Genomic DNA, 57,671 nt, shown 5'->3' with positions numbered 1-57,671 from the left:
TGCAGGAGATCAATCTTAGGCTTTCGGATCTTTCCAATCAATTCTCCCAAAATTTATTGGATTCCACAAACTCGTTCGAGATGAAGATAGGATCCGAAGAAGATGTAAAAGAAATCCCGGAATCGGATAAGGCATTATACAAAAACGAGGACGGAACTTATACCTTCACATTACAATTTCCTAGTTATAATTGTTATATGACTTATGGAAGCAATCGCTCCAAAAGAGAAGAATTGTACAAAGCATATGTGACCAAGGCTCCAGGGAACGGAAAAATTTTAGAAGAGACTCTGGCTTTAAGAGACGAGTCTGCTAAATTACTAGGTTATAAAAATTATGCAGAATCCTCCCTTGCAACCAAAGTAGCGGATTCTCCGGAACAGGTGTTGGACTTCCTACAAAGGATTGGAAAACTCGCAAAACCGGTTGCAGAGAAAGAGATTACAGAGCTAAAAAAATTCGCACTCACTCTTGGGATCTCTGATTTTAAAGCATCGGATAGCGCTTATGTTTCTGAAAAATTAAAGAAAAGTTTATACGATTTCGATGAAGAAGAAACCAGGCCCTATTTTGAAAAAAATACAGTAGTAAAAGGTGCCTTCTCCTTTTTAGAAAAACTACTAGGGTTAAAATTCGAAAAGACAGAAGCCCCAGTCTGGGACCCTAAAACGGAAGTATATCATGTAAAAACCGGATCAGAGATCATCGCTAGATTGTACTTAGATCTGGAAGCTAGAAAAGACAAACAAGGAGGGGCTTGGATGAATCATTGGGAAACCAGAAATCGGGTCCCAGGTAAAACAATTCTTCCTTCTGCATTCGTAGTTTGTAATTTTCCTCCTTCTAAGGACGGCGCACCTTCTCTTTTAAATCATTCTGATGTAGTTACATTCTTCCATGAGATGGGACATGCACTTCATCATCTTTGTGCGAAGATAGAAGAACCTCCAGTCAGTGGGATCAATGGTGTGGAATGGGATGCAGTGGAATTTCCTTCTCAATTTTTGGAAAACTTCGCGTATGAGCCTGAAGTTTTGAGCTTTTTTGCATTTCATTATCAAACCGGAGAGCCGATCCCTAAGGAATTAGCTCAAAAATTGAAGGACACCAAAAATTTTCTGGCTGCAATGGGAGTCGTTCGCCAGCTAGAATTCGGAATTTTTGATATAAGGATCCATCTCCAAAAATATTCGGAAGAAGAAGTCCAAAATATTTTAGATACTGTCCGTAAAGAAGTGAGCGTCTTATTTCCTCCGGAGTATAACAAGTTCCAGAACGGATTCGGTCATATCTTCTCGGGAGGATATGCTGCAGGTTACTACAGTTATAAATGGGCTGAACTTTTGGCTGCGGATGCTTTTTTTGCATTCCGATCCAAAGGAATTTTTGACGAGGCACTCGCTACCAAGTACAGAACGGAAGTTTTGGAAAAAGGAGGCTCGGAAAATGCGATGGTCTTATTTAAACGATTCTTGGGAAGAGACCCTGAGCCGGATGCTTTATTAAAACTCTATGATTTAGTGGCCTGAAAACTTTTAAGAAAGTTTTTTGCGGAAATTCTGAAGTAATTGTTCCGTGCCGGAAAGTAGGAGTTCCACCTGATCCAGGTCAATATTATAGACCACGTTGGTCTTTAGAGAGTCCTTAAAGGCGTTTGCATCGATCGCTTTTTGATCGTAACTATCCTTTAAAAAATTGTACCATCCGGCAAGGATCACTTTTAAGTGAGGAAGTTCTTTGATAGGGACCGAAATGACTTTCTCTGCTTCCATAAAGACACCAGCAGGTTAATTTGCGAACCGAACCAGTCAACCAGATTTTTTGCATGTGAGTCTTTCGTAAATTTTTCTAGAAAGAAGAAACGCAGCGCACAAAAGTTCTTAGCTTCTTCTGCCTTGAATTTATTTCCGAAGTCTTTTTAAGGCCTTCATAACGACAGATTTTGGTTTATCCACTTTTGCAGCATTGGGATTTGTCATCATCATATCTAAATATGCTTGGAGTCCCGGGATTTCGAATAGAGGATTTGGAGAGATCCAATCCGCAATATGATCGTTTATGATCTGAAAGGTGGCGAATGCAGAACAATCCGCAGCGGTGAATTCATTTCCTGCAATAAACGGGGAAAAACGAACGACTCTGGAGAGAGCTTTTGCTCCTTTTCTTAGAGATTCCTCGGTGAGTTTTACGGTTTCAGGAGGGATGTCTTTACCTTCTACTATAGATTCATAAAGCCTTCTTGCCGGGATATCAATATAGTTCTCTACAAAAGATATAATCGTTCTAACTAAAGCCGCTTCAAAAGGATCGGAAGGGAATAGATGTTTGCTATTCGGATAAGCTTGCTCTAAGAATTCCAGGATCGCGGAGGACTCGCAGAGAAATTTTCCATCAACTTCTAAGTACGGAATTTTTCCCATCGGGCTTTTTTGTAGGAACTCCTCATCCTGGGAGAAGCCGGTGCGAATTTCTTCGAACTCCAAACCTTTTTCCAAAAGTGCCAATTTGACTTTATTCGTATAATTGCTGATCGGATAACCGTATAGTTTTATCATAAGAGCTTAGGATCATCCGAGGATAAGTCTTCTGGTAAAGTCTTTTTCAGTTTTTTCATTTTCTACTTTCCGGAAACGAAAACCCGATCTAGAATTGGCATCCTAAAAATAGAATCTTTACTCTTCATAAGGAAACATTAGGAATCATGAAAAAAACTGCACTGATCACTGGCGCAACCGTAGGTATCGGTTATGAAATCTCCAAACTCGCTGCTAAAGACGGATACGATCTTATACTTGTGGCAAGAAATACCAAGACCTTGAACTCAGTAAAAAAGGAAATGGAAAGTTTAGGTGCGAATGTAGAAGTTCTCTCTGCAGATCTATCCGATCCTAAATCTCCAAAAAAGATCTACGATTTTGCGAAGAAGAAAAAGGCTCTTGTGGATCTTTTAGTAAATAACGCGGGATTTGGGACCAACGGAAAATTTCACAGTTTAGATTTGAAAGAAGAATTGGATCTCATCCAAGTCAATGTGACTTCACTTGTGGAGTTGACCCATCTTTTCTTGAAGGATATGAGAGAAAGGCACGCTGGAAAAATTTTAAATGTCGCATCTACTGCTGCATTCCAACCAGGACCGATGATGACGAATTATTATGCGTCCAAAGCATATGTATTATTCTTCTCCGAAGGTTTAGCGGAAGAAGTTCGTAAAGATGGAGTCACTGTGACCTGTCTTTGTCCAGGACCAACCAAAACGGAATTTTTCAAACGTGCGGAAATGGATAAATCTGCGATCTTAAATAGCGGACTCGTTCCGAAATTAGAAGCGGCCGATGTGGCTAAGATCGGTTACCAAGGAGTAAAATCCGGAAGGACTGTAGTCATCTCAGGAGTTGCGAATAAGGTGATGGCACAATCTGTCAGGATCACTCCTAGATTTCTCGTGCGAAAATTGGCTAAATTTTTAAATACAGTGAATTAGAGAGTTGGAATATGCAAGAAACGATTTTAGACAAGGCTGTTCCCTTTTTTTTGGGTTTGGCCTTGGTAGAATTCCTTTGGGGAAGAAGAAAATCCATTTATAGATGGAACGACTCGGTTTCCAATTTGGCGACAGGGATCTTATATACTTTTACTGGAGTTGCGGTAACTCTTTCTGCGATTTTTCTATATGAAAAAATCAGAATATACTATTCCGTTCAAACAGTATTTCATCTAGGAGAATTTCCTTCCTCTTCCCCTTTGGAAAAAACCGTTTCAGGTTGGGAATTTCATTTAAATCCGTTTCTTGGGTGGATCTTTGTTCTCGTGGCTGTGGACTTTATCTATTATTGGTTCCATCGCGCTACTCATGAGATCCATTTTCTTTGGGCATGCCATGTTACCCATCATTCGAGCGAAGAGTTTAATCTCACGGTCGCATTGAGGCAATCCATGTTTCAGAGGGTTTTTGAATACGCATTCAATCTTCCCTTGGCTCTTTTAGGAATTCCATGGTGGATGTTCTTTATCTGTCATGGGATCCTGAAAATTTATCAGTTCTGGGTCCATACTCGTCTGATTGGAAAATTGGGCTGGATGGAAAAAGTTTTACTTACTCCTTCTCACCATAGGGTCCATCATGGAAGAGATCCAGAGTATTTGGATAAAAATCATGGAGGGATCTTCATTCTCTGGGATCGTTGGTTCGGAACGTACGCGGAGGAGAAGAAGGAACCGATCTACGGATTGACGGAGCCTCTTCCTACATTCAATCCGATCTGGGCAAATCTACATGTATATCTTTCTTTATGGGATCTGCTTAAGACTACTCCTGGTTGGAAGGATAAACTTCTCATCTTAATTAAAAAACCGGATTGGAGACCGAATTCTTTGGGAGGTGAGAAGAAGATCCCGGAAATAGATCGTGGCCGCTATACAAAGTATGATCCGAATATCTCTATTTCTAGAAAGGTATATGGGGTCTTACAATTCGTTTTGCTTGCAGCATTCTCAGTATATCTATTAAAACTTTTGAAACTAGGAAAACTTTCTTTAGGTTTATATTATGGCTTCGGAGTTTGGTTTCTATTTGCTTTCTTGAGTTTGGGACTAGTGTGGAGCGGAAGATCCAAAATGGAAAAATGGGAAATCCTCAAATTTGCTCTTTTACTATTGTTGGTCTGGAGCGTTCCGAAATAAGAACCGAAAGTTTTAGTTCGTGTGGCAAACTATTCATTTCCTTCTTAGGATCATAGAAAGCTTCGCTTGATCAATCGATCCGTTTTTACAAAGATTGCCCTGGAATCTTATCTGAAATTGAAAAAGAAAGGTTAAAGGAGGCAGTCTTTGAGTTTACCGCTGCAATTTGATTTACCCGAGGAATTACAACAACTTAGGGATCTGGTAAGGGACGTAGTAAGAAAAGAAGTCGTTCCAAACCGGATGCATTACGACGAAAACAACGAGTATCCGAAAGCTATTTTACAAAAATTTAAAGAAGCCGGATTATATCAGGCTCTGTTCGATGAAGAGCATGGCGGTTTAGGTTATGGTATGATGGGAGGGATCGTTCTCGCAGAAGAAGTTTCCTGGGGATGTTTAGGCGTAAACACTGCATTCACTTCTACCAAATTAGGAGCTCTTCCGATCGATGTAGGAGGAACCAAGGCTCAAAAAGATAAATGGTTACCTCTTCTTGCGAGTGGAGAAAAAACAGCCGCATTCGGTCTATCCGAACCTGGAGCAGGATCCGATGTGCCTGCAATGGCAACTACTGCTACGAAAAAAGGGGACCGTTATATTTTAAACGGGACCAAACAATGGATCAGTAGTGCAAGCCAAGCTGATATCTATACAGTATTTGCGATGACGGATAAAGGAAGAGGCCCAAGAGGAATTTCCTGTTTCATCATAGAAAAAGGTACCAAGGGATTTTCCTTCGGGAAGAAGGAAGACAAACTAGGGATCAGATGTTCTGAAACAAGACAATTGATCATGGAAGACTGTGAGATCCCGGAAGAAAATCTTTTAGGTGGAAAAGAGAATATGGGATTTCTTCATGCATTCAAAACTTTGATCCTATCTAGACCTGCTGTTGCTGCGGGAGCAGTCGGTCTTATGCAGGGAGCATTCGATGCCGCAATAGAATATGCAAGAGAAAGAGAACAATTCGGAACTACGATCGCTTCTTTTCAAGCGATCCAACATATGCTTGCTGATATGGCCATCAAGATAGAAGGTTCCAGACTTCTAACTTATAAAGCGGGAGTTTATGCTGAGTCTTTCCATAAGGACGCTGCAAAATTTTCCGCGATGGCAAAATGTTACGCTTCCGACTCTGCAGTTCAGGTCGCATCCGACGCTGTACAAATTTTCGGGGGATATGGTTATACGAAAGAATATCCTGTGGAAAAATTTTACAGAGATGCGAAGATCCTACAGATCTACGAGGGAACAAGTCAGATCCAAAGAAACGAGATCGCAGCAGGTTTGATCAAGGACGCTGCATCCAAAACGAAGAAAGCCTAAAATTTTCGTTTAGTCTCCGGAAGGAGAATTTTGACTTGCTTGCTGATCAGGTACGGTCAAAGTTTTCCCTCCGGTTTTTAGAAAGAGTGAAACTGTTTTTATACATTCAGAATATTCTCTCCAAGAGAGTTTTTTGGAAACTTTCTCTCTCCATTTTTATCCTATTCGATTCCGGCTCTATTTTTGCATTTGATCCTTCTTCTTTACCAAAGGATGGGATTTCTCTCGTTCCTTATACTGAAGTTTGGGAAGATGAAGAAGGGGAAACATCCTTTGCAAATGCCCAAAAAAAAGAGTTTTATCCACTTACATCCGGCTCTCTCGGTTATTCTAAGAATGAACATTGGTTCAGGGTCCCTGTAGAAAATGGATCTAACGAGAAAGTTTCCTGGATACTTGAGATCCATTATAGCCAATTAGATAAGGCGGAATTATTTTTAGCCTCCCAGGGTGATAAAGTACTCTTTAAAGGTGGAGATCGTATACCCTTCGGGGAAAGACCTATCCAATATAGATTTCCAAGTTTTCCTTTGGAACTTTCTCCCCACGGAAAAGATATAATCTATATTAGAGTTCATACATATAGTTCGATGAATTTCGCTGCGTTTGCGTATAAGTCCCCGGACTTTTTTGCAAATATCACGAATGAACAAATACTTCTCGGGATCTATTTCGGTTCCTTGCTTGTAATGGCTCTTTACAATTTATTTTTATTCTTATCTACAAAGGAAAAGACCTATCTTGCATTTTTTGCATACGTGAGTTCGGGAGTTCTTATCCAATGGTCTTTGCACGGTTATTCGTTTCAGTTTTTCTGGCCCAATTCCGTAAGCTGGGCAAGTCATGTAGTAAATTCTCTTGCATTTTTGATCGCAGGAACCACGGCAGATTTTATCCGACTTTATTTTGATGCTCCTAAATTATATCCGGGAGCAAATCGGATCCTAAAAGGAATATCAATTTTATCTTATGCGCTTATTTTGGTCGGATATTTTTTCCCTTTCCCGTTGGTTTTGGGATTATATGTTTTCTTATCCACAATTACTTTAGCCGCCATCTTGTATTTGGGATTCCAAGGATTTTCCAGGAATTTACGACCTGCTTTATTCTTTTTAGGCGCCTGGTTGTCTTTGATTTTAGGAGCTTTCGTTTTTATTCTTAGATTTTCAGGTTTTATCCCTCATACGATCTCAATTGCTTATTGGGGAGTGGAACTTGGGACTGCATTGCATATTCTTCTTCTTGCTCTTGCCTTAGCGGACAGAGTAAACGATCTCTCTAAAGATCTCTCTTCCAAAGTGGGGGATTTGAACGAGGCAAAACAATCTATCGAACAATCCGAATTAAGATTTAGGAATTTATTCGAAGGTGCAGAAGAACTTCTCCTTACATTAGATCAAGAGGGAAGCATCAAGGATGCAAATCGTACTCTTTCTAGATTAACAGGTTATAAACCTTCCGAGGTAGAAGGGAAAAATTTTTTAGATCTGATCTATTATTTGGAAGGCCAGGAAGAATCCATCGTATTCCTACTCGCTAAGGAAAAATTAGAAGAACATTTACGGACCAGAAAAACTTTAGAATTCCATTCTGAGTTCAAACAGAAATATGTAATGGAGCCCAAACCTGTAAAAATACGTCTGCAGTCTTTTGAGAGCGAGGCCGGAAGAAAGGTGCTCGGTAAAGTTTCTGAAATTTCCGAAGACATTCTTTCTAGATTTTTGATCTCTGAGAGTATGCATTTTACGGTAAATAATTATCTAAGGAATGCGGATATACTAAGTAGGCAACTTACCTCTAATCTGAGTCAGTTTGCAGGTTCAGAAGTGATCACTGCGATCCGAACCTGTTTACGAGAAGTTTTGATCAATGCGATAGAGCACGGGAATCTAGGAATCAGTTTTGACGAAAAAACAGAATCTATGAGAGCCGGAAATTATATGGAGTTCATCCAAAAAAGGCAAAGAGAAGCTTTTTACGGGGCAAGGAACGTGAAGGTAGCTTATTCTTTAAATTCCAAAAGGATCGGTTTTGAAATAGAGGATGAAGGGGACGGATTCGACCTGAAAAAGATCTTAAATTTGGACGGAGAAAAATTAAACGAGGAAAGTTATACTCATGGTAGAGGGATCATGATGACTCGTAAAGTTTTTGACGTGGTAAAATTTAACGAGAAAGGAAATAAAGTACTTCTGATCAAATATCTTCAAAAGCCACTAAAGTATAAAAGAGAACCAAGTTCTCTGGATATAGACTGAACAACCGTTTAGAAAACCATTCATTAAGATCGGAAAACTTCGGAAATTTGTTTTTTCCGGTTGATCGGTTATTTCATCGGAGTATAGGATTTGTTTCGATTTCAATTAAGAAATCCAAATAAAATAGAATACGGTTAGGGTGAAAGCTTATGAAAAAGATAAGTTCTCTTCTTCTTTTATTATTCCTTCCTGCGAGTATTTTCGCCTGGGAACTAGAAAAGGAGAAAAACGGGATCACTGTACATACAAGAAGTGTAGAAGGTTCTGAATTAAAAGAGTTTAGAGGAAAGGCCAAGTTAAAAGCAAACTTGAGCACTGTTATCGCTCTTATGGAAGATAATCCGAATTACGTGACTTGGTTGAAGGATTGTAAAAAGGCGGAAGCAGTCAAAGTCCTAAATACAAAAGAAAAATATATTTATATTTTAAACGGAGTTCCTTGGCCCTTGGATGATCGTGACTTTGTGATCCATTCAGTCTTCAATCAGGACAAGACTACAGGTGCGGTCACTTACACAATGAGACCTGTTGCGAGCATTGTTCCGGAAAAGAAGGGAATCGTAAGAGGATCGATCAAAGGTTATTGGAGATTTGTGCAAGTAGGGGATGAGGTAGAAGTCACCTATCAAGTCCATAGTGAACCAGGAGGAAGTATTCCGACTTCGATCGCAAATATAGTGGTAGTGGATATACCTTATGAAACTTTAAAGAAGATGAAAGAAAGGGTTACGGAGGAGAAATATATCAATTCTCCTAAACATCCGGATCTGATCCTTCCAGCGGCGAAATAGCCGATTAGAATTTATAGTTCACGCCAAAAAACAGTCCGCCGTATGCGGACTGCATATCTAATTTTCTGGAATATTGATTAGATAATAAAATATTGTCTTGGTTTGCGGATTCTGTCAGAGGAGATACTCTTCCGTCTTGACGAACATAGAAACTCGCAGTGTCTCCGTTAAACGAACCATCGAAAGAAGTAATATTGACCCAGGAAAGATAGGTCCCGAAACTTAAACTAACTCTTTCGTTGATCGGGTGAATGAGAGATCCTTCTAGTCGGAACTCCAACCCGCTTCCTTTTAGATTTCCGTTCTGTTCGTAATATTCTTTTCCATCGGTTGCGTATCCTTTTGTGACCCATAATGCTCTTGTGACCCCGAGCCCAAGGCCTGCTTCCCAACGAAAATATCGATTGAATCTTCCTTCTTGCCAAACCATTCCTAAAAGATAGAAACTTTCCATTTGAAAGTTTAGCTGTGTGACAAACGGTTCCGAAGTGATATTTCTAAGACTGAACGGGTCGTAATATCTATATCCGCCGATCATTCCAATCTTAAAACCTTCGCTCAACCTAGTCCTTGCCAGAAATTCTCCTTGGAAACTTCCTCGAGTGTTCTCTTGTTTCGTTTGGCTCGCTACTCTTGGGTCCAGGTTGGAACTAAAACCATTTAAATTCTGATCGAATCTATTCGGCCCTCTCATTCCAAAACCGAATCTGGCGCCGAATTCCCAGGTATCCGGAGTTTCCGGGGCCTTATTTTCAGGTAATTCTTTTAGTTTCGGAGGATTTACCGCAGGTTCCTCTGCAGAGATAGCCGTAAGACTTGTAAGAAGTCCTACAAATAAAATAGAATAGAAGCTTAGCTTTCGAGCCCTCACAACCGACTGCTTTTCAAAAAGGAGTGGTTTTAGGACTGTATGCGTGAAAACTGTGTTGGAACCCGGCATGCTAGCAGATTTTTCCGGGGGTAGAATTCTAAAAGCCTTTATTTTAAGGAAAGTGGATCAGGGATGCTGACGACTAAATTATTTCCGTTCTTAGATTTGGATCTTTTAAAACCATATTTTTACTTTTTGGTTTTTATCGGATTGTATCTTACCATTCGATTGAAGTTCCCACAGGTTCGGTTTCTTTTCCTCGCGATTAAAATTTTTTCAGGGAACATGGATTACAAGGGTTCCCGAGGTCGTCTGGTCCATTCACAGGCATTTTTAGCCGGGACCGGTTCTTCTTTACTTCCGGGAGCGGTACTCGGTTCCGCACTTGCTCTAGTACTTGCAGGTCCTGGAGTATTGTTTTGGATTTGGTTCACTAGCTTTCTTATCATGCCACTTCGGTTTGTGTCTTCCACACTTGCGATCCGCTTCAGGATCAAATTGGAAAGCGGTAGATATCTTTCCGGACCTATGTATTTTATCGAAAAAGCGTTAAGAGCAAGATGGCTTGCGATCGCTTTCTCTTTGGCATGCCTTTTGACAGTACTTTCCATGGGAAGTGCGATACCGATCTTAGGAGCTTCCTTCCTTGCTCAAAACGGTTTAGACATACAAGGCATGACGATTCCATTCTTGGTTTCGATCATCGTCGTCTTTGTTGTATTAGGCGGGATTAGAAGGATCGGAAAGGTTTCTTCATATCTCGCTCCGATCGGACTTGTTTTGTTCTTTTTAAGTTATGCACTTTTATTTAGAGAGCATCTCGGGAATTTTTACGAATTTTTAGGATTAGTATTTAAAGACGCAATGCAACCTTTCTCCTTACTTTTTGGAGGAGGATTTTCCCTAGCTCGGATCTTCAGTACTGGGACAGGAATGTTCTTCCTTTCTACAGAAACTGGGATCGGAAAAAGTGCGGGAGTGGCAGGAGTAGTTCGTACGGATTCCGCCGCGAAACAAGGGATCGTAAGTATGCTCGCGACCTTTTTCGAAGGATTCGTAATTTCCACACTTGTGATCTATGCACTTTTCTCTTTCGGAGTTCATGATCTTGAATCCGTAAAAAATTTCCTTTCCGTTCTGGTGAATGGCCCGACTGATTCGGCAAGACTTGCGTTATTCTTATCTTTCTTGGTTTTTTATATAGTTGCGATATCAGGTTGGTTTTATACCGGAGAACAGAACGCGAGATATATATTCGGAGAAAAATTCGCAAACGCGTATCGTATCTTATTCATAGCTTCCTTATTGGGAGCCGCTTATGCGTACGTTCAGTTCGGAGAAGAGTTTTTACTACAAGTATTCGGGATCGGTTATAGTTTAGCCCTAATCACCGCGGTTCCAGTGCTCATCAGTTTGGTCCTTTTAGCAAAAGTTGCACAAGGAGAGCTCAGGAAGTTTTTGGAAGGCGGAGCGCATTACGAGATCTTTAAGGACTTTTATCTTCTACTTCTTTCTATCCTTCCTAAAAACTTAGTGTCCTTATTATTCGGACTACTTGCTTCCTTACGTTTGCCTAGATTCATTATGATCCCTAGCTTAAAAGCTTTTGCGAAGGCATATAAGATCAATGTGAACGAAGCTGAATTGGAGATCCAAGAATACAATTCTTTGAACCAATTCTTTACGAGAGCGTTAAAAGCGGGTGCAAGGATCATCGATTCTGCAGAAAATGCGGCGGTTTCTCCGGTAGATGCAAGGATTACAGGATTCGGAGATATCAACGACCAGGTGATCTTACAGGCGAAAGGTGTGGATTATAATTTGAAGGAACTTTTGGGAGGAGAAAAATATCTTTCCAAGTTCCAAAACGGAAAATATATCACATTCTATCTTTCTCCTCAGGATTATCATAGGATCCATTCTCCCGCTTACGGAAGAATATTAGGATATTATTATGAACCTGGAAAACTATTCCCAGTAAACGAACTTGCGGTTTTCGGGATTAGAGGACTATTTCCTAAGAATGAAAGATTGATCACTTTCCTTCAAACTGAATACGGTTTGATGGCAGTCATCAAGGTCGGAGCTTCCAATGTAGGAAGGATCCGGGTTACTTATGACAAAAAGATCATCACAAACACTCTTATCAGAACCACTAAGGAAGAAGATTATAAGGATGTTTCCATTATGATCGAAAAAGGGGCTGAACTCGGAAGATTCGAGATGGGCTCCACAGTGATCCTGATCTTAGAAAGGGATACTTTCGATTTCGCGGAGCTTCCTTTGAACGAAAAGGTGACTTATGGAACTCCGATCGGAACCTTCCGTAAGCAAGTTTTAAAACTTCCTAGATAATATGAGCTTAAGTTTAAAAGCGACTACTCCTGAAACCATCGGTTTCGACGAGAATATTCTAAAAATAGAATGGAAGGACGGGGTAGTCTCCGAATTTTCACTTCTGGAATTGAGGAAAAGGTGTCCCTGCGTAGTATGTAAGGGAGGTCACGGCGGTAAAGTAGGAGCTACTACCGGCGGGATCAAAGAGGCCAAACTTTTGTCCTTTTCCAAAGTCGGAAGATATGCGGTAAATTTGGTCTGGGGTGACTACCATAATACAGGGATTTACAGTTTCGATTCTCTTCGTTTGTTTTGGCAGGGGGAGAGCGGAGATCTGGGAGATCCCTGATTTTCGGATGGAAAAAATCCAATCTTTAACATTTGAACCCGTTTATTATGCTCTTTCGGAAGCCGAAATTAATTAAGAGCGCGAGAAATACGGGGACATAAAAGGGTGATCTTTAAACTTTCTAATAGAATCGTATTAGTCGTTCTCATTTTTTCCGTATTTACCTCTCTCTCTCCGGAAAAGAAGAAAGATCCGCATTCTCCCTTAAATCTTATCATTCCATTCGATTGGTTCCCAATGGAACCTTTTGCAGGTGGGATCTTCGCTGCCAAAGATTATAATGAATCTGCAAGCGTTTTGATCACTCGCAAAGAATTGGCTGAAGTTGTAGATAACGGAGCTCTAAATCGTGAGTTCCAGGTCGGTATCATAGATTCCATAAAAAAGGGAAACGGACGGATAATCGAATTCGGAGAATTGGAAGTCGCGAGTCGCCCTGCCTTCCGAGTTTATTACAAGGACAAGGGAAGTAATCTCCACGTATTACATATTACCATATTTAAGGAAAATGTAATGTATGGGATCATGTTCTTCTGTTTGGGAGAGGATCCGGGCCAAAGATACGATGTCCAAAAGATGGTGAAAAAAGCCTATTTTAGGGTGGATACCTGATCTATTTAAGCGCTATGTAAGAACATCTTATAAGCAGGATTATCCGTTTCTTCTTCGTAGGGATAACCTAAACTTTTTAATTTTTCCCTAAAGCCGTTCCTGTCTTTTTCCGGAACCTGAAACCCGACCAAAACCCTTCCATAATCCGCTCCATGATTCCTATAATGGAATAGTGTAATATTCCAATTAGTGCCTACCGATTCCAAAAATTTCAGTAGGGCTCCCGGTCTTTCCGGAAACTCACATCTTAAAATAATTTCATCGGCTAATTCGGAGACCCTTCCACCTACCATGTAACGAATATGAAGTTTTGCAGTTTCATTGGAGCTAATATCCAAAACTTCGTAGTTTAAGGATTCTAGTTCTTGGATGATTTTTTCCTTTTCGGAATAGGAATCCTTCAGTTTTAATCCTACAAAAACGTAGGCCTTTTTATCGGAAGCATATCTATAGTTGAATTCTGTAATAGTCTTATTTCCCAAAGTTTGGATGAATTTTAGATAACTTCCAGGCTTTTCAGGTATACTGACTCCAAGTAAAATTTCTCTTGCTTCACCTATCTCGGCTCTTTCAGCCACATGGCGAAGTCGATCAAAATTCATATTTGCTCCGCTATTGATAGCGATCAAGGCTCCTGTCCTGTTAGGATTTTTGAGTGCATAAGATTTAAGACCTGCGAGAGAAAGTGCTCCTGCAGGTTCTGCGATCACTCTCATGTCTTCGAATATATCTTTTACCGCAGCACATATTTCATCCGTACTTGAGACGAGTACATCGTCTAACAGTTCTTTACAAACTTGGAATGTTTCTTCGCCGGCTTGTCGTACTGCAACCCCGTCAGCAAAAAGTCCTACTCGGTCCAAAACTACACGTTTGCCCGCTGCAATCGCTTCTTTCATGGAAGCCGCATCTGCAGGTTCCACTCCGATCAGTTTAATTTCCGGTCTTAAAAATTTAATATAAGAAGCGACTCCTGCTGCCAATCCTCCGCCCCCGATCGGGATAAATACTGCCTCGATCGGATCCGCATACTGTTGTAAAATTTCTAATCCAACTGTTCCTTGACCTGCGATCACGTCCGGATCGTCGTAAGGATGGATGAATACATATCCATTTTCTTTTTCTAATTGTCTCGCGTGGGAATATGCTTCATCGAAAGTGTCCCCGAATAATTTGATCTCAGCTCCGAAATATTTTACTGCCTCGATTTTTATGGAAGGAGTAGTGACCGGCATTACGATCACGGATTTGATCCCTAATTTTTGAGCGGATAAAGCGACACCTTGCGCGTGATTTCCCGCTGAAGCGCAGATGACTCCCGAATTTTTCTCCGCGGAAGAGAGTCTTGCAATTCGATTATAAGCTCCTCTGATCTTAAAGGAGAAGATCGGTTGGAGGTCCTCTCTTTTTAAGAATACGGAAGAACCTAGTCTCTGGCTCATACGGATCATCCGATCCAATGGGGTATGGACCGCGACATCGTATACTCTTGCGTCTAAAATTTTGCGGATATAATCGATCACTTGTTTCCCTAACGGACTAAAAAAGCCCCGTTAGGGATAGGATCTAATTTACTCGGATTTACTTCCAAAGATTTTTTGGTCGATAGAGAATCTTCCTGCACCTACTGTCAGAAAAACCAGTGCAACAGTGAAAAAAACTCCCGCTAATTCGAAGGATCTCCCACCGGTAAGGTTCACGAAAGAATCTCCCAAAATAACAGAGTGAAAGTAGGCAGCTACGATCATTGTGCATACGATCCCGAAAGATGCGAGCCTAGTCAAAAGGCCAATGACCCAAGCAATTCCTCCTCCAAATTCTGAGAGTGCTCCTAAAAATTGGAAAAAAGCAGGCATAGAAGATTCAGGGCCCATCCAATGGAACGGATCTTGGATCTTTCCCCATCCGTGAAGAATAAAAGCATAGCCGCATACGATCCTTGCGATCAATATCGCGACATCCGCCTTTACATTTAAACTTTCGTTTGCGAATATTTTTAAATTCATTTATAAATCCTTTATATAAAAATTCCGATTATGGGTCTTCTTGGAGCCTGCGTAAAAACTCTGCAAGCCTATCCAATGCTTCTCTCCAGCCTTTGGATTCACCCTGATCTATATTCAATCCCTCATGCTCTATCTCTATTTTTGTGTTTTGATCTTCTGTTGTAAAATGTACAGTGATCTTCATTTCTAAAGGAAAGCCTAGTCTTTCCACTTTGTTCCCTTCCGGATCTGAAAAGTAACTGGTGAAAACGATCCTTTGTTTTGGAACGATTTCTTTATAAACTCCCTTGATCCAAATTTCTTCTTTGGAACTTAGTCGATGGCAATAATGAAAGTATCCGCCTACTTGCACATCCATCTTGCAATAAGGAAGAGAGGAACCTTTTGGGCCCCACCAATGTTTGAAATATTCCGGTTCAGTCCACATCTTGTATACCAATCCTATAGGTGCGTTAAATTCTCTAGATAGATTCAGTCTCAGGTCTGGCATCGTTTTATAGAGTAGAAGGTTAACAGTGGATTGAAACATTTTCAGATGGAGTCCCGTTCGATCTTTCATTAGATCCGAACGGGACCTATATCATAGACAGAACGATCTTTTTATCGATCATTCGAACTTATATGTTCAAAACTTCCTTCTTTTGCGAAGAGGGAAGATGATGATCCAAAAGTCCAATATTTGCAGCCAGTTTGTTTTCATTTGTAGTTTCCTATATTTATTTTTGTTCGGATTATATTTCCTTCTTACTCTGTATTCACGATTACTTAGTGAATAATGCCTGGAGTTTTTCGAAAGTTTGGCTCCATCCTTCTTCCATTCCGTTGATTGCATCTGCAAGTTCCGGATCGACTTTAACCGGATGAGCAACAAGTTTGATCTCAGTTTGAGAGCCTTTGTCTATAAAAAGGAACGTGGTGAGGATATTTGCCTCCGGTCTTTTCCCATCCATTTCGAAAGAGATTTGGGTTAGTAAGACTAACTTTTCAGGAGGATTGATCTCTTGGATAACACCATTCATCGGATTAATGTTTCCTTCGGGATCCTGCATATGTACTAGATATTTTCCTCCTACACGAAGTTCTAATTCGCAATACGGAGCCGTGAAACCGTGAGGTCCCCACCACTGTGCCAATAATTTGGGATCCGTCCATGCCTTCCAGACTAGATCCCTTGGTGCATCGAAGGTCCGAGTCATATGCAAATCTTTGTATTCGGTCTCATTCATGGTTTTCTCCAAATTTTAAGTATTCTTAATGTACAGCTTTCTTTTCTACAAATTCACGAAGGCGCTCCAGAGTTTGTCCGAGGCCTTCGATCGCATATCCCTTGACTTGATCCAAGTTTTCCTTGGTAGGGAATTTGGAGGTCATAGTCAGCTTAGTCTTGGAACCTTCTTTTTCGAAAAGTACCGTAACATGGAATTGTTTCGGGTTAGAATCATCTCCATGATCATAGACTAATTTTTCGTATTTCACTACCTCAATGAATTGGATATGATTTGCGTAATCGGTTCCGTCCGGTCCATGCATGGTAAATCTCCATACTCCACCAGGCTTTACATCCATCTCATAGATCGTATTCGTAAAACCGTTCGGTCCCCACCAAATCGCGACTTGTTTCGGATCGGTCCATACTTCCCAAACAAGTTCCCTAGGCGCGTCGAAGGTCCTAATTCCTATAATTTCCGTTTCAGTTGTTGTAACTTGAAAATTCATTTTATTTTCCTTATATTCTAAAAAAATTATCTAGCCGCTTGGTCCAAGGCCATATTCTCTTCGTTTTCCGGTTCTGAGCTCTTTTTGTTTCTGAGAATGGAGAAGATCAATCCGGCCAAAACGATACAGATCGCTACACTTATCCAAGACACGAAATGTAAAGAATCGCTAAATGCTTCACGGGCAGTATTTATGAGTATATTACCCGTTTCTTCCGGAAGTTCTTTTGAAACTGCAATAGCGGAAGCAAGAGTGTTTCTCGAACTTTCCGCTTGTTCCGGAGTTAAGTTCGGTAAAGAAAGAGAATTGATCCTACTCTTAAAGATCGCCACACCTATACTTCCTAAAACCGCAATCCCTAGAACCCCGCCAAACTCAGCAGCGGTTTCTGAAATAGAGGCCGCAGCTCCAGCTCTCTCCGGAGGGGCGGAACTTACGATGATATCGGTCCCTAAGATCACTACAGTACAAATACCAAAAGACATGATAAGAGATCCGATCACAATGAGTAAGATCCCGTTTTCATTATTGATCTGAGTATATATTCCCATTCCAATTGCGAGTAGCACAAGACCACCTAACATTACGTATAACGGCTTAATATTACGAACAAGTATTGGAATCGTGAGTGAGCCCACAATATTCCCTACTGCTCCAGGAAGGGTCCAGAGACCTGCTTCCAAAGGAGAAAGTCCTAATACTAATTGCAGATATTGAGAAATGAATAAGAAAGTTCCTAACCCTACAAAAATAGTCAGAGTGTTTCCCACGACTGCCGCGGTGAAAACCGGAAGTTTAAATAACTGAAGATCTATCATAGGATCTGCCAAAGTGGTTTGTCTTTTGATGAACACGGCTCCAACAGTTAATCCTGCAAAGATCGTAAGGATAGGAATAGCTCCCCATCCATTCTCCGCGATTTGCTTTAATCCATAAATGATTGATAGAACGGAGATCAAAGATAGGATCGCACTTGGAATATCCATCTTACCCGCATCCGGATCCTTGAATTCCGGAAGTAGTTTAGGCCCTACTAAAAGAAGAAGGATCATGACAGGTACACTCATTAAGAATACTGAGCCCCACCAGAAATGTTCCAACAAAACTCCTCCTACGAGAGGCCCAATTGCGCCTCCTAAGGAGAAACTCATTCCCCATATTCCTATTGCAACTGTCCTTTCTTCCGAATCTAAAAACATATTACGAATTAATGATAAGGTAGATGGCGCCAATGTAGCCGCGGTGATCCCCAAAATCGCTCTAGTTAAGATCAAAATTTCGGAACTAGGTGAGAATGCCGCAAGAACAGATGCAACTCCGAATGCCGCCGCTCCATACAATAAAAGTTTGCGTCTTCCGATCTTATCTCCCAAATTTCCCATAATAACCAGAAATCCGGCCACGAGGAATCCGTAGATATCCATGATCCATAATTGTTGAGAAGGAGTAGGATTCAGATCCGCAGTAAGTTGAGGAGCCGCCAGATAAAGGACAGTCAAATCCATCGCATATAGCAAGCAGGGCAGAGCGATTACCGCGAGCCCGATCCACTCTTTTTTAGTGGCTTTTTGTGTTTTTTCTATCTTTTCAGACATTCTAAGTCCCTTACTTTATATATTTATAATATTTCTTTTTGGATCGTAAAAGGTTACATTTGCCTTTACGGTCCTTCCGGGTTTTTGTTCTCAGCTTGGATCTGTCGCAGATATGCATCCAATCGATCGAAACTTTCTTCCCAGAAATGTTTATAATGATCGAGCCAACCAGAGGCTTCTTTTAGACCATCCGGTCTGATCTTACAAGGTCTCCACTGAGCTTCTTTGCCTCTCTCAATAAGCCCCGCTTTCTCCAAAACCTTAAGGTGTTTGGAAATTCCAGGCAGGCTCATATTGAAAGGTTCTGCCAATTCCTTAACAGTTGCTTCTCCGGAGACCAAATAGAGAAGGATCTCCCTTCTTGTGGGGTCAGCTAAAGCAGCAAATGTATTGTTTAGCCGCTCAGATTCTACGCCATATTTAACCATTTAGTTAATTTACCGATTGGTAAAATGCAATGCTTTGAATCGCCAGTCAAGCTCAATCTATGCAAAAATGTGAAAAAAAAGAGAGAAAAACGTCGGTCGGTGGGAGGTGCGGCTTATGCGAAGGTGCGTGAAGGCCGCCGAAACTGGGCATAATTGTGAAGTGTAGTAACTTCGACGTCTCGCAGAGGTGAATTTACTCCCGATCAATCTATATGCCATGGATCATAGATTCCGGGAAGTTTAGGTTCGATTTTTCTTTCTTTTGCAGTTTCGGATTGCTGGGACTGGGGTTCTTCTTTTTCTATTTTGTCTTCTGGGATAATGTCCATGCCATATTAGTATATCCAGCCAGATGCTTATCGGTTTGCAGAAATCTAGCCTCATCTTTCGAAAAATCTGTATATGTTAGCATTGTCATTGAGCTCTGAAGAATCTATATCTCAGATTGCTGAAGTCCGGAGGATGCAGAAAATAGCTTGTCTTCTGATTCAGGATAGGCTCCAATAAAAAGGTCAGTCTCCCGGCTCTTCCCCTCCGTTTTTCTAAGCAAGAAAAAAAAGGGTCGACAAATTTCTTTTTATTATGTCTCCTAATCCAAAACTAAGAGAGAGTGCCCAAAATGGGTGAAGGATCCCTTTCCCAGGAAGAAATAGACGCCTTATTAGCAGGCGCCAACGACACATTCGATCCAGGCAGCAGCATGGCGGCCGGAGGCGGATCCAAGGAAGCTGCCGGTTTATCTCCGGTGGATAGAGATCTTCTGTCCGATTTCCTTTCTCACTGTTTCATGACTGCAGGGAATACTCTCGCAGCCATTCTTTCAAAAACTTCTAATTTTATGAATCCAACTTCCGAGGCAAAATCCCGGAAGGATGTGGAAGCAGAATTAAAGTCCAACGCGTTTTTATTATATTCTACCTATTCAGGAAATCTGAACGGTCGGGTCGTGCTTGCTATGGGCGCAGATAATGCAGCTCGAATTGCAAATATGATGATGGGTGGATTCGATTCGGGAGGACTGGACGAAGGACAGCTCCAAACTCTTAGAGATAGTTTAACTCCGATCATGGGTGCTCTCCAATCCCAGATCGCTGCAAAAACCGGCGGAGGAGTCAACGGTTCTCCTGCGGAAACAAGACATGTAACTTCTCCTGCTGCCTTAGTTTTACCTGAAGGGGATCCTTTAATCAGAACATTCTTCAACCTAGCGATCGAAGGTCTTCCTTCTTTCAGAGTCCAGTTCATTCTATCCTTATCCATGGCGAATGATATTCTCTCTCTTTCCAAAAGATCCGGAGGAGGGGGAGGAGATTATGGCGGCGGTGGCTACCAAGGCGGAATGGGCGGAGGCGGAGGAGTTTCTCAGGTCGGAATGAAAGGAGTTTCCTTTCCGAACTTGGCAACCGCAAGCGGTGCCCAAGGAACTCCGAACCTAAATCTTCTTATGGACGTTCAGATGTCCGTAACTGTGGAACTCGGAAGAACCAAGATGTATATTAAAGATATCTTAGGTTTGGGAGAAGGTTCCATCATAGAGTTGGACAAATTGGCCGGTGAGCCGGTGGATCTTTTGGTAAACGGAAAGTTGATCGCGAAAGGAGAGGTCGTGGTCATCGACGAAAACTTCGGTGTGCGTGTGACGGATATCGTAAGTCCGGCGGATCGGATCAAGCCGGAGTCGGGAGGCGGATGAACCGATTTATTCAAACGTTTCATTCTTTTTTTTCTCGATTCGGCTCCCTCGCCTTGGCGTTCGGAGTCTTTTGTATTTTATCGGGTATGGCCGAAGGTTTGTATTCTCAAGGTTCCGAAAGAGAGCAAATGGATGAGGCTCTTAAAAGAGAGTTAGGAACTCCTGAAAAAAAAGCGGCAGAGCCTAACTCTAAGGAGACTTCTCCCAAGGAAACTACTAAGCCCGCAGTCGCTACCGAGCCTACTCCGAATCCGGTAGAAGAAAGATATAAGCCTGTATCCGACGGACCTAGTCTTGCTGGTATTTTATTTCGTATCGTTCTTGTTCTTGGAATACTTTGCGGTGCTGCGTATTGGATCTTAAGGACTTTGGCAAAGTCCAGAGAAGGAGCTCTTCCTGTTCGGGGAGAGATGAATCTCTTGAGCAGTTTGCAATTGGGAACCAATAAACAACTGCAAATTGTAGAAGTGACCGGACAAATTTTTGTCTTAGGTGTTGCGGATAACGGGATCAATCTGATCTCGGAAATTACGGATACTGAAACTAAGGCAAGGCTTCAGAGAATGAAGGACGAGTTCCAGCCTCCTGAAGGCGGATTCTTGGTCACTGTTCTGGAGCAATTAAAAGATTTGAATATTCGAATTACTGGAAAGTCAGAGGAAGAGGAACAAACGATCAGCTCTTCTCCGAAAGAAAGAAAAGAAAGACAGAAAAAATTAAAAGAGAAGTTGGACGAGATCAAAAAGGAAAGGAATAATCTGGAAAACGGATTATTCGATTTGAACTAGGGGGGAAAGTGGGAGAGGGTCTTGTTTTACAGACAGAGAATCGATCTTCAACAAGTATGAGACATAATAAGGTTATGTGGAAGATACTTGGGGGAAGCTTATTGTTTCTCCTAGTCTTTATGGCTTTGCCGGATGATATGTTTGCACAAGCGAACGCTCCTCGGATCCCGATCCCGAATTTGAATATCAATGTGAACGAGGCCAAGACCCCAAGAGAGACAAGTCTTTCTCTTATGATCTTGTTTTTGGTCACCATCCTTTCTCTTGCTCCCGCGATCGTGATGTCTCTTACTTCTTTTACTAAGATCGTAATCGTTTTGGATTTTGTAAGAAGAGCTCTTTCTATCCAAAACCTTCCGCCGAACCAAGTGATGGTGGGACTCGCACTCTTTATGACCTTCTTCATCATGGCTCCTACCTTGAATACTGTGTATGAGAAAGGTTTGAATCCTTATATGGAAGGTAAGATAGACACGAACGAGTTTTTCGATAAGTCTATGATCCCTCTTAGAGAGTTTATGATGCGTCAAATCGGGACCACTGGTGCCAAGGATGTGGCCCTGTTCTTAAAGATCGGAAAAGTAGAGAATGTAGAGTCCTTCGACGATGTTCCGAATTACGTTTTGATCCCAGCATTCATGTTGTCTGAGATCAAAAAGGCATTTTGGATCGGGATCATCATCTTCATTCCATTCATCGTAGTGGATCTTGTAGTTGCATCTGCACTTCTCTCCATGGGCTTGAATATGCTTCCTCCAGTGATGGTGAGTTTACCGTTTAAATTGATCTTATTTGTACTTGTGGATGGTTGGAATTTAATCGTCTACGAGCTCGTAAGGAGTTATAAATGACGGAAGTCGATGCAATCACTCTCATTCGAGATGCACTCTTTGTGACTCTCAAACTTTCTTCTCCGATCCTTTTGACTGCGATGGTTGTGGGGTTGGTGATCGGTATTTTACAGACCACGACTTCTATTCAAGAGCCTACGATCGCGTTTGTTCCGAAGTTATTATCCATTTTTGCAGTGATCGTGGTCTTTGCAGGATGGATGCTCCAAACCATGACGGATTATACCAGAGATCTTTTTCTGATGATAGAGAAGTTTTAGAGTAAGAAATGGAACTCTTTGTAGGAAATTTTCAGGTTTTTCTTTTGATCCTCGCAAGGATCGTGGGGCTTCTCTCCGTAGCTCCTGTGTTTTCCTACGCCGCCATTTCTTTTCCTCAAAGAATGACTTTAGGTTTTTTGATCGCTACAATCCTTTTTCCAGTAAGTGCGGCTTTTGTCCCTCCAATCCCAGGGAACATGACTGACTACGGACTCGTGACAATCGCAGAAGTTTTGATCGGGATCCTAATGGGATTTATGGTAAGCTTAGTATTCTCTTCGTTCCAGATGGCTGGAGAATTTTTTAACGTACAACTCGGTTTCGGTTACGCTGAAATTTTGGACCCGATCTCTCAGACAAGTCTTCCTGTAATCAGTACTCTTAAGAATATGTTAGGTATGCTTCTATTTCTTTCTTTAGGAGCGTACCGTTTTCTATTCGAAAGTCTTGTGTATTCCTTCGAAAAAGTTCAGGTATTGAAATTGGTTCCCGAGATCCAAGACGGCTTATATAAGGCAATGGAAGAAGCGATCGGTGCGATGTTCTTAGTCGCATTCAAGATCTCTCTTCCGATCTTGGGAGTTCTATTTCTTGTTACCGTTTCAGAAGCGCTGATGGGAAAGGCAGCTCCTCAGTTGAATATACTACAGCTTAGCTTTCCGATCAAGATCGCGATCGGTCTTGTAGTGATGATTTTGATCGTTCCATTTTTGATCACTCAGATGGATGGGGCCTTCCAACTTTCTTTCGAAAAAATGAATCTTATGCTGAAAGGATGGCCGAACTGATGATCATCCTTTTGGATAAACTGTTGGAATTCCTACAAAGTGAATTCCGTTTTAAGAACGAGCCTGAGTTCCAACAGGTTAAGGCAGTTTCAAATTCTGCAGTTCCATTCCGGATCGATCTGCAATTATTCGCAGCGGAAGACGAGGGACGTACTCAACCCGCCAGCGAAAGAAGAAGAAGAGAAGAACGAGAAAAAGGAAATGTTCCGAAAAGCCCGGAAGTTGCCTCTGCGATCGTTCTTCTTTCGGGTATTGTTCTTTTATATCTCATGGGAGAATATTTTTTCATGAGATCCTATTATCTTTTGCGAAAATATTTCTTCGGGATTCGTTCTGCGAATGTGGTGAGTTCGGAAACTGTCACAGAACTTTTGAACAATGCACTTTGGGATATAACAGGTCTTCTTCTTCCATTGATGGGGATTACTGTAGTTGCAGCGATCGTAGGGAATGTAGTCCAAACAGGATTTTTATTCGCGCCTAGAGCTCTTGCTTTCAATTTCGGAAGGATCCGCCCGAACTTCAAAAAGATCCTACCGAATCGCCAGACATTATTCAGTTTAGGAAAGTCTCTCGTAAAAGTCGCGGCAATCGCTTGGGTTTCTTATTTCGTGATTGAGAAGGATTTTTTCAAGATCCTGATGCTTGGGAATATGGGATTAGAAGAATCCCTTGCTCTTGTTACTTATACTGCATTTAAAATTTTCGTAGTGGTCGGAATACTCTTACTCGCGATCAGTGTGGGAGATTATTTCTTCCAAAGATACGAATACGAAGAAGCACTAAAAATGACTCCTTCCGAATCCAAAAGAGAAATGAAGGAACAGGACGGGGATCCTTCTCTCCAGGCCAGAAGAAGGCAGATGGCGAGAGACCAGATCAAAAAAAGCAAGATGCTCGCCGAAGTTCCTAAAGCGGATGTGGTCATTACAAATCCGACCCATTTTGCCGTGGCTTTGGAATATAAACCTACAAAACATAGAGCCCCTGTCGTGATCGCTAAAGGTGTAGATGATTTCGCGCTACGTATCATCCGAGTCGCCAAAGCGAATAATATCGTAACTGTAGAAGATCGTCCTATGGCTAGGACCTTATACGATGAGGTAGAGATTGGACAGGAAGTTCCTGCGAAATTCTATACCGCACTCAGTGTGATCTTCACGAAACTCGAATCTTTCCGGAGGGCATTCCGAAACGCTTCTTAAGCCTAGGAGAATATTATGGATAAGAAATGGTATACACAGTCCGACTTCATCCTGGGCGCAGGAGCAGTTGCAATCGTTGGAATGCTCGTCGTTCCTTTGCCTGGATTCATTCTGGACATTCTGATCTTATTCAGTTTGGCTTTGAGTTTACTCATCGTTCTTACTTCCTTATCCATTAAGGAGCCTTCTGAGTTTTCGATTTTCCCGAGCTTACTTTTGATCACTACAATCTATAGATTGGCTTTGAACGTATCTACGACTAGACAGATTTTATCCAAAGGACCTGCGGTCAACAGTGCGATCATAGACGCTTTCGGTTCCTTTATCGTAGGAAGTGAATCCGGCTTAAGTAAGTATGTAGTCGGATTTATCATCTTCTTAATTTTAGTGATCGTTCAGGTTCTCGTGATCACTAAAGGTGCGACCCGTATCTCGGAAGTTGCAGCAAGATTCACTTTGGACGCATTGCCTGGAAAACAGATGGCAATCGATATGGAACTTTCCACAGGAAATATCAACGAGGCGGAAGCTCGAAAAAGAAGAAAGAAGATAGAAGCGGAAGTGGATTTTTACGGTTCCATGGATGGAGCGAGTAAATTCGTACAAGGGGACGTGAGAGCCGGACTCATCATCACCGCAATCAACCTCATCGGTGGAGTCATCATCGGAGCAAGTATCCGAGGAGAATCTTTTATCTCCGCCATCGAAACTTACGGAAAATTCACCATCGGTGACGGACTCGTTTCTCAGATCCCAGCTCTTCTAACAACAGTTGCAACTGGTATCATTGTTACTCGTTCTGGATCCGAAAGTGATCTCGCAAAACAGTTCAAAACACAATTATTCGCAAACTCTAAAGTACTTTATGTAGTCGCTGCCTCAATGGGACTCGGCGCATTCATTCCTGGGCTTCCATTCTTCCCGATGTTACTTCTTTCTGGAGGACTTGCTTACTTAGCGTATTCTCTCGAAAAAACAGTACAGGAACAATTGGAAGTATTGGAGAAGAAGGAAAAAGAATCCGTTGGAGACCGCAAACCTAGAGATTATTACGACGAACTTAGGATCGAACCGATCGAGATCGAATTCGGATATCATCTGGTTCCATTGGTGGATGCTGCTCAGGGTGGAACTCTTATGGATCAGATTTCCAACCTAAGGGGGAAATTTGCTCGAGAGAGTGGGATTGTCATTCCTCCGATCCGTATATTAGATAATTTGGAAATACCTCCGGATCAATTTACGATCAAAATCAACGGAGTAGAAGTCGGTTCCAGCACAATTCGGCCGGAAAAACTCATGGCGATGCCTTCTGCGGAAAGCCAAGATCTTTCTTCTATAGAAGGAGAAGCTTTCGTGGAGCCTGCTTATGGAAGGACTGCGAAATGGATCTCCGCTGATTCAAAGGGAGATGCTGAGTCCAAAGGGTTTATCGTCGTAGATTCTTCTACAGTCATCATCACTTATTTAAGAGAATTACTTGCGACCCATGCCTCCAGTTTACTTGGAAGAGAAGAGGTCAAAAAACTTTTGGATCATTACAGATCTCAATATCCAACTCTTATTCAAGAATTGGAAGCGGACAAACCAGGGAATTTGGGAATGCTCCAGCAAGTACTTCAAAATCTTCTGCGAGAAGGTTTGGGGATCCGCAATCTGGTTCCGATCTTGGAAACAGTTGCAAACAAGATGGGCAAGTATCCGAACCCTTATGTTCTTACGGAATTCGTAAGGCAGGCAATTTCAAATACGATCGTAAAAGATTATATGGTGGATGGAAAACTCCAGGTCATCGTGGTAGAGGGAAGGGTTCTCGACAGATTGAACAAATCTCTCGCCCAAGACCGTTTGGAAGGAAGAGATATTTTGGTGCTCCCTCCTGATTTCCAAAGAAGACTTTTAGAATCCGTAGCGGAGATGAATAGAAAAGTCCAGGAAGGAAGAGGGTTCCCGATCTATGTGGTCAATAGGGAAGTGAGAATGCCATTCGCATATTTCTTAGCGAAGGAATTCCCACCGAGAAACTTCGCGGTCCTTGCATTAGAAGAAGTGCATTCTTCCGTTCCTACGGTAATCGCAGGAGAACTCAGGATCGCTCAAGCACAGGCCGCAGAACCCGCGGAAGCGCTTTCATAAAACGTAATATTAGCATAAGTGGAAAAATAGGAGGATCAGATGGATTTCGCAAAGATTAGAGGCAAGGACTTACAAGATTGCCTAATGCAGATGAAGATGAAATACGGACCGGAAGCCCATGTGATCGAACATAGGATCCTAACCGAAGGCGGTGTTTTCGGAACAGGTCTTATGGCTCGTAAGATCGTGGAGATCCAAGTAGGAATTCCTGAAAAAGCGAGTTCTCGTGAGAAGGTGGAGAAAAAACTCCAAGACCTAAAAGAACTATTAAAGCAAAAATCCAACCAAGCTCCTGAGAAAAGAAGAAGTCTAGAAGAACTTCCAAGCTGGGAAGAAAGATCTTCTCGTCCTAGGGTTTCTTCACTCCCGAAAGAACTTATCGAAACATCCGCAGAAAATTCGGATAATGATGAGATTGGTCTTTCCTTCTCCAAAGAATTCGAGCCTAGAATTTCCCGCCCAGTCAGACAGGAGCAAGACTCCAATATCCTTAAAATGAGGGATAAGCTTGTCAAAGAAGGAATGAGCGAGGCATACGCGGAAGAAATTATTTCCCAAGTGGAGCAAAGACTTTCTCCTTTGGATCGTTCTAGAACTGCAGCGGTTCAGGAGAAAATCGTAGAGGTTCTTTCGGAAAGAGTTCAAGTAGAGCCTGACGTTTTCAAGGGAACCAGAAGAGGACAGAGGAAAGTGATCTTCTTTGTGGGACCTACAGGTAGCGGAAAGACTACAAGTATCGCAAAACTAGCCGCTAAGTATCATCTTCATATGGGAAAATCGGTCTCTCTGTACACTACAGACAATTATAGGATCGCTGCGATCGAGCAATTGAAACGCTACGCGGATACCATGGAAATGCCTTTTTATGCCGTAAAGGACCTGAAACGTTTCCAAGAGACTTTGGCAAGAGATGGTTCCGAGTTAATTCTAATAGATACTGCGGGTTATAGTCATCGCAACGTGGATCAGTTGAGTAAAATGTACGGATATCTTTCCGCTTTTGGAGAAAGGGACAACGTTGAAAATATCCTTGTATTATCAGCGACTTCTTCGTATCATCACACCCACTCCGTAATGAAGGCCTACGAACCCCTTGGATTCCGTAGAATTTTATTAACTAAACTGGACGAAGCGGAATTTTTGGGTGGATTTCTGGAACTAGCCGATACACTTAATAAGGGTTTTACCCATTTGAGTGTTGGTCAAGAAGTTCCCTTCGATATGATCCCTGCGGAAAAACACCAACTCGCTGAATGCGCAGTAAGTCCGGAAAAAATCGTCGAGATCAGAGGAGAGGTTTTCTCCGCTTAAGGTCTTTCGACGCTTAAGTCCCAGAGAAAGAGGTTAGGATGGACCAAGCCACTCAGTTGCGGAAACTTACCGAGGGTAATACCAGTTTGAAGCTAGTGTCTTCAACCAAACCTATGACAAAAATTATTGCGATCGCTTCCGGAAAAGGCGGGGTCGGTAAAAGTACCATATCCGTAAACCTTGCTATCTCCATGGCGAAGGCTGGCCAAAAGGTTCTAGTATTCGACGGAGACCTTGGGCTTGCAAACGTAAACGTCATTCTCGGGATCATACCGAAATACAATTTATACCATGTAGTCAAGGGACATAAAAGTCTAAAGGACATCATCATCCAAGCTCCTGAAGGAGTGGATATCATTGCAGGTGCTAGCGGTTATTCTCAACTAGCAAACCTAAACGATACTCAAAGAAATAATTTGATCAAGGGATTCGCAGATCTGGATTCTTATGATTATATGATCATTGATACAGGTGCGGGAATTAGCTCTAACGTGATCGGGCTTACACTTCCTGCGGATGATGTGATCGTAGTTACTACACCTGAGCCTACTGCAATCACTGATTCTTACGGACTCATCAAAGCGATCGTTTCCCAAAGCAGGGACAAAAATCTGAAGATGGTAGTGAACCGTGTGCGTTCTGCTATCGAAGGAAAAAAAGTCGCGGACCGTGTGATCGACATCTCCGGACAGTTCTTAGAAGTAAGAGTAGAAAATTTAGGATTTATCTTCCAAGACGACGAGGTGGAAAAAAGTATCCGGGAGCAAAAACCGTATATCATCCACTCTCCAAAGAGTAAGGCTTCCGCATGTTTGAACCGGATCACTTACTCACTTCTCAACCAAGAAATGGATAACTCTGACGATTCCGGGATCACCGGCTTCTTCAAAAAATTCTTCAATTTCGTAGACGTTCGAGAAAAACAAATGAGCGAGGAAGAGTGAACCTACAAATCGGTTTTCTCGCTCTTTTTTCCTTTTTAGGACTAATCATAAGTACAGTTTGCGGGATCATGGTCGGGAATTACCTCGGCCATATCATCTTCATTACTTTTTTGTCTACGGTCGGGATGGCAGGTTTCGGATTCGGGGTATATACCGTTTTGGAAATGAAGGTCCCTGAATTTTTAGAACTACTACGCAATTTTACCGGGGGATATTCCGGCGGGGACGAAGACGGACTTGAAGGGGGAGGTAGTTCTTCCTACGGATCTCATTCCGATATGGACAGTTCTTCTCCAGGTTACGATTCTCCAAGCAGCCCTGATGAAATGAGAGCGGCAGCGAGTGGAATTCCTCGCAGAAAAGCAGATAAATTCGGGGATCATATCATCGTGGAAAATATCGCGATCAAAAACGAACCGAAACTCATGGCGGAAGCGATCCGAACCATGCTCGCAAAAGACGATGGCAACGCGGAGAAGTAGGAAAGTTTTTTCGGACGGATTTCCCGATTTTACTAAATATTTTCCTAAAATACCCGCTTGTTGGAACTCCAACGGAGACAATTTAAGTCGATTTCCGGTCTAGAAACCAATGAGACAAAAAACTGCTTGATTTCCCTTTTTTGAGACAAAAAATGCTATTGCAAATCGGTTTGGTCCACGACACTCTTAAGCAGAGGACCAGCCAATTCCGTAGTTATGTCCAAACTTTTTGATAAATACAATAATACGGATGAAACCGAACTTTGGAAGTCCTATCGGGACTCGAAAGATCAAAATATTCGCAGTTATCTTGTAGAAAAATATTCTCCTCTAGTCAAACACGTGGCTGGTCGTATTGCGATCGGTATGCCTCAAAACGTAGAGTTCGACGATCTAGTTTCTTACGGAGTTTTCGGACTCTTAGACGCGATCGAAAAATTCGATCCGGAAAGACAGATCAAGTTTAAGACCTACGCGATGACTCGTATTCGCGGTTCCATCTTCGACGAGCTTCGTTCCATCGACTGGATCCCTCGTTCTATTCGCCAAAAAGCGAAACAGTTAGAGCAGATCATCGGGATGCTCGAGAACAAAGAGGGCGCTCATGTAGAAGACGAGGCCATCGCCAAAGAAATGGGGATCAGCGTCGAAGAGTTCAACAGTCTTCTTACTAAGATCAGCGGAACATCTCTCGTTTCTTTGAATGATATCTGGTTCCTCGGAGATGAGAATGATGAAGTTTCTTTCATGGAAACTTTAGAGTCTCCGATGAACATGAATCCGGATACGATCATCGAAAAAGAAGAGATCAAAAACGTGATCGTGGAAGCGATCAAAACTCTTCCGGACAAAGAGAAAAAAGTAATCGTTCTTTATTATTACGAGGATCTAACTCTAAAAGAGATCGGAGAAGTTTTGGAAGTAACAGAATCCAGGATTTCCCAATTACATACTAGAGCAGTCGCAAGGCTTAGAAGCAAACTCGGAAAAGTAAAGTCGGTTATTAGTAAAAAATAATATACTAAATGTGCAGGGGAATGCCTTCCCCTGGCCTGAGCCAAGGTCTCAGGCCACCCCATCTCCGGGGAATCCGATTTTCCAAACCCCCGGACCCGACTGTCAGAGGAGGAGTTACGTCTTTGAGTCTTACATCCTTTCTTAAAGACCAATCTAAAGAACTAGACAAGCTTGAGAACGAGCAGGTCGAAGTCATAGCTCCTACATTAGAAAAATGTCTTCAGATGGCTGCGGCCCACTTGAAGAGAAAATCACACGAACTGGATTATATAGTACTCAAACGAGGAAAGAAAAAACTATTCGGATCGGAGCCTTGGCATATCCGAGCCTCCGTTCTACCGGAAGATACATTCCTAGACGAACTTTCGGAGCTGGATAAAAAGTTAACCGGAGGTTCCGGTAAACTAGTCTCTAAAGATCTGAAGGAATTCCTACAACCTAAGGATAGAGACGGAAGAGCTCTTGTTCAAATTTTACGTAACGGTGTATATCTAACTGTATTCCCTCCCTCTGGAGAAGGAAAGGCAATCGATATGGCGGAAGTTTCCAGAAGACTTTCCGTTCGAGGAGTTGCTCAGGTAGAAGATAATCAAATCCGTAAAGTCGTAAAAGATACCAAAGGGGAACCTGTTTATATTTCCAATATGAAACCTCGCCAAGGCGCCGAGGGAAAAATGATGTTGGATATTTCTCCGGATAAGATGAGAGCCAAAATTACTTTCGTTCCTCCTAAACCGGGCGGAAGAGATCTGGAAGTCAAAGACGTAGTCAATTATCTCAAAAACGCAGGGATCAAATACGGAGTAAAAGAAGAAGAGATCCAGAAAAAACTGGAAGATGAATTCTTCAACCAACCTTTCACGGCTGCGGAAGGCGACCAACCTCTTAACGGTAAAAACGCAACCATCATCTATCATGTTCGTATCCAAAAGAAAGTAGTCTTTAGAGAGGACGAATCGGGCAAAGTGGACTATAAGGACATGGACCTGATCGAGAACGTAGTAGTAGGTCAGCTTCTCGCGGAAAAAATTCCTGCGGAAAGAGGGAAATACGGACGCACATTATTCAACGAACTTCTACCTGCAAAAGACGGATTGGACACCGAACTCAAACAAGGAAAAGGAACGATCCTTTCAGAAGACAGGACCAAACTTACTGCGGAAGTAAACGGCCAGGTAGTTTATGCGAGTGGAAGACTCTCTGTCGAAACAGTTTACAGAGTGAACGGAGATGTTGGAATTAAAACAGGGAATGTTACCTTCCTTGGTTCAGTAATCATCACTGGAAACGTAGAAGATAATTATTCAGTAAAAGCAGCAGGCAATATCGAGATCTACGGCACGGTCCAAAAGGCAAACGTAGAAGCGGACGGAGACATCATCATTCGCCAAGGGGTTTCCGGAAGGGACGAGGCTAGAATTGAATCCACTGGCGGGAACGTAATCGCTAAGTTTATCCAGAACGCAACTGTAGTCACTGAAAAGGACGTGGTTGTCCAAGAAGGAATTCTACACTGTTTTGTAAGTGCCGGTGGTAAGGTAATCTCCAACGGAAAACGAGGACAGATTGTAGGAGGAACGATCCGAGCATCGGATACGATCGCAGCAAAAGTGATTGGATCTTCTGCAAACCCTGCCACCGAACTGATTGTAGGAACGGATCCGAAAGTCCTAAAACAAATTTCCGAGTATGAGGAAAAACTCGCGGAGAACCAAGATAAGTTCGAGCAAGTTTCCAAAAGTTTAAAAACTCTCAAGGCCAGAAAGGAAAACGACCCTGCATCCTTCACAAAGGATCATGAGCAGCAGCTTTCCAAGACCAGCAAGGCTGTCGAAAAATTGGAAGTTCGGGTCCGAGAATACGAGAACGAGATCCAGAACTTAAAGGCTTATATAGAAGAAAGGGCCGCAAACGGCAAGATCAGCGTAGAAAAGACCCTATTTGGTGGGGTTACGATCAAGATCAAAAGTGCAGACTTCAAGACCCGCAATGAGATCAAACATAAGACCTTTGTGGAAGAGAATGGGGTCATTCGCCAATTGCCTTACCAAGATCCCGAGCCGGATAAAAAAGACTGGAGAAAAAACAGATCTAGAGGAAAATAAAGGATATGAGGCTAAACGAACCTCTATCCGGATACGGCGCTACGAACGATCTAGTCCGAAGGGCTATGGTGGAGAACCCCCATACTCTCTCGAACGTAATTGCTCAAAACGAAAAGGCGGTCCGAGAGTATTCAGTAGATAAAAAGTATGCGGTGCAGATGTACACCGAGACTTTTTCCTTATCTCCCGAATACAGAGAGAGATTACGTAACTCATACACCCAAAGGATCGGAGAAATAGAAAAAGAAATCCGTTCTTTTAAAGGGCCAAAACCCGAGGGTGGAAAGGAGAGGATATTCTCCTACGATAAGAGCGGAAGAAAAACGGAGATCAGAACTCCTACTCGCTCGACAGTGGATTATATAGCTTAAGTAAAAACCTGGCGGACTCCCGAGGAATGTTGTTGGAACTCCTCGAACCGGGGTTGGAGCTATGGAACTTTTTACAGTCCTATTCTTAAATATGATCATAGCCGCAGGCTTGTACGTCGGAATTTCCGCACAAGTCACGAAAAGGATACGTTCTCATATGATCCGACGGATCAACGAAGAGATCCGTAGTCTTGTGGACGAGGTCCAAACAGAAACGGAAAGTCAGATCGAACTTCTAAATTCTAAGATCCAAGCATATAAGATCCTAGTACAGCGTTCAGATTCTCTGGAGGAAAAATATAAAAGTATCCTCCAAAAATTGGAATCTCTTCCTGATCGTATCTTCGCCGGAGAAACCAAAAAAGTTGAAAAACAAGAAATCGTCTCCGAACCGATCTTAGAATTTGAAACGGTCGAAGACGAAGACGAAATGATCCAGCCGATTTCGAAAGAGATCCAAATCTCGGACGAGGAAAAATTCAAAAACGAATATCTAACTTTAATCCGTGAAAAACAAAAAGAATTAAAGACTGGCCCTACCGATTCTTTGGAGAATAGAAGACAGGAACTTGCAGCAAAAGCGGGAGAAGGTGTAGGAAGATTATATAAACAGAATCTGACCGAATCCAATATTCGAGAAACTCCTAAACCTTTTTTGGATCCAGATAAGAAGAATATTAAAAAAGAAAATTTAGAACCTACTGAAACAGAATCGGGAACACTTGGTATCCTAAAAAACTTCGGCAAAAAGATCAAAGACGTAATGGGCTGGAAAGATGCCGAAGAATTAATGGGAGAAATTTCTCCTACTAGGACTCCTCAACCGATGTACAATCCTAGTTCTACCTTTGATATTTCTTTGGATGGGGATCCTTTCCAAGAAAATAGAATCCAATTTTCGGAAGATATCAGTGGAGGATCCTTAAAAGCGGGTGCCGAATATTCTCCTGAATTGGATTTGAAAAAAACGAGTTCTAATCCGAAAAAGACGGACAATAAAATTCCATTGGAAGAAAACTTCGGAAAGATCCTAGAAAAAAAGATGAGCGGTTACGCTCCTCAAAAACAGGATTCCGTAAAAATTTCCTCCGAAACCGCGCTAAAAGACCTGGGAGAAGGTGCGAGTAAAATTGAGAAGGTAGTTTTCCTCTTGAAAAAAGGATATTCTCATGAAGAAATCTCAGAAGCCTTGGATCTTGCCACTGGTGAAGTGGATATAATCGAAAGATTTAGGTTGGAGAGAAATAGGAGGACCTAATGTCCCAATTTAGCGTCTTGAATGTTGGTTTTGGAAACATAGTGATGGTCTCCAAGATCGTGGGTATCATTCATTCAGATTCCGCTTCCGCAAAAAGGATCCGGAACGAAGCCAAAAGTAATAACAGTTTGGTCGACGCAACCCAAGGTAAAAAGACAAGGTCCATTATCATTACAGACTCCAATCATCTGATCTTATCCAATCTTCGCGTAGAGGCACTCACTCGTAGAATAGAGAGTAGGGACAATTCAATCGCAGAAGAAGAGGAAGAAAAGGACTGAATACTCCCAAGCTGATCGTTCTTTCTTCCGTTGCAGGCGGGGGCAAATCTACATTAATCCAAATGATCCGAGCCAAACATCCAGATTTGGCTTTTTCAGTCTCTTGTACTACAAGGGCTCCTCGTCCAGGAGACAAAGAAGGGGTAACGTATTTTTTCCTTAGCAAAGAAGAGTTCGAATCCGGAATAGAAAACGGAGAATTTCTGGAATGGGCGAAGGTCCATGATAACTATTATGGAACTCCTGCAAAATTTGTAAGCCAATGTATTTCCTCCGGTAGATCAGTGATCATGGATCTGGATGTCCAGGGAGCGGCTCAAGTAAAACAAAAACTTGGCAAAGAAGCGATCACCATTTTTATTTTACCTCCCAACGAAGAAGAATGGGAAAGAAGGCTTAGAGGTCGAGGCACAGATTCCGAAGAAAGTATTCTAAAAAGGATACGTAACGGGAAGGAAGAACTCGCTCGCAAGGATGAATTCGATCATTTAATCATTAATGATACATTGGACAATGCCTTAAACGAACTGGAAAAAATCCTTTTTTAATAACGTCTTTTTAGCTTAATCTTAAGGATCTCAAATTTACTATTGCAGAAAATTTAGACTCCCATATTTTTTTAGAACTCATGAACACGGAAGAACAAAGAATTTCTAAGTTAGCAAAATTCGCGATTATAGGATTTATTATCGTTCAATTGTTATTGGCATTATTCCAAACTTTTATCGCCCCGAACGATCCTGATAGAAAGTCCGGACTATATAAATATCAATCGGGCAGTTTTTTTAAGAATTCGAATCCTGATGGTAATCCTTTTCCGGAATCGGAAAATACCGCTTCCATACTAGAGACTTCCTTGAAAACATTCGGGTATCTTTCTTTAGCTTTTTTCTCAGGGTATTATTCTTTCGGTTGGGTGGAATTGTTCACAATGGGGCTTTTTATCTTAGAACCTTTCTTAGGTAATTTTTCAATCCTTAGAAAAAAACCTCTACTTTCTTCTATTGAAAAATATCTTCCAACAGATAACCAGGCTAAGGGACTGATGTTATTGATCGGAGCTCTACCTATCCTAGTGTATTTCCTTCAGGCTAAGGTAGTGGCTAGTTATTCCACGGAAGAACCCGCTTTTCAAAGTTTGATTTCTTACTCGATAAGTTTTATTTTGATCCCAGTTAAAGCGATCTATTGGTGGGGATTTTTGACCGTGATCTGTCCTATGGATCTTTTCATAAGACAACCAAATATAAATATTCTAAAGTACCTTCCAATCTTCTTATTTCTGACCTGTGTATACTTTTTTTATTTGGAACATTTACTCGGAACGGTGCAATTATTGTTCGGTTTAGAATTTTTGAATTCTTTAGGAGAAGTTCGAGCATTTGCGGCCTATATAGGTGCCGTTCTTCCTACACTTCTTTTATTCTACCTTTTCTCAACGAATAAGGTTTTTGGCTCTTTGGACAAGTTCAGGCTTCAGGTATCTTCCTTGGTTACCTCGATTGTTTTAGGGTGTTTGTTTCCATTTTTATACTTCGTTGGATTTCTACAGAATCCGGATCTTGCTCAAACATTAACCTCTTTTGCGATTGTTGGAAGTTGGTTATTCTGGATCTATAGGTGGAGAAAAGCCACTGCATAAAATCGGAACTAAATCTTCTCTATAGGTTCTCACTATTAAATATTGTTTTGGATATTCAAATGAGAAATGGTGCGAAAGTTCTACCAAGAACTGCTTTTTTTATAGGAATTCTATTATTAGGTTCCAATTGTTTGTTTCTTTTGAACCCAAGGAATTCTTTTGCAGAAAGTAAAAACTTAAATTCTCCCAACTATTCCAATCTGGATGTTTGGTCGGCTCATCCTGAGAAAAAGGATACCGCGGACGAGATTCCCAAAGATTCCGGTCTAAGGGAAAATCAAGCGGATGCAAAAGTAGATACTTTCTATATCCATCCCACTACGCTATTACTTCGTCCTAAATATTGGAACGGGGATCTAAATGATCCTAGTTTAAATGAGAGAACGGATAAAAATGCGGTAAGGACCCAAGCTTCTGCGTTTAATGAAATTTCTAGAGTATATGCTCCCAGATATAGACAAGCTGCTTTGGTCGTTTTTACAAAGGAAACTCCGGAAGGTAATGAGGCTTTGGACCTAGCATTTCAGGATGTTAAAGCTGCATTCCTTCATTATATGAAACATTGGAATCAGGGTAGGCCGTACATTATCGCTTCTCATAGCCAAGGAACTCGTCACTCGGTCCGCCTTCTAAAGGAAGTAATCTCGACGAATCCGGAATATAAGAAAAATTTGATCATTTCTTATTCTGTCGGATTTCCATTTGCGCAAGAGGAAACAGGTCTGCCCGTTTGCAAAAATAAGACGGAAACAGGATGTGTTGTAGGTTGGAACTCCTACATCTGGGGAAATTCTCCAGGACGTTTATTGGAAAGGTATAGTAAGGATCCTGTTTGTGTGAATCCTTTAAGTTGGGATCAAAATGAAGAACATTCTCCCGCTTCTATGAATTTAGGAAGTGTGAATCGAAGTTTCGATAAGTTTGTTCCGAATGCGGCGGATGCAAAATGTAATAGTGGAGCTCTGTGGATCCATGATCCAAAAATCAAAATAATATCCTTAGGGAATGACGGGAGCTTGCATACAGGAGATTTTCATCTATTCTATGGAAACATTCGCCAAAACGCGAAGGAAAGAACTGAAGTTTTCTTAAAGGGAAGATAGGGTTCGCACGGAGCACATAGAGATCACTGAGTTTTAAAGAGGCGCAAAGATTTAATTCCACGCAGAGCCGCTAAGTCGCAGAGATTTTTTATTTTGAACAAGTTTCTCTGTGAACTTCGTGGTCTCTGTGCGAAGCTAGTTCGAGCAATAAGTTTGTTCTACTACGATGGAAGGCATATCTGTTCTTTTACCGTCCAGATCTAACTTTTTGTTTTTTAAGTAAAATCCGCAGACTTCTATATAAGATCCTACATAGACTCTATTCATGAGTCCGGAATCATCCGAATCCAATACAACAGGTTTTCCTGAAAAATGAACTACGAAGCGGACCGAATTCCCTTTGTATAAGACATGGGTAACTGTTCCGGCAACTCTTACAGTTTCTCCCACCGCTTTACTCGGATTATTTACCAGTTCTTCTCCGCTTACGTACTTTGGTTTGGGAGGAGTTGCCGCCTTTTTACTCTTTGAGTAAACTTCAACAGTAGATAAAACTATAATGAAAATCAGCGCAATTTTGATTCTATTCATAAGATCCGTTTTTCTTAAAGTTCTTCCGATTCCGAATTGGATTCAGGGGCCTTGATCACATCCGATCTGGACAACCATTTATTGGTTATATTCGCTCTTCTTTCCGCAGGAAATAATGTAAGAAGATAAGTAGTGATAGTCTGCCTTCCGTCTTGTTCTGCGTCCTTATCCATTTGAATGAATACGTCTATAATATCCTTATCCGGCCAGTTGGTTAACATTTGAACTGCGTTATCAGGAGGCATATTTGCAACCTTCTCCGCCATGACCTTTACGAGTTTTCCTCTGCTATTCTTCTCGGACTCTGAAGATTTTAGTTCGTTTTCCTTGGAAGTAAGACCTCTTTTGAGTTCTTCTATTTTTTCCAACTCTGCTTCTAAACGTTCTTTTTCTTTTTTAAGTTCGTCTTCTCTTTGAGAGATCTCGTCTCTGTCTTTTGCGAGTCTCTCCATCTCTTTACGAAATTCTAATTTTTCCAGTTCGGAAGGAGACTCAGAATCCGCGTTTACGAGCCCTGGCTCGGTTTTTAAGAAAGGGAATATTTCTGCAGCGTCAATGATCTGAAAATAATGGAATGCGAAAAATCCGATCATGACTAAAAACATGATCAGAAGAACTAGATAAACAGCTCTTGCTTTGTCGGTTAAACTTGCCACTTTTATACCCGGATATCTAGCCTAGAACCGGAAATCCTTTTTTCCAATTCTCCGGCCTTATTTTCCAAATGAGAAATTTTATCTTGGAGGTTAGACATACTTCCTATTATAGGATCGGAAGATTCTACGGTTTTACGCACTTCCAAAAAGGGGAGGTCACTTTTTATAACGCTCGTAAAGTTTTCTGAGCTCAGAAAGTCCCGCATCTTCTGTACCTGTGCGCTCGATGCCTCCCGTATCATAGGTAAATACTTTCGGATCCCGTTTAGATCTATCGCCCCCATATGCTTCCTCCCTTTGTTTTCTATAAAGATCTGTTAATAATCGCTCTTCTGCCTGGACTCTTTCCGCTTTTCTATAGGAATGCATATACTCCTTGAAGCGGGTTTCTTTTAGAAGTTCCAACACCTTCTTCTCTTTTCTTGCCTCTGAGACTTCTGTTCTTTTTTTTTCTACAGGTTCATCGAAGGAACGGATCTCATTTTCGAGCTCCGAATTTCGAGTGAGCAATTGTCTCATGTATGTTTGTAAGTATGAATACTCTCTTAAGTCGGTGCTTCCACTAAGTTCGGTGGAAGATAAGGATCTGATCCTTGTTTCGTTGGAATCTATTTCAGATTTTCGAAGATTGACTTCTGCAACTAGTTCCGAGAGTTCTTTTAGTTTTTGGTCTTCTTTGATCTTTTTTAATCTTAGGACCGGTTCGAGCCTGAATTGGAATCTTTTCATTTATTAGAATTCCTCTTCTTCTCTTTCTTCTTTTAAGATATCTCTTAAGCCACTGACTGTTTGTGGAAAAAGACTTCTTTCCATAAGCCTTTGTTTTAGATAAGAATCTATCTTATCCTTTTTGCGGATCGAAAGATCCACTTTCGGGTCTGAACCTCTTACATACGCGTTCAATAAGATCAATTCTTCCACAGAATTATAAGTGGAGATAAGTTCTCGGATCATACCTGCTCTCATGAACTGATCTTCTTCTACGATCGATTGCATGACCCTGGAGAGCGAAGCAGGAATATCGATCGCAGGATAATGGTTTCTCTCTGCAAGTTTACGGGAAAGAATGATATGCCCGTCTATATAACCTCGTACTGCGTCAGCGATCGGATCTTCCATTTCGTCCGTATCCGTTAATACAGTATAAAATCCTGTAATACTTCCTCCGGATTTGGAAGTACCGGAACGTTCTACAAGTTTTGCTAATTTAGTAAAAACGGATGAACTGAATCCTCGAGTGATCGGAGGCTCGTGGTTTGAGACAGAGATCTCTCTATTTGCATGTGCAAAACGAGTTAAGGAATCCATCATTAAGTTTACGTGAAGTCCTTGTTCTCTGAAATATTCTGCTACGGATGTCGCGAGTAGGGCGCAGTTGACCTGCTCCATTTTTGGAGAATCTGAGGTCGCTGCAAATACTACCGATTTTGCGAGACCTTCTTTTCCTAAGTCTCTTTCTAAGAATTCATTTACCTCTCTGCCTCGTTCTCCAACGAGCGCGATCACATTCACATCTGCATTTGTGAATCTTGCGATCATACCTAGTAAGCTGGATTTTCCTACTCCGGATCCGGAGAAGATCCCGACCCTTTGTCCTCTTCCTACAGTAAGAATACCGTCTATCGCTTTGACACCAGTTAATAGAACGTCTCGGATCACCGGGCGATCAAGAGGATTGATACTTTCTCCTTCCGGAGATTTTTCTTCCGAGGTAATGATGAGTCCTTTTTTATCGATAGGGCGTCCTACACCGTTGAGAACACGACCTAAGAGTTCTTTTCCGACAGGAACATTCAAACTTCTTCCGGAGGAGAATACGAATGCATCTGGGTATACTCCCTCTACAGGACCGAGAGGCATAAGTGTATATACATGGCTTTCGAAACCTACGATCTCACATTGTAGGTATCCTTCTGTTCCCGCTTTTTGGACTTCCATGATCTCTCCGATCTTGGAGTCTGGGGGGCCTTCTGAATAGATTACGTTTCCGGAAACTCGAACGACTCTACCGGATTTGCGGATGGTTTCCGTGCGGTCCAAGATCAGGAAATACTTGGAGATGACGTCTACCTTTTCGTGAAACTTCTTCTCTATCATGATCTTTTTGTTCTTAACCCAAGCATACAGTCCCCGAGATTTTGCCCGGAGTCAAGTGATAATGAGAATATAACTGAATTATGTCGCATTCTAACAAAGTAGAAAGACTGTCGAAGTGCCTACAAAGAAAACCCCCCTGACCCGACCGCCTCGGTTTCAGGCGGCCGGGTAGGAGACTAAGTTTGGACGTGAATGGTAGATTAGATCGGCTCCGCATTTCGGATCGCTTCTTCGATTTCTTTGAGCTGAGTGGAGATCCTTGCATCGATTGCACCAACATCTGTCTCGATGATGACTCCTCCTCTGTCGACTCTTGAGTCTTCGTAGATATTGACCTTGCGAAGAGACTCCATGAGTTTGATAAGTTCGTCTTTGTGGGCGGTGGTGATTTCCAAGTCTGCGAAGTTGACTCGGATATCCGCGCGGTCCCTGTCCTTGATACGTTTTAAGGCTTCTCTAATATTATTGAGTACGATTTCTTTACGTTCAATGATCTCGTCTTTTATGATCTTACGAGCAATGATCAGGATCATCTCAACCATCTGTTTTTCGGAAGCTTGAATAAGTTCCGCGCGGATATCGATCGCTTTACCAACGATTGTTCCTAAACGGTCAATGAGTCGTCTGACCTCACCTTGGCCTTTACGGAAACCAACTTCTCGTCCAGCCTCGAAACCTTTTAAGTAAGCCTCGTGTTCGATCTCAGCCGTTTTCATTTCGGCTTCTTTGATCATTCTTTCGGCTTCCATCTTGGCTCTTTCCAAGATTTGTTCCGCTTTTGCTTTTCCTGAATCTTCCTCGAGTTTGATTTTCTCCTTGGAGTCCTGGATCATTTGGAAGGCTTTTTTACGACCTTCTTCCTCGATTTCTTCCGACTTACGGCGGGAGTCCTCGAGCATTGTTTTGATATTTTCTTCCGTTTCTTCTTTATAACGGTTTAGCTCCGCCTCGATCTCTTCTATGGAAGGACCTTGGTATTGCTCTATAATATTTCCTTCTTGGTCGACTTCGAACTCTTCGGCGTCTTCATCCCTATGGAATTTTTTATATTTATCCGGGATCTGCAGTTCTACCTGATCCTGCATGTCGGCGATCTGAATAGGTTTGAAGACTAGTTTTGCCATTTTAGTTCTTTCTCCGGAACTTGATTCTTCCTGATTCTACAGATTCCTTGAAAATTTCAAGTAGTCCATTTTGGGCGGTTTCAATCTCAGCGAGGGAAACCGGGCCCATAGAATCTTCTTCCAATCGGATGGAGGAGGCGAGAGTTGGATCCAACCTTTCCAATAAGATCTGCTTCGTTTCCGGTTCCGTGCCTTTAAAAGCGGTCGCGGTAACGATAGGGTGGATCTCGCCCAGGAATTTGTTTAATGCATCCCGGCTAAGGTCCATCAGATCCTCCATTCGGAAGAAATGCTTATTTATATTTTCGGCAAACGACTGGCTCTTTTCGCGTATCCGCGAGAATAATTTCTGGGAATCTTGAGGGTCCAATTTGCCCAAAAGTTCGGCAGCCCTTTTTCCGCCTCTGTCCCTTGTAGGAATTCCTGCATCGGAGGATTTTAGGACTTCTCTTTTAAAACGTAAGAACCTCTCCAGGGAATCGATTAAGCCTAAGGAAGAAAGATCCAGGTTTCGGATCGCTAGTAGGATCTCCTCCTGGGTATCTTCCGGGAATTCTTCCAAGACCCGAGCAGAGGTATCCGGATCTGCATGGCAGAATACGAGCGCGATCCTATCTGCAGATTCTCCTGCTACGATCTTGGAGAGTTCTTCCTTGGAATAACCTTTAAGTTCCTCGGACCATTCCGGCTCGGAAACTATGTCTTCTCTTAAGATGGTTTCGAGCTCTTGAATTAGGGTAAGAGTATCTTTATCGATCCCTTCCTTCGGAACGCTGGAGAGACCTTCCAAGAAAGAGCCCAGAAGTTCTCTTTCTCCTTTTGCTCCCAGCTTTCCCGATTTGTGAAAACTTTCTAAAAGTTTCGTAGTATCTTGGGGGCCAAGATGACGAAACACTTCCGGGGGAAGATGCTCCCCCAGGATTCGGAGGAGCTGTCCCGCCCGGTTTCTTTTTCCGGACAGGATACTCATTAGGTTGCTTCCTCTTCAGAGAGCCAGGTGCGGAGAAGTTGTGCGACTTCTTCCGGTTTTTCCCTGGCGAGATTGATCGCGTTTTCGAGAAGTTCTCTTCTGAGTTTTTCGTCCAGAGAGAGTTCTACTTCCGCGCTTCCATCGTCCATGACTCGGAGTGCTGCTTCTCTCATCATTTGCTGCATTGCTGCGAGTTCTTCTTCGCGTAGTCTGCGGCGTCTTGCGATTTCTTTTTTGATCGCTCTGTAGATGAGGATGGTGAGTATTAAGAATAATACAATGATAAGTGATGCGATTACCATTTGGCGGATCGCTTTCTGTTTTCTTAATTCTTCGTCTTCTGCAGCAAATTGTGCCGTACGATCTTTTGCCATACTAATCACGGAGATTTGGTCTCCTCTGGCCTTATCGATCCCTACTGCTGCTTCTAAGTTTTTACGAATGGTCCTTAAATCGTCATCGGAAACAGGGATATAAGTTCTGTCGTAACCTGTGCTGTCTGCGTTTTCTTTTTTAGTCCATTGGCCGTCTACAACTACCGAAAGATTCACTTTTTCGATCTTCCAAGGTTGTTTTTGGACTTCGCTTACTCTTCTGTTGAATTCGAAGTTATTGATGTTTTCGGTTTTCTTATAATCCGCTTTTTGATAGTCGGTGTCTTTGTAGCCTGGAGGAAGGTTCGGTTCTGTTCCTGCAGGTCCGTCCGGTGTGAATCCTCTTCCTGTGAATTGTTCACTTGTTTCTTTGGAAGAAACTTTTAGGCTATATCCGTCTACGATCTTTAATTCGGAATATGGAGTATTCGGATCATCCGGTCTTTCGATTACAGGGGAAACTTGATTATCTTTATAAGATTCTTTATCCCAGTTTAACATATACTCGAAACGGGTAATATCTACTCTGTCTTCTCCACCTAAATACCAGCGAAGAGTGTTTCGTACGTCGATGAGTCTTTGGATCCTTTGTTCTTCTTGGATCCTTAATTTCTCTTGTACTACTCTAAGTTCTAATCTTTCTTTTTCCAAATCTTCTTCGAAGTCGGAGATGATCTTACCGTCAGCGTCTGCAACTGCTACGTTTTCAGGTTTCAATTTTGGGACCGCTCTTGAAACCAAGTTTACGATACCTTTGACTTCTTTTTTAGAAATTCCTTCTACACCAGGAATGAAATGTAGGATAACCGACGCTTTTACTGGGGAAGCGTTCGAGTTGAATAGCTCATCTTCCGGGATCGCTATGTTTACGAATGCTTTATCTACCGGTCTCAAGGTCATTAAGGATTGTTCGATTGCACCTTTAAGGGCTCGGTATTTCTTGATGTCCTTGTCAAACTGGGTTTCCGTGAATTTCTCCACGTTGAAGAGTTCCCATCCTTGCACTCCTGCAGGGATTAGATTCTCTTGAGCCAGTTTTGTGATGATTTCCTGTCTTTGCTCAGGATCCACACTGACAATGCTTGTGTCTCCCGTGCTGTAGGCATATCCCATTGAATCCAGCTTCTTGGTGACTTCTGCAAAATCCTTTGCAGTTAAGTTTTGGAAGAGGATTACTTTATTCTTTTGAGAAGAGATAGTCGTCAAAAGCCCTAAAGCTATGACTACAGTGAGGGCTACTCCTCCTAAAATCAGCTTTTTCGTAGTATCCAAAGAACCAAAGAATTCTTTGATATTATTCAGGATCTTTTGCAATTGCTCGGGCATTTTCCTTCACCACCGGACAAGATAGGGGACATAATAGATTTTCGGAAACAAAGTACAATCCCTTTTTAAAAAAACTTTAGAATTTTTTTATTTTCGCCCGATTTTTTGTATTATGCCTTTTTGAAACTTCTATCCAATAAAAAATAAGATTAGATATACATATTTGCTCAATATATGTTTAGTGAAAATTGGAGCCGTGTCGAAGCTTGCCTAGCAAAAGAAATATTTCTGCCATGAAAACTTCTTCAGAACATTCAAATTTTATAAATCTAGAAGAAGCTAAGAAGATTGAAGAGTATTTTAAAACTCTTATATCTCCGGAAAAGATATCAAAAATAGAAGAAGTGGTCTCCTTTCGTACAAAGTACTTAACAATTGTAATGGAAGATATATTCCAACCTTATAATGCTAGCGCTCCTGTAAGAACTTCCGAGTGTCTAGGGCTAACGGATATACATGTTATAGAAAATCGAAACACTTACAAACCGAACGAGGGGATCGCTCTTGGTGCTCAGAAGTGGCTCCAGATCCATAAATATCAAAAACCTAACGAGGATAATACTAGACATTGTATAAGCGGTTTAAAGGAGAATGGCTATAAGATCGTCGCAACTTCTCCTCATAGTTATGAAAATTCGTATGAATTGGATACTTTGCCCTTGGGGCAACCCCTTGCGATCCTATTCGGTTCGGAAGAAAAAGGGCTCTCTGAGTATGCGATGGAACAATCGGATCTGTTCTTGAAACTTCCAATGTATGGTTTTACGGAGAGCTATAATATCTCAGTAACTGTTGCGATTGTTCTTTCTCATCTTGCTTTTAGAATGAGAAAGGAGGTATTCAATTGGAACTTAACCCCGGAAGAGCAGGTTTATATTCGAAATTCCTATTATAAGAAAGTATTGTATAAGGGAAATTTAGTAGAATCCGATCTACTGCAGAGAATACGTTCTGAAAGGTAAAGAGTGTAAAAAGGAAAATTTTAAAATACTTTCTGTTTTGCGGAAAACTTTCTCTTTCATACGGGTCTGAAATAGGAACATTAGAAGGAATTATACTAGAATGGAACGACTGAATGAAATTTCTAAATTTATTAAAAAATTCTCTTTAGGTTTTGCATGCGTATTTTTAATCCTATTCTTATTTCGTTTGGCTTATAGTTATGCGATCGGTTCAGAATCCCAAAATGTAAGCCAAGAGCAGGGTTCTTCTACTAATTTTGATTACGGACGTAAGAACTACGCATCCGAAAAATTTTATTCCCCTCAGGACGCAAAACTCACTCTTTCTTCTTCCCAGAAATATGAGAAAGTAGCGGCGATCTCTTCCAAAACTTCCGAGTTCGAGGAAGATGAGAAAAAGATCCGAAAGAATGTAGAAGATGCCAAGGGAGTGATCCAATACGAACAGAGATCGGGATTGGCCGGCAGAAGAACTCTACAATTAGGAATTGGTGTGAATCCGGATGGGTTTGATTCAATGGTGGAATCCATCCAAAAGATCGGAGTGATCGATTCTATTTCAGTAAACAAAACCGATAAAACCAACGAATACAAGGACATTACTGCCACTCGTATTTCGTTAGAAAAATCGAAAGCAGGTCTCTTAAGTTTAAAAGGAAGGAACGGAAAGATAGAAGAATTGATCTCATTGGAAAAGGAAATCTTAGAGATCGAAGGCAAGATCCAAGACTTGGGGGTTAAGTTAGGTGAATTTGATCAGGAGAACGAGTTTTGTACGATCAAATTTACTTTAAAGGAGACAGGCGCAGTCTCCGGAGGTTTTGTTACTTTTTTAAAGAAATGTAAAATATCCTTAGAGTGGACCATCAAATACGGCTTATTTTTCTTTTTCTTATATTCATTTGCTGCTGTAGGAGCCTGGATCTCTTGGTTTTTGGGGACTAGAATATTAGATTATTTGAAAGCTAAGGGAATTTTATAAAATTTAAGAAGATGAATGTTTTAATGATGAATTATAAAAGTTTTTCTGTTTTTTCAATTAACGCAATTATCATGATTTTATCGATTAATCTTGATGCGTTAGATTCCGGCTATTGTAGACGTATTAGCAATAGTGATCTTGAAAATTTGTGCAAGGCTCAAACGAAGCAAGACTCCTATATTTGCAACCGTATTAGTAATAGTGATCTTCAAAATTTATGCAAAGCTCAAACGAAACAAAATTCCTATACTTGCAGCCGTATTAGCAATAGTGATCTTGAGAATTTATGCAAAGCTCAAACGAAACAAAATTCCTATACTTGCAGCCGTATCAGCGATAGAGATCTTGAGAATTTATGCAAAGCTCATATAAAACAAAATTCCTATGCTTGCAACCGTATTGGTAATAGTGATCTTGTGAATTTATGCAAAGCATTAGCCAATTAATTCGTATTTCATTTGTAAGAAAGTTTCTTAGAGTTCGTAGTTAATTCAATAAACTCCGCGGCTTTGTGTCTCTGCGTGAAAATACTTCTTTGTATTTTTCAATTCAGATTCGATTTAGAAAAGAAAAATTGTAGGAGTTTTCTCATTTGATTTGTAGGAACTCCTGCACCCAAATATTCACCATCCACCCAGATCTCAAAGTGGAGATGGATGTTTTCGTCGTTCCCTTTCGCCTCTCCCATTAATCCGGAATTGCCTGCATTCCCGATCTCTTCGCCTGCCTGTACTTTTGCTCCGGGTTTGATCCCTCTTTTGATTGAGGAAAGATGATTGAATGAGGTCATTACCCCGTTCCCGTGGTCTATCCAGACCTGCCTTCCTCCAAAATCTTTTTCTACATAGGTGACCCCGTTCTTCTGAGCCAGAGAGGAATATTTTTGGAATTCGGATAATGTCATCGGAGAATAATCCAAATCTGCGCGGATAATCGTTCCGTCTGCAGGGGAAACAAGCGTATCTTCGAAAGTTAAACGTCTAGGAGCTCCTATTTTTTCTCGTTTATAATAAATATCTAATCCTTTATGGACACCATTCCTATATTCTCTCGGCGCGCCTGGGAGTTGATAATCCTTTTCGGGAAGTAGTCCGTCCGGAACCGGATATTGATATCCAGTAAAACGGTTTGAAACCGAATTAAGAACGACGCCGTTTAGTAGGATCTTGAACTCTCCGATTACGATGCTCTTATCCTCTTTTTTGGGGAAATATAATCTTAAAATGGAGGCGTCTATGGGAGGAATATTATGGAAATTTAATAATTCTGCTTTCTCGTTCCGAAAAATAGTTTTCCAATTATCTTGATATAAAACTTGGACTTCATATTCTTCGGCGGCTCTTTTTCCTCGGAATGTCGGAATAAGTACTTCGATCGCGTTGATAAGTCTTTTGGACCCGAAATCCACAATGATCCATTCTGGTTTGATCTCGCTTGAGGAATACCAATAGGATTTAGGATTCGAATCGAATAGGTTGAATGCACCGTATTCCTCATCAAAAGAAGAAGATACAGAATAAGAAAAAGGAGCTACGGTTACCTTTCCGAAATCTAAATAATCAACTTCCGAACCCAAACTTCCGTAAGTTTTGGGAGCTGCAGAAGCTCCGAATGACGCAACTAAAAGTAAAATACAGAATTTTCGGATCATATTAAGAATGGAATGGTTCTCCAGATTTGGGTCCTTTGCCTTTTTTGACGAGGGTATCTGCTTCATTCAGTTTCCAGGAATCAAAATAGATGTTATCTTCTTGGCTCAGGTCTGGGCGGAGCGCGATAGGATTTCCGTTTGCATCAGCGTATAATCCTCTTCTTCCGAAAAATCTTCCACCTGCCTCTTGAGGTTGAACGATTTTTCTTTTTTCCCCTCTCATCTGAAATGCTGTTTTAGCATTTTCTACATATGATTTGAGTTCGTCTGGATCGACTGAAATTGTATGGTCTGGACCAGGGAGGGCTTTATCCAAAGTAAAATGTTTTTCTAATACACTGGCTCCTAAACTGACTGCTAAGGCTCCAGCCAAACTTCCCGCGGTATGATCCGAAAATCCCACAGGACCTTGAAATATATTTTTATAATATTCGATCGTTTCTAGATTTGCTTTTTCTGGAGGGGTAGGGTATAGAGAAACACAATGGAACAAGACTAAATCCTTTACTTTCTCCGCTTCTAAAAATTCCAAAGCACGAATCACTTCAAAACCTTCCGCGGCTCCGCTTGATAAGAATAATGGAAGGCCTGTCGAGGCGGATTTTTGAAGAAGTTGTTTATTTACTATATCTCCGCTTGCGATCTTTAAAGCTTTCACTCCAATACTTACCAGAAGATCTACGCTTCCGGTGTCTAAGGGAGTAGAGAAGAAGAAGAGGCCTTCTTGCTCTGCCGTCTTTTTGAACTCGATATGTAATTTCTCTGAGAGCTCATAGGTTTGGAAGATATCCACGAGAACTTTCGCTTTCGGATTTTTTACGTCTAAAAAGTTTCCGGTTTGATAGGTTTGGAATTTTACCGCATCCGCTCCGGCTTTTTTGGCCGCTTGGATGGTCCTTTTCCCGAGTTCCAAATCCGCATTATGATTTAATCCGATTTCTGCGATGATAAAGGGAGCCGAATCACGACCGATTTCCCATTTTTCTCCTACACGAAAACTTTTCGAAAAAGACATTCTCTCTCCTCTTTCAACTAAGATCGGAATAACTGTCAAGAAAGGGAAGAAATTCTCTCCAGATTTAGATCGAATCGAAAGTCAAGAAAATAAAGAACGCCTTGATTGTAGGAGCTCCTACAGATCTGAGATCTAAGAACGAGTTGTAAAAAGTCGGATTCTGTGATATGGAGTCGAAGTACTCCACCACACCGGCCCCCCTTCGAGCGACCCTTAGGGAGCGAGAAGCCCGGAGGGTTGCTGAATGAAATGAAGCAAAATCTATAACGAATGCGATCAGACTAAATGAAATAAAATACGCAGCGACCCGTAGGGAGCGAGAAGCCCGGAGGGTTGCTGAATGAAATGAAGCAAAATCTATAACGGATGCAATCAGACTAAATGAAATAAAATACGCAGCGCCGTAGGGAGCGAGAAGCCCGGAGGGTTGCTGAATGAAATGAAGCAAAATTTATAACGGATGCAATCAGACTAAATGAAATAAAATACGCAGCGCCGTAGGGAGCGAGAAGACGACCGTTCTTAACGAGTCGATGACCGAGAGAATTGAGGTCAAACGAGATCTTAGATTAAATTAACACGACCCGTTTTATCGAAAATTTTTTGGTACCACCGCACCGGCCCCCACCCAGGCAGGGTGGGGAGATCTTCGACTTACATAAATGCCCAGTACCAAAGATATATTCGATCAAGTGTCGCTGCGAGTTTGTCTCGATTATTGTGCAGTTTGTTAGTTTGAATTTTGACTTTGCTTCGCATCAGTCACCGACTCAGCTGCGCTGGTCGTTTCCTCGCTCTCTATGGATCGCTGCGGAAAGCCCTTAGTAGCCTGGTTCGAGCGAAGCGAGAAGCCGCCCAATTATTTCTCCGGAAAGATCCGGTTCGTATTTAAAAGTTCGTAGCTTAAATTTAAGAATGCCTTCGCTTTTCGTTCGTATTCGTCGCAGGTATCTTTTATAGAAACACATTTGGATTTGGTTTCATTCCAAGGCATTGGATATACTTCTCTTAGTTCCGCTTCGGTGGAGCGATATAATGCATTTTCGTTTTCTATCCATCCGATCACACTTGAGAACGCAAAGTAGGAACCGTAGTTTTTTTCTTTAGCTCGGGTAAGAAGGTCTCTACCGAAAGAAGCGAATCTTACTTTTTTTCCTACAAGTCCGAGAATCGTAGGGATCACATCCAATTGAGAGGAAATTTGAGGATCCATTGTAGGTTTTATATATTTAGGAGAATAAATTAGAAGTGGGATATTTCTATCTTCATAAGGATTTAGATCCCTATGATGTGTATGGTCCGCGACGAAAACAAAGATCGTATTTTTGAAATATGCCGATTTTTTAGCGTTCTCCATAAATTTTCCTATGGATTTGTCTGCGTATGTATACGTATTAAAATAATCGGAATCCTTCATGGAGCTCGGATAAAGATTTTGTACTGTTTCAGGGACTTGATACGGATAATGAGTGGTTAAGGTTAGGCTGACTGCGGCAAATGGTTGTTTAGCATTTTCTAAAGTATGATGTAGCTCTTGCAGAACATCTCCGTCGTAAAATCCCCAGGCGCCGGAAGTATATCTTTTTGTTTTCTCTATTTCTTCTTTTCCTAAAATAGTGTCGAATCCCCAATGAGGAAATAGAAAACTCATATTATCGAATCCTACATCTCCTCCATGTACGAAATATGTGGAGTATCCTAGTTCTTTTAGGATAGAGCCGAGCCCGCCGAAATTTCCTAGTACCTGATGAGTTCTTACTACAGTAATCCCGGGGCGATCCGGAACTCCGGTAAGCACGGACATGAGTCCGTTTACGGTCCTTCCTCCTGTCGCAAAAAAATGAGGAAAATATCTTCCTTCTTTTAGCAAAGAATTGAAATAAGGAGTAAGTTCTCTTTCGCCTACGATCCCGTTTCCGTTTGGTCTAATAAATTTTCCAGTCCAGCTTTCCAGAAGGATTAAAACAATATTTGGAGGAGTTTCTTTTCTTGTTTCGATCGTTTCTCTCAAGATCGGGAATTCAGGATCTATGAATTTCGCTCCCGGATAATCGATCTCTTTTTGTACGATCCGGACGGATTCTTCTTTAGATATTTGTAATTCAGGAAGAATGGACTTGGACTTTAAGTCCATTATGGTCGTAAATACTCCATTCAAGGGTAGTTGATTTAAGAATTGGTTTTCCGAATGGATCGCTTCCGTAGATCTGAGAGGCCTGGATTGTAGTCCTCCTCGGAATAATAATAATAGTATAAGTATAGAGATCGGGATCTGTAGGAGTTCCCACTTTTTGTTCAAAGAGGAAAATTCGTACCCGTTGTGTTTAATAAAAAGATAAATTAAACTAGGAAGTCCAATCGAGATCCCAGTAAGTCCCAAAATTACGGTAAAGGTATCGTTTTTTACCGCAGCTTCTATCAGTATAAGAAGGTCTTTCCCTAAGAATACAAAACCTTCGTAACCTAAATGTTTATCTGCTTCCCCGAAATAGATGATGTCCCCGATCAAATGTCCGGTCATCCAGAGAAATAATGTGATAGGAAGTATTCCCCAAATATATCTATAGGACTTCCAACGGTTGAGTGGATGGATAGAGGATAATAACCAGGACGGTCCGATCACGATGGAGATGACACAGAGGTCGAATCGGATCCCGATCAGGAAAGAATAGATTACTTCCGAAATGGAAGAGTTTCCCAATTTTGAAAAATAAACGAATAAGAGTGCGAATCTAAAAACGGTGAGTAAAACGAAAAAACAAAATGAATAGAATAGTACGATCCTGAGATTATCCGGAAGCCTTTTAATCATGGATCAATTCCAGCCTAAAAATTTAGAAAGATGAAATACTAAAAACGCGGAAGAATATGCAAGGATCGTCATATACGTGAATAGAAAAAACGGCCAAAAGAGGGAGTTTGTTTCCTTTTTTACTACTGCAAGAGTTGACATACATTGGCATGCAAATGCAAAGAAAATCAAAAGACTTAATGCACTTGCAATCGTCCAGATCGGTTTTCCCGTTTCGGGATCCTTGTCTTTCCGTAGAGCAGATCTTAAGTTTTCATCCTCAGAATCTTCTCCTTGGACCCCGTAAACGATCGAAAGAGTGGATACCATCACTTCTCTCGCTGCAAAGGAAGTGATGATCCCGAGTCCCATTTTCCAACCGAATCCGATCGGTGAAAGCACAGGTTCCATGAGTTTTCCCATTCTGCCTGCATAAGACTCTGAGATTTGTAACGACTTGATCTGAGTTGGATTTAAACTTACGGTTTTAGATTCTTCTATTCTTGGATAGTTTGCTAAGAACCAAAGGATGACTGAAATAAATAAGATCACTTTTCCGGCATTCTCAATGAACGCTTTGATCTTCTTATAAACGGTAAATACCAAACTTTTAAGAGAAGGCCATTGGTATCTCGGAAGTTCCATTAGGAAGTAAGCAGGTTCCGATCTGAAAAAAGTTTTCTTAAACAAAAATGCGGCTCCCATAGAGGCAAACATTCCTAATAAGAATAAACCGAATAATGCGAGTACTTTGGTTGAGAAGATCCCAAAAACAGGATCGGAAGAGAATACGGTCCCGATCACTAAAATATAAACAGGGTATCTGGCAGAACAAGTGATGAGGGGAGAAACTAAGATCGTAGTAAGCCTATCAGATTTGTTCTCTATAGTTCTTGTTCCCATGATCGCTGGTACCGCACACGCTGCGCTGGAAAGAAGTGGGATGAAAGATTTTCCGGAGAGTCCGAATCTTCCCATGAATCTGTCCATTAGAAAGGAGGCTCTCGCGATATATCCGCTTTCTTCCATGATCCCGATGAATAAAAATAACAAGCTGATCTGAGGAACGAATACTAAAACTGCACCCACACCTCCGATCATTCCTTCTTGGACTAGAGATCGGATCGGTCCTTCCGGTAGAAAATTTCCGGTCCATTCTGCAAGATCTCCGATCCTTGATTCTATCCAATCCATTGGGACTTCCGACCAAGTGAATAAAGCTTGGAATACTAATGCCATGAGACCTAAGAAAAATACGAGTCCCCAAACAGGATGAAGAAGTATTTTATCCGCAAATCCTAAAATTCCTTTTTCGGAAGATTCCACTCCTGAGAGGGCCTTGGATAAAAGTTTTTTGATCCAAATGGACCTTTGGACCAACTCTTCTCCATAAGAAAATTGTAATCCTGATCTTTGCCATTCGGAACGAATGAATTCCTTCGTTTTTTCCGGAAAAAATTCCGCACTGGGAAGTCCTGTTTGTAGACTTTCTCCGCTGAATTCTTTCAAAGTATTTTCTAATACGAATTTTGCGGAATCAGGATCCGGGCTGGAAAGTTTAGATAGAATGGAATCTATTAAACCTGATCTTTTTTTGTCCCAGATGAAATTCGGATTTGGGATTTGGTAAGCGGAAGTTTCTACCAAAATTTTTTCCAAATTTCCTACACCTTCTCCGGATCTAGGATTTACGAAATAAAAAGGAATACCGAATGCTTTAGAGAGAGTTTTCAGATCTAAACGTACTCCTTTTTTTTCTAGAGTATCATTCATAGTAACAGCTACAAACATCGGGATCTTTAAGGAAGAAATTTGTAAAAGAAATTGAAGTCCTCTTTCTACCGCAACCGCGTCTAAAACAAAAATTAATTTATCTTCCCTATTTCTGGAGAGAAGCATTCTTGTAGTAACTTGTTTGTCTTCCGATTCGCCGCCTAGGCTGTATGCTCCGGGAAGATCTACGATAGAAATACTTCCATGATCTGTATGGATCTCTCCTTCCGCTTTTTCAACGGTGACCCCGTGATAGTTCCCAGTTTTTTGTCTTAAGCCTGTAAGCCTGTTGAATAGAGTAGATTTGCCGCAGTTTGGATTTCCGGTTAGTAGGATCCTATAGTTTTCTTTTTGTATTTCTAACTGAGTTTTTTCGGAAGATAATAATTTCATAAATTAGTTTAGTTCTAAAAGGTCAGCTTCCAATTTTCGGATCGCAAGTTGTACGAGCCCAAGTTTTACGATCATCTTGTCTTGTTTCGGGAATTTTTGGAGAACTGTTATCTGTGTTCCAGGTAAAAATCCCATATCTAAAAGATTTCTGACTAGACCTGTTTTTCCGGATTCATTCTTGATCCCGATAATTTTACCGGTTTGTCCTTCTTCCAATTCGAAAAGTTTGGATTTCATCTGATGAATTTTTCCCTATCTCGGATCAGATCCAGATCCGGTGCGAAAGATTTGATATAACGGTCGAAGTAAAGGATCTGTTTAATCAGAAGTCCGAATTCTTTCGGGATCTTTAATCCGTTCCGGTCCGAAATATCTCTGAACTCGAAAAGGATGGTATTCATTTTCTGCTCATCGAAGGCGTCTAATTCGCCCATTTGGATATCCAAGACCATCTTACTCATCTTCTCAAAGACTGTTTCTAGATCTTTTGCGAGTTTTTTCTCATCGATTCCTTGGGAAGTTCCATCCATACGGACAAGACCGCTTGCGATCCGATCCGTTCTATTTAATGCAAGACCTTCTAAAAAGATCATGAGGCCTTCCCAAACCTTGGAGGAGATCCTACCTACGATCCCGAAATCTATAAAACCCACAGTACCGTCCCTGAGGATCATTAAATTTCCTGCATGCACATCTGCATGAAAAAAGCCCGATTTGGAAAGAGTGGAGAACCAGATCTCTAAAGCTTCTGAAAGAGTTTTGGAAGGATCAGAGCTGAATTTACGTAAGGAAACTTCGTCAGTAATCGGCGCTCCGTAGAATTTTTCCATGACCAACACCTTTTTGGTGCTAAGACTTCTATAAATTTTCGGGACTCTCGCTCTTGTTTCTCCTGCAGAGAGAAGATATCTTTCGAATTCTTCGCAATTATCAGCTTCTTTCACAAAATCAATCTCTTCTAAAATAGAAGACTGGAACATTCCTACCATTTCGGAAAGTCCTGATTTGTTTAAACCTGGCACGAATATCTCGAATAATTTAGAGGCTAAGAATAGAAGATTCAGATCCGCTCCTAAAGCAGACTCTATATCTTGTCTTTGCACTTTGATCACAACATCCAAGCCATCTTTTGTGATCGCTGAATGTACTTGTGCAATGGAAGCGGATGCCATTGGGACCGGATCAATACTTTGGAATAAGTCCTGATAATTTTTTCCCAATTCTTTCTTTAATGTCTTTTGGACCTCGGAGAAGGGGATCGGCCGTACGGAATCCAAACATTTTTGCATCTCTGTTACGATTTCTTGAGGAAATAAGGATGGAGCGGACGCTATAAACTGGCCCAATTTAATGTACGTAGCGCCTAACTCTTCAAACGCTTCTCTCAATCTGACCGGGATGTTCCGGGCTGTTGTACCTCCTACAGCCAGGTCTTTTAAAAGAAGAAGGGTCTTTGTGGAGAAAACATAACCGCTTGTTACGATCCTTGTAGCGCTGTTTACCCCTTGGAGTATTTGGTCGAGAAAGCCGGACATTTCCGCTCCAGATTAAGAGAAGTATAGAGGAACACAATCTAAATCGGGGAGACTGGCTACTCATTTTGGGATAAAGGAACCGACCGGGAGATAGTCGGGTCTATTCAACATGTTCCGAGGAGAAAACCGTATTTTGGTTTACGGGAACGGCGAGAATTAGAGTATGGCTCTCGAACGATATATTCGGTCAGTGGTATGAGTGGCGAATCGGTTTTATTGCAAGAATTAGAAAAACTCGAACTGAACGACCTAAAGAAGACCGCCTCTCTCTGGAACATTCCCAAGCTCCCGTTCAAGGAAAAGAATAAGAACGTTAAGTTCCTTTATGATAGTTTCCTAGACGAGTTCTACTTAAAAGGGGTTCTGGAAAAACTCACAATCCTTCAAGTCAATATCTATACTTCCATCTTAAAGAATAAGAATGTGCTTACTTTAGGAGAGATTTCTCGTAAGGTAAATATTCCACCGATCAACGTGGAAATGGAATTAAATCTTCTCAGAAAATATCATCTGGTCTATCAGAGAAAGAATAGAGAAAGATTAACCAATAACCTGGATAAATACCATGCATACGATGAGCTCGCGGCTCTCGTATCCCTGGAACAGAATCTGAAAGGAGACAAATACAAAGTCTCCGTCGAAAAACTTCTAGATCGTAAGAAACTTACGGATATTTCCAACGAATGGAAAAAGACCGTAAAAGCTCCTGCTAAAATAGATAGTATCCGTAAGTTCATCACTCATGCGACTTCTGACGAAGCATATGAGTCTGCGATCCAGTCCTTGTCTGAACTGGAAAGAGATACAGTTGTACGTATATATTTGAGCGGTGGAGCCGCAGACGCTGACGATATCAGAAGTTTTATCGTAATGGGCAGAGGCAAATACGAGACGGTTATTCCCGCTTTAACCGAAAAAGGGATGATCGCAGACGTTTGTTTCGTGGAAGAAAAGTTCGTACGAATTTTTGCTCTTCCGGAAGAACTTTTAAAATATATCCAAAACAATCCGATCCTTCCTTCCGTAAAAAAAGGAACTCGCCAAAGACAGGAAAAGCTGGCTACAAACGAGTTGGATTTCTTCCTGAATACCAAGAAACTTCTTTCTTATATCAGCAGAAAAGGATTGGTTCTCGCTAAATCAGGCAAGGTAAAACAAGCCGATCATAAGCGCACTGAGCAGGAACTCCTCAATCCGGATATTAGTATTTTCCCTGAGAAAAGCCAGATCTATCAGATGGAACTTATCCTTCCTATCCTGAAACTCCTGAATTTGGCGGATATCAAGGGTGAGAATATTATCCTGAGAGGAGACTTGGACGGTTTCTTAGCTAAGGATATTTTCGAGATCATGAAACTCGTCATCCATGAGGTGAACGAGGCAAGAATGAAACGGGTCAATCCTCCGGAAGTCTTTCAACCTACGGAAATGCCTTTTTATGATAAAATGATCTTGGATAAATGTGTGAACTTGATCATCAAGTCCAAGCGCATTCATCTTTCCGTTATTTTCTCCAATATTATCCGGGAACATTTGATCTTCAGCCCAGGCTTTAGAACCAAAAATTTCCAGACGGACCTTGCAGATCTTCGTAAAGAGATCATGAGCGCGATCTTCTATCTGCATTTATTCGGTTTATTGGAAGTAGAATACCCGAATCGTTTCCTTACACTTTCCAAATTGGGAGAATATTTCTTCCAAACAGGAGAACTTGCTGGAGCAACAGAGAAGGGTGGAATTACGATCAACCCTGACTTCTCAGTGATCGCATTCCCGGAAAAAGTTTCTATTTATGGAATTCATCTTTTAAAAGCGTTCACTGAATTAAAAGACTATGACAGAGTTTATACATTCGTTCTTACCAAAGAAGCTTACCAACTAGGGATCCTCTTAGGTTATAAAACAAATGAGTTTGTAGATTTCTTAAAAGCATCCAGCAAAGCGGAACTTGCACAAAACCTTCTGTTCTTATTAGAAGATTGGGGTGGAAATCTACCTGTTGTGGAAATTGCAGAAGATTGTGTCCTAGTAAGGACCAAAGATCAGAACGTGATGGAACTCCTACTCGGTCAGATCAAAGGTAAGAAGATCGTTTTAGACGAGATCGGACCTACTGCTGTTCTTGTAGATAAAACTCGAGTCCAAGACGTGATTACCGTCGCAGAAAAACTCAACCTGATCATCAACTTAACTAGATAAGATTTTCTTTCTCACAGAGGGCACGGAGAAAAAATAAGAAACGTTTCATTTCCCTAACAAGGAAACCCACCTCAGTGAACTC

Annotated in this window: 55 protein-coding genes (1 of these 55 running past the window's edge); 31 read left to right on the top strand and 24 right to left on the bottom strand. The window is 41.5% G+C overall.

The window, feature by feature from the left end:
• Positions 1-1,529: the 3' portion of a M3 family metallopeptidase gene (locus tag EHQ64_RS09470; protein ID WP_135649243.1), read on the top strand. 430 nt of this gene lie to the left of the window's left edge; 1,529 of the gene's 1,959 nt are visible here — the last part of the coding sequence; its start codon lies beyond the left edge, outside the window; its stop codon occupies positions 1,527-1,529.
• A gap of 6 nt (positions 1,530-1,535) precedes the next feature.
• Here the strand turns inward: EHQ64_RS09470 and EHQ64_RS09465 are convergent, their stop codons facing one another.
• Both EHQ64_RS09465 and EHQ64_RS09460 read right to left on the bottom strand, forming a co-directional pair.
• Positions 1,536-1,772, bottom strand: coding sequence for a hypothetical protein (locus EHQ64_RS09465; RefSeq protein WP_135649242.1), 237 nt, complete (start codon positions 1,770-1,772; stop codon positions 1,536-1,538).
• Positions 1,773-1,901: 129 nt separating this feature from the next.
• The gene (locus EHQ64_RS09460; RefSeq protein WP_135649241.1) at positions 1,902-2,555 is read right to left on the bottom strand and encodes a glutathione S-transferase family protein; all 654 of its coding nucleotides are present in this window, start codon (positions 2,553-2,555) and stop codon (positions 1,902-1,904) included.
• Positions 2,556-2,701: 146 nt separating this feature from the next.
• Here EHQ64_RS09460 and EHQ64_RS09455 point away from each other — a divergent pair, with 146 nt between their 5' ends.
• The 5 genes from EHQ64_RS09455 (at position 2,702) to EHQ64_RS09435 (ending at position 9,061) form a co-directional block, all read left to right on the top strand.
• Positions 2,702-3,484 (top strand): SDR family NAD(P)-dependent oxidoreductase, encoded by a 783-nt coding sequence (locus tag EHQ64_RS09455; protein WP_135649240.1) that lies wholly within the window; start codon positions 2,702-2,704, stop codon positions 3,482-3,484.
• 11 nt (positions 3,485-3,495) lie between these two features.
• Positions 3,496-4,683, top strand: a complete 1,188-nt coding sequence (locus EHQ64_RS09450; protein ID WP_135649239.1) for a sterol desaturase family protein — start codon at positions 3,496-3,498, stop codon at positions 4,681-4,683.
• 147 nt (positions 4,684-4,830) lie between these two features.
• The gene (locus tag EHQ64_RS09445; protein WP_135649238.1) at positions 4,831-6,012 is read left to right on the top strand and encodes an acyl-CoA dehydrogenase family protein; all 1,182 of its coding nucleotides are present in this window, start codon (positions 4,831-4,833) and stop codon (positions 6,010-6,012) included.
• 86 nt (positions 6,013-6,098) lie between these two features.
• A complete protein-coding gene (locus EHQ64_RS09440) occupies positions 6,099-8,270 on the top strand; it encodes a 7TM diverse intracellular signaling domain-containing protein (RefSeq protein ID WP_135649237.1) in 2,172 nt (723 codons plus the stop codon).
• A gap of 149 nt (positions 8,271-8,419) precedes the next feature.
• Positions 8,420-9,061 (top strand): START domain-containing protein, encoded by a 642-nt coding sequence (locus EHQ64_RS09435; RefSeq protein WP_135649236.1) that lies wholly within the window; start codon positions 8,420-8,422, stop codon positions 9,059-9,061.
• Positions 9,062-9,065: 4 nt separating this feature from the next.
• Here EHQ64_RS09435 and EHQ64_RS09430 read toward each other — a convergent pair whose 3' ends face one another.
• On the bottom strand, positions 9,066-10,001 hold the full coding sequence (locus EHQ64_RS09430; RefSeq protein WP_210410839.1) for an LIC_11366 family protein: 936 nt from the start codon (positions 9,999-10,001) through the stop codon (positions 9,066-9,068).
• 63 nt (positions 10,002-10,064) lie between these two features.
• Here EHQ64_RS09430 and asd point away from each other — a divergent pair, with 63 nt between their 5' ends.
• The 3 genes from asd to EHQ64_RS09415 all read left to right on the top strand — a co-directional run bounded on the left by asd (position 10,065) and on the right by EHQ64_RS09415 (position 13,230).
• A complete protein-coding gene (gene asd / locus EHQ64_RS09425) occupies positions 10,065-12,287 on the top strand; it encodes an archaetidylserine decarboxylase (protein WP_135649235.1) in 2,223 nt (740 codons plus the stop codon).
• 1 nt (position 12,288) lies between these two features.
• Positions 12,289-12,618: a DUF971 domain-containing protein gene (locus EHQ64_RS09420; RefSeq protein ID WP_135649234.1), complete on the top strand. Its 330-nt coding sequence runs from the start codon at positions 12,289-12,291 to the stop codon at positions 12,616-12,618.
• A 105-nt stretch (positions 12,619-12,723) separates the two neighbouring features.
• The gene (locus EHQ64_RS09415; RefSeq protein WP_210410838.1) at positions 12,724-13,230 is read left to right on the top strand and encodes a hypothetical protein; all 507 of its coding nucleotides are present in this window, start codon (positions 12,724-12,726) and stop codon (positions 13,228-13,230) included.
• 5 nt (positions 13,231-13,235) lie between these two features.
• Here EHQ64_RS09415 and ilvA read toward each other — a convergent pair whose 3' ends face one another.
• The 8 genes from ilvA to EHQ64_RS20475 all read right to left on the bottom strand — a co-directional run bounded on the left by ilvA (position 13,236) and on the right by EHQ64_RS20475 (position 19,304).
• Complete coding sequence (gene ilvA, locus EHQ64_RS09410) at positions 13,236-14,753, bottom strand: threonine ammonia-lyase, biosynthetic (RefSeq protein ID WP_135649233.1); 1,518 nt, start codon at positions 14,751-14,753, stop codon at positions 13,236-13,238.
• A 48-nt stretch (positions 14,754-14,801) separates the two neighbouring features.
• Complete coding sequence (locus EHQ64_RS09405; protein WP_135649232.1) at positions 14,802-15,236, bottom strand: DoxX family protein; 435 nt, start codon at positions 15,234-15,236, stop codon at positions 14,802-14,804.
• Between the two features lie 28 nt (positions 15,237-15,264).
• The gene (locus EHQ64_RS09400) at positions 15,265-15,795 is read right to left on the bottom strand and encodes an SRPBCC family protein (protein WP_135649231.1); all 531 of its coding nucleotides are present in this window, start codon (positions 15,793-15,795) and stop codon (positions 15,265-15,267) included.
• A 202-nt stretch (positions 15,796-15,997) separates the two neighbouring features.
• Positions 15,998-16,462, bottom strand: a complete 465-nt coding sequence (locus EHQ64_RS09395; RefSeq protein WP_135649230.1) for an SRPBCC family protein — start codon at positions 16,460-16,462, stop codon at positions 15,998-16,000.
• 25 nt (positions 16,463-16,487) lie between these two features.
• Entirely contained in the window at positions 16,488-16,952 is a 465-nt protein-coding gene (locus tag EHQ64_RS09390; protein ID WP_135649229.1) for an SRPBCC family protein, read from the bottom strand.
• Positions 16,953-16,978: 26 nt separating this feature from the next.
• The gene (locus EHQ64_RS09385; RefSeq protein WP_135649228.1) at positions 16,979-18,547 is read right to left on the bottom strand and encodes an MFS transporter; all 1,569 of its coding nucleotides are present in this window, start codon (positions 18,545-18,547) and stop codon (positions 16,979-16,981) included.
• Positions 18,548-18,612: 65 nt separating this feature from the next.
• Positions 18,613-18,975, bottom strand: a complete 363-nt coding sequence (locus EHQ64_RS09380) for an ArsR/SmtB family transcription factor (protein WP_135649227.1) — start codon at positions 18,973-18,975, stop codon at positions 18,613-18,615.
• A 203-nt stretch (positions 18,976-19,178) separates the two neighbouring features.
• Entirely contained in the window at positions 19,179-19,304 is a 126-nt protein-coding gene (locus EHQ64_RS20475; RefSeq protein WP_281275526.1) for a hypothetical protein, read from the bottom strand.
• A 290-nt stretch (positions 19,305-19,594) separates the two neighbouring features.
• On the opposite strand from EHQ64_RS20475, the gene fliN reads away from it, so the two are divergent.
• From fliN to EHQ64_RS09290, 18 genes are all read left to right on the top strand, one after another.
• Complete coding sequence (gene fliN / locus EHQ64_RS09375) at positions 19,595-20,668, top strand: flagellar motor switch protein FliN (protein ID WP_135649226.1); 1,074 nt, start codon at positions 19,595-19,597, stop codon at positions 20,666-20,668.
• Entirely contained in the window at positions 20,665-21,456 is a 792-nt protein-coding gene (gene fliO, locus EHQ64_RS09370; protein ID WP_135649225.1) for a flagellar biosynthetic protein FliO, read from the top strand. The genes fliN and fliO overlap by 4 nt, the downstream gene beginning before the upstream one ends.
• 56 nt (positions 21,457-21,512) lie before the next feature.
• Positions 21,513-22,307, top strand: a complete 795-nt coding sequence (gene fliP / locus EHQ64_RS09365) for a flagellar type III secretion system pore protein FliP (RefSeq protein ID WP_210410837.1) — start codon at positions 21,513-21,515, stop codon at positions 22,305-22,307.
• Positions 22,304-22,567 carry a flagellar biosynthesis protein FliQ gene (fliQ, locus tag EHQ64_RS09360; RefSeq protein WP_135649224.1) on the top strand — a complete coding sequence of 88 codons (264 nt, stop codon included), beginning with the start codon at positions 22,304-22,306 and terminating at the stop codon, positions 22,565-22,567. The genes fliP and fliQ overlap by 4 nt, the downstream gene beginning before the upstream one ends.
• 8 nt (positions 22,568-22,575) lie before the next feature.
• The gene (fliR, locus tag EHQ64_RS09355) at positions 22,576-23,355 is read left to right on the top strand and encodes a flagellar biosynthetic protein FliR (protein WP_135649223.1); all 780 of its coding nucleotides are present in this window, start codon (positions 22,576-22,578) and stop codon (positions 23,353-23,355) included.
• The gene (locus EHQ64_RS09350; protein WP_425460408.1) at positions 23,355-24,560 is read left to right on the top strand and encodes an EscU/YscU/HrcU family type III secretion system export apparatus switch protein; all 1,206 of its coding nucleotides are present in this window, start codon (positions 23,355-23,357) and stop codon (positions 24,558-24,560) included. The genes fliR and EHQ64_RS09350 overlap by 1 nt, the downstream gene beginning before the upstream one ends.
• A gap of 15 nt (positions 24,561-24,575) precedes the next feature.
• On the top strand, positions 24,576-26,696 hold the full coding sequence (locus EHQ64_RS09345; RefSeq protein WP_135649221.1) for a flagellar biosynthesis protein FlhA: 2,121 nt from the start codon (positions 24,576-24,578) through the stop codon (positions 26,694-26,696).
• Between the two features lie 39 nt (positions 26,697-26,735).
• Complete coding sequence (gene flhF, locus EHQ64_RS09340) at positions 26,736-28,007, top strand: flagellar biosynthesis GTPase FlhF (protein WP_135649220.1); 1,272 nt, start codon at positions 26,736-26,738, stop codon at positions 28,005-28,007.
• A 38-nt stretch (positions 28,008-28,045) separates the two neighbouring features.
• Positions 28,046-28,951 carry a MinD/ParA family protein gene (locus EHQ64_RS09335; protein WP_135649219.1) on the top strand — a complete coding sequence of 302 codons (906 nt, stop codon included), beginning with the start codon at positions 28,046-28,048 and terminating at the stop codon, positions 28,949-28,951.
• On the top strand, positions 28,948-29,433 hold the full coding sequence (locus tag EHQ64_RS09330; RefSeq protein ID WP_135649218.1) for a hypothetical protein: 486 nt from the start codon (positions 28,948-28,950) through the stop codon (positions 29,431-29,433). Before EHQ64_RS09335 ends, EHQ64_RS09330 begins: the two co-directional genes overlap by 4 nt.
• Before the next feature lie 216 nt (positions 29,434-29,649).
• On the top strand, positions 29,650-30,450 hold the full coding sequence (gene whiG, locus EHQ64_RS09325; protein ID WP_135649217.1) for an RNA polymerase sigma factor WhiG: 801 nt from the start codon (positions 29,650-29,652) through the stop codon (positions 30,448-30,450).
• Positions 30,451-30,572: 122 nt separating this feature from the next.
• Positions 30,573-32,555 carry a FapA family protein gene (locus EHQ64_RS09320; protein WP_135649216.1) on the top strand — a complete coding sequence of 661 codons (1,983 nt, stop codon included), beginning with the start codon at positions 30,573-30,575 and terminating at the stop codon, positions 32,553-32,555.
• A 5-nt stretch (positions 32,556-32,560) separates the two neighbouring features.
• Positions 32,561-32,926 carry a hypothetical protein gene (locus tag EHQ64_RS09315; RefSeq protein WP_135649215.1) on the top strand — a complete coding sequence of 122 codons (366 nt, stop codon included), beginning with the start codon at positions 32,561-32,563 and terminating at the stop codon, positions 32,924-32,926.
• Positions 32,927-32,987: 61 nt separating this feature from the next.
• Positions 32,988-34,184 (top strand): hypothetical protein, encoded by a 1,197-nt coding sequence (locus tag EHQ64_RS09310; RefSeq protein WP_135649214.1) that lies wholly within the window; start codon positions 32,988-32,990, stop codon positions 34,182-34,184.
• The gene (locus EHQ64_RS09305) at positions 34,184-34,465 is read left to right on the top strand and encodes a DUF370 domain-containing protein (RefSeq protein ID WP_008597280.1); all 282 of its coding nucleotides are present in this window, start codon (positions 34,184-34,186) and stop codon (positions 34,463-34,465) included. Before EHQ64_RS09310 ends, EHQ64_RS09305 begins: the two co-directional genes overlap by 1 nt.
• Before the next feature lie 11 nt (positions 34,466-34,476).
• Positions 34,477-35,013: a guanylate kinase gene (gene gmk, locus EHQ64_RS09300; RefSeq protein ID WP_281275527.1), complete on the top strand. Its 537-nt coding sequence runs from the start codon at positions 34,477-34,479 to the stop codon at positions 35,011-35,013.
• 80 nt (positions 35,014-35,093) lie between these two features.
• Entirely contained in the window at positions 35,094-36,107 is a 1,014-nt protein-coding gene (locus tag EHQ64_RS09295; protein ID WP_135649212.1) for a hypothetical protein, read from the top strand.
• A gap of 59 nt (positions 36,108-36,166) precedes the next feature.
• Positions 36,167-37,210: a DUF3089 domain-containing protein gene (locus EHQ64_RS09290; protein WP_135649211.1), complete on the top strand. Its 1,044-nt coding sequence runs from the start codon at positions 36,167-36,169 to the stop codon at positions 37,208-37,210.
• Between the two features lie 135 nt (positions 37,211-37,345).
• On the opposite strand, the gene EHQ64_RS09285 is transcribed toward EHQ64_RS09290, so the two are convergent.
• The 7 genes from EHQ64_RS09285 to fliF all read right to left on the bottom strand — a co-directional run bounded on the left by EHQ64_RS09285 (position 37,346) and on the right by fliF (position 44,288).
• A complete protein-coding gene (locus tag EHQ64_RS09285; protein ID WP_135649210.1) occupies positions 37,346-37,741 on the bottom strand; it encodes a TOBE domain-containing protein in 396 nt (131 codons plus the stop codon).
• Between the two features lie 14 nt (positions 37,742-37,755).
• The gene (locus EHQ64_RS09280) at positions 37,756-38,397 is read right to left on the bottom strand and encodes a periplasmic-type flagellar collar protein FlbB (protein ID WP_135649209.1); all 642 of its coding nucleotides are present in this window, start codon (positions 38,395-38,397) and stop codon (positions 37,756-37,758) included.
• A gap of 156 nt (positions 38,398-38,553) precedes the next feature.
• Positions 38,554-39,126: a flagellar export protein FliJ gene (locus tag EHQ64_RS09275; protein WP_135649208.1), complete on the bottom strand. Its 573-nt coding sequence runs from the start codon at positions 39,124-39,126 to the stop codon at positions 38,554-38,556.
• A 3-nt stretch (positions 39,127-39,129) separates the two neighbouring features.
• On the bottom strand, positions 39,130-40,494 hold the full coding sequence (locus EHQ64_RS09270) for a FliI/YscN family ATPase (protein ID WP_135649207.1): 1,365 nt from the start codon (positions 40,492-40,494) through the stop codon (positions 39,130-39,132).
• 200 nt (positions 40,495-40,694) lie between these two features.
• On the bottom strand, positions 40,695-41,618 hold the full coding sequence (fliH, locus tag EHQ64_RS09265) for a flagellar assembly protein FliH (RefSeq protein WP_135649206.1): 924 nt from the start codon (positions 41,616-41,618) through the stop codon (positions 40,695-40,697).
• 1 nt (position 41,619) lies between these two features.
• Positions 41,620-42,588, bottom strand: coding sequence for a FliG C-terminal domain-containing protein (locus EHQ64_RS09260; RefSeq protein ID WP_135649205.1), 969 nt, complete (start codon positions 42,586-42,588; stop codon positions 41,620-41,622).
• Entirely contained in the window at positions 42,588-44,288 is a 1,701-nt protein-coding gene (gene fliF, locus EHQ64_RS09255; RefSeq protein WP_135649204.1) for a flagellar basal-body MS-ring/collar protein FliF, read from the bottom strand. The genes EHQ64_RS09260 and fliF overlap by 1 nt, the downstream gene beginning before the upstream one ends.
• A gap of 233 nt (positions 44,289-44,521) precedes the next feature.
• On the opposite strand from fliF, the gene EHQ64_RS09250 reads away from it, so the two are divergent.
• The 3 genes from EHQ64_RS09250 to EHQ64_RS09240 all read left to right on the top strand — a co-directional run bounded on the left by EHQ64_RS09250 (position 44,522) and on the right by EHQ64_RS09240 (position 46,678).
• Entirely contained in the window at positions 44,522-45,250 is a 729-nt protein-coding gene (locus tag EHQ64_RS09250; protein ID WP_135649203.1) for a TrmH family RNA methyltransferase, read from the top strand.
• Between the two features lie 100 nt (positions 45,251-45,350).
• Complete coding sequence (locus EHQ64_RS09245) at positions 45,351-46,232, top strand: DUF4349 domain-containing protein (protein WP_135649202.1); 882 nt, start codon at positions 45,351-45,353, stop codon at positions 46,230-46,232.
• Between the two features lie 23 nt (positions 46,233-46,255).
• On the top strand, positions 46,256-46,678 hold the full coding sequence (locus EHQ64_RS09240; protein WP_135649201.1) for a hypothetical protein: 423 nt from the start codon (positions 46,256-46,258) through the stop codon (positions 46,676-46,678).
• 98 nt (positions 46,679-46,776) lie between these two features.
• Here the strand turns inward: EHQ64_RS09240 and EHQ64_RS09235 are convergent, their stop codons facing one another.
• From EHQ64_RS09235 to EHQ64_RS09210, 6 genes are all read right to left on the bottom strand, one after another.
• Positions 46,777-47,883 (bottom strand): M23 family metallopeptidase, encoded by a 1,107-nt coding sequence (locus tag EHQ64_RS09235; protein ID WP_135649390.1) that lies wholly within the window; start codon positions 47,881-47,883, stop codon positions 46,777-46,779.
• A 1-nt stretch (position 47,884) separates the two neighbouring features.
• The gene (locus tag EHQ64_RS09230; RefSeq protein WP_135649200.1) at positions 47,885-48,898 is read right to left on the bottom strand and encodes an N-acetylneuraminate synthase family protein; all 1,014 of its coding nucleotides are present in this window, start codon (positions 48,896-48,898) and stop codon (positions 47,885-47,887) included.
• Between the two features lie 859 nt (positions 48,899-49,757).
• A complete protein-coding gene (locus EHQ64_RS09225) occupies positions 49,758-51,710 on the bottom strand; it encodes an LTA synthase family protein (RefSeq protein ID WP_135649199.1) in 1,953 nt (650 codons plus the stop codon).
• A 3-nt stretch (positions 51,711-51,713) separates the two neighbouring features.
• Entirely contained in the window at positions 51,714-53,855 is a 2,142-nt protein-coding gene (feoB, locus tag EHQ64_RS09220) for a ferrous iron transport protein B (RefSeq protein WP_135649198.1), read from the bottom strand.
• 3 nt (positions 53,856-53,858) lie between these two features.
• The gene (locus EHQ64_RS09215; RefSeq protein WP_135649197.1) at positions 53,859-54,092 is read right to left on the bottom strand and encodes a FeoA family protein; all 234 of its coding nucleotides are present in this window, start codon (positions 54,090-54,092) and stop codon (positions 53,859-53,861) included.
• Complete coding sequence (locus EHQ64_RS09210; RefSeq protein ID WP_135649196.1) at positions 54,089-55,390, bottom strand: ABC1 kinase family protein; 1,302 nt, start codon at positions 55,388-55,390, stop codon at positions 54,089-54,091. The genes EHQ64_RS09215 and EHQ64_RS09210 overlap by 4 nt, the downstream gene beginning before the upstream one ends.
• Before the next feature lie 195 nt (positions 55,391-55,585).
• Here EHQ64_RS09210 and EHQ64_RS09205 point away from each other — a divergent pair, with 195 nt between their 5' ends.
• Positions 55,586-57,589 carry a helicase gene (locus EHQ64_RS09205; protein ID WP_135649195.1) on the top strand — a complete coding sequence of 668 codons (2,004 nt, stop codon included), beginning with the start codon at positions 55,586-55,588 and terminating at the stop codon, positions 57,587-57,589.
• Positions 57,590-57,671 lie beyond the last annotated feature (82 nt).

It is taken from the genome of Leptospira sarikeiensis (assembly GCF_004769615.1).
GTDB lineage: Bacteria > Spirochaetota > Leptospiria > Leptospirales > Leptospiraceae > Leptospira_B > Leptospira_B sarikeiensis.
The sequence above is the reverse complement of the archived record's forward strand: the minus strand, read 5'-3'. Positions and strand labels throughout refer to the sequence as shown.

What these genes read in the sequence shown, in the direction of transcription:
- feoB (WP_135649198.1), bottom strand. Translation starts at nt 53,855, where the DNA reads ATGAAATTATTATCTTCCGAAAAAACTCAGTTAGAAATACAAAAAGAA.
- EHQ64_RS09310 (WP_135649214.1), top strand. Translation starts at nt 32,988, where the DNA reads ATGGAACTTTTTACAGTCCTATTCTTAAATATGATCATAGCCGCAGGC.
- EHQ64_RS09460 (WP_135649241.1), bottom strand. Translation starts at nt 2,555, where the DNA reads ATGATAAAACTATACGGTTATCCGATCAGCAATTATACGAATAAAGTC.
- EHQ64_RS09455 (WP_135649240.1), top strand. Translation starts at nt 2,702, where the DNA reads ATGAAAAAAACTGCACTGATCACTGGCGCAACCGTAGGTATCGGTTAT.
- EHQ64_RS09225 (WP_135649199.1), bottom strand. Translation starts at nt 51,710, where the DNA reads ATGATTAAAAGGCTTCCGGATAATCTCAGGATCGTACTATTCTATTCA.
- fliR (WP_135649223.1), top strand. Translation starts at nt 22,576, where the DNA reads ATGGAACTCTTTGTAGGAAATTTTCAGGTTTTTCTTTTGATCCTCGCA.
- EHQ64_RS09245 (WP_135649202.1), top strand. Translation starts at nt 45,351, where the DNA reads ATGGAACGACTGAATGAAATTTCTAAATTTATTAAAAAATTCTCTTTA.
- EHQ64_RS09395 (WP_135649230.1), bottom strand. Translation starts at nt 16,462, where the DNA reads ATGAATGAGACCGAATACAAAGATTTGCATATGACTCGGACCTTCGAT.
- EHQ64_RS09335 (WP_135649219.1), top strand. Translation starts at nt 28,046, where the DNA reads ATGGACCAAGCCACTCAGTTGCGGAAACTTACCGAGGGTAATACCAGT.
- fliH (WP_135649206.1), bottom strand. Translation starts at nt 41,618, where the DNA reads ATGGCAAAACTAGTCTTCAAACCTATTCAGATCGCCGACATGCAGGAT.
- asd (WP_135649235.1), top strand. Translation starts at nt 10,065, where the DNA reads ATGCTGACGACTAAATTATTTCCGTTCTTAGATTTGGATCTTTTAAAA.
- EHQ64_RS09270 (WP_135649207.1), bottom strand. Translation starts at nt 40,494, where the DNA reads ATGATAGAGAAGAAGTTTCACGAAAAGGTAGACGTCATCTCCAAGTAT.
- EHQ64_RS09205 (WP_135649195.1), top strand. Translation starts at nt 55,586, where the DNA reads ATGAGTGGCGAATCGGTTTTATTGCAAGAATTAGAAAAACTCGAACTG.
- EHQ64_RS09215 (WP_135649197.1), bottom strand. Translation starts at nt 54,092, where the DNA reads ATGAAATCCAAACTTTTCGAATTGGAAGAAGGACAAACCGGTAAAATT.
- fliQ (WP_135649224.1), top strand. Translation starts at nt 22,304, where the DNA reads ATGACGGAAGTCGATGCAATCACTCTCATTCGAGATGCACTCTTTGTG.
- fliP (WP_210410837.1), top strand. Translation starts at nt 21,513, where the DNA reads ATGAGACATAATAAGGTTATGTGGAAGATACTTGGGGGAAGCTTATTG.
- EHQ64_RS09295 (WP_135649212.1), top strand. Translation starts at nt 35,094, where the DNA reads ATGAACACGGAAGAACAAAGAATTTCTAAGTTAGCAAAATTCGCGATT.
- EHQ64_RS09250 (WP_135649203.1), top strand. Translation starts at nt 44,522, where the DNA reads ATGAAAACTTCTTCAGAACATTCAAATTTTATAAATCTAGAAGAAGCT.
- EHQ64_RS09430 (WP_210410839.1), bottom strand. Translation starts at nt 10,001, where the DNA reads ATGCCGGGTTCCAACACAGTTTTCACGCATACAGTCCTAAAACCACTC.
- EHQ64_RS09240 (WP_135649201.1), top strand. Translation starts at nt 46,256, where the DNA reads ATGATGAATTATAAAAGTTTTTCTGTTTTTTCAATTAACGCAATTATC.
- EHQ64_RS09450 (WP_135649239.1), top strand. Translation starts at nt 3,496, where the DNA reads ATGCAAGAAACGATTTTAGACAAGGCTGTTCCCTTTTTTTTGGGTTTG.
- EHQ64_RS09275 (WP_135649208.1), bottom strand. Translation starts at nt 39,126, where the DNA reads ATGAAAAGATTCCAATTCAGGCTCGAACCGGTCCTAAGATTAAAAAAG.
- EHQ64_RS09390 (WP_135649229.1), bottom strand. Translation starts at nt 16,952, where the DNA reads ATGAATTTTCAAGTTACAACAACTGAAACGGAAATTATAGGAATTAGG.
- fliF (WP_135649204.1), bottom strand. Translation starts at nt 44,288, where the DNA reads ATGCCCGAGCAATTGCAAAAGATCCTGAATAATATCAAAGAATTCTTT.
- EHQ64_RS09315 (WP_135649215.1), top strand. Translation starts at nt 32,561, where the DNA reads ATGAGGCTAAACGAACCTCTATCCGGATACGGCGCTACGAACGATCTA.
- EHQ64_RS09400 (WP_135649231.1), bottom strand. Translation starts at nt 15,795, where the DNA reads ATGAAAGATCGAACGGGACTCCATCTGAAAATGTTTCAATCCACTGTT.
- EHQ64_RS09345 (WP_135649221.1), top strand. Translation starts at nt 24,576, where the DNA reads ATGGATAAGAAATGGTATACACAGTCCGACTTCATCCTGGGCGCAGGA.
- EHQ64_RS09435 (WP_135649236.1), top strand. Translation starts at nt 8,420, where the DNA reads ATGAAAAAGATAAGTTCTCTTCTTCTTTTATTATTCCTTCCTGCGAGT.
- EHQ64_RS09230 (WP_135649200.1), bottom strand. Translation starts at nt 48,898, where the DNA reads ATGTCTTTTTCGAAAAGTTTTCGTGTAGGAGAAAAATGGGAAATCGGT.
- EHQ64_RS09235 (WP_135649390.1), bottom strand. Translation starts at nt 47,883, where the DNA reads ATGATCCGAAAATTCTGTATTTTACTTTTAGTTGCGTCATTCGGAGCT.
- fliO (WP_135649225.1), top strand. Translation starts at nt 20,665, where the DNA reads ATGAACCGATTTATTCAAACGTTTCATTCTTTTTTTTCTCGATTCGGC.
- EHQ64_RS09405 (WP_135649232.1), bottom strand. Translation starts at nt 15,236, where the DNA reads ATGAATTTAAAAATATTCGCAAACGAAAGTTTAAATGTAAAGGCGGAT.
- EHQ64_RS09380 (WP_135649227.1), bottom strand. Translation starts at nt 18,975, where the DNA reads ATGGTTAAATATGGCGTAGAATCTGAGCGGCTAAACAATACATTTGCT.
- whiG (WP_135649217.1), top strand. Translation starts at nt 29,650, where the DNA reads ATGTCCAAACTTTTTGATAAATACAATAATACGGATGAAACCGAACTT.
- EHQ64_RS20475 (WP_281275526.1), bottom strand. Translation starts at nt 19,304, where the DNA reads ATGGACATTATCCCAGAAGACAAAATAGAAAAAGAAGAACCCCAGTCC.
- EHQ64_RS09385 (WP_135649228.1), bottom strand. Translation starts at nt 18,547, where the DNA reads ATGTCTGAAAAGATAGAAAAAACACAAAAAGCCACTAAAAAAGAGTGG.
- EHQ64_RS09260 (WP_135649205.1), bottom strand. Translation starts at nt 42,588, where the DNA reads ATGAGTATCCTGTCCGGAAAAAGAAACCGGGCGGGACAGCTCCTCCGA.
- EHQ64_RS09350 (WP_425460408.1), top strand. Translation starts at nt 23,355, where the DNA reads ATGATCATCCTTTTGGATAAACTGTTGGAATTCCTACAAAGTGAATTC.
- EHQ64_RS09420 (WP_135649234.1), top strand. Translation starts at nt 12,289, where the DNA reads ATGAGCTTAAGTTTAAAAGCGACTACTCCTGAAACCATCGGTTTCGAC.
- EHQ64_RS09465 (WP_135649242.1), bottom strand. Translation starts at nt 1,772, where the DNA reads ATGGAAGCAGAGAAAGTCATTTCGGTCCCTATCAAAGAACTTCCTCAC.
- EHQ64_RS09290 (WP_135649211.1), top strand. Translation starts at nt 36,167, where the DNA reads ATGAGAAATGGTGCGAAAGTTCTACCAAGAACTGCTTTTTTTATAGGA.
- EHQ64_RS09210 (WP_135649196.1), bottom strand. Translation starts at nt 55,390, where the DNA reads ATGTCCGGCTTTCTCGACCAAATACTCCAAGGGGTAAACAGCGCTACA.
- EHQ64_RS09305 (WP_008597280.1), top strand. Translation starts at nt 34,184, where the DNA reads ATGTCCCAATTTAGCGTCTTGAATGTTGGTTTTGGAAACATAGTGATG.
- EHQ64_RS09285 (WP_135649210.1), bottom strand. Translation starts at nt 37,741, where the DNA reads ATGAATAGAATCAAAATTGCGCTGATTTTCATTATAGTTTTATCTACT.
- fliN (WP_135649226.1), top strand. Translation starts at nt 19,595, where the DNA reads ATGGGTGAAGGATCCCTTTCCCAGGAAGAAATAGACGCCTTATTAGCA.
- flhF (WP_135649220.1), top strand. Translation starts at nt 26,736, where the DNA reads ATGGATTTCGCAAAGATTAGAGGCAAGGACTTACAAGATTGCCTAATG.